Here is a 57,671-nt window from a genome sequence, read left to right on the forward strand (position 1 = left end):
CATTGGAAAGGTATTTAGTCTATAAAAAACAGTGTTTTATTATCCATTTTCTGATGTGATAATTTATGAGTCTCATTGAGAAAGAATGAGAGAAGAGAGAGCTAAAGTTATCCACAGATCATGGGGTATTACACCCCATATCTTAAGCTTGACCTGTAACATAAGCCGCCCATTTATCCATATAGATACGGCGCTGTTCTAAATAATCAGTCCGACGATAAGCACGCTCTACTTGCCCCCCGACCGTATGAGCTAGAATGGTTTCAGCAACCTCATAGGGGGCATCGGTTGTTTCAGCAAGCCAATTGCGTAAACTAGAGCGAAAACCATGGGGGCAAGCTTCAAGTCCAATTTTTTTCATATATTTTGACATAACCATAGGTGAAATAGGAGTTCGACTAGAAAAAGAAAAGATGAAATTACTTTTAGAGATACAACGGGCTTGTTCAATTATTTTTAGTGCTTCTGTTGATAGAGGCACGCGAAATTCTGTTGTAGCATCACGCTTTCCTTTCATACTCTCAGCAGGAATAGTCCATATATCCCCATCAATCTGATTTTCACGCATATAACGTAAAGGGTGAGAGCGAACGCCTGTAAGGATAAGCAAGCGCAAAGCCAGTTGTGTTAGGGTTGTTGTTTGGCAAAGTGCTTTATAAAAAGCAGGAACATCTTTCCAATCCATTGCAGGTAAGTTTTGGACTTTATGGCGTTGTTTACCTAAAAGAGCGCGTGCTTTTTCTGTTGCTTGTAAATCAACATCCAACCCTAATGCAGCCGCATGTTTGAGACAAAGATTGAGACGGATAAGAGCTCTACGAGCTGTTCCAGCTTTTGTATGCCATATGGGAGCAAGAACATTGCGTATTTCTGTTTGGGTAATCTCAGAAACCGGTAAACAGCCTAATTTAGGGAGAATATGAAGGCGTAATGGTAAAAACCAATGTCCGTCTTTACCATCTCCTTTTAATTCAGCTTTCCGACTTTCAAAAGCATCCACGGCAATATCTTTTAAGTAATGAAGATTGCTTATTGCCTCACGCTTTTGTTTCTCACGTTCTTTAATGGGGTCACGCCCTTCACGAAGAATAGAGCGCCACCCATTTGCCAATTCACGGGCTTGTTTTAAAGAGACATCTCTTAAAGCCCCCAAGCCCATTTCGCGGCGCCGCCCGTGAATGGTATAACGATAAATCCATTGAGCACCTCCATCTTTACGCTTATGAAGAAGCAAGCCGGCACCATCATTATATTTGCCAGCCCCCAATGTTGCGACAGATCTTGCATTAAGACGGTTCATAAGGACCATTTTTACTCCTTTCTTATACAAATTTTATCCACACATTCATCCCGCTTTTGACGTGCAAGGGAATGATTTTAATTGATGCAAGATAAACAGATTTGAAATGAGAGAATCTTACGTTATTCGAGACTCTCATTCAACATACAAAACAGTGAATTATTATTATAAATCAATATGTTGTGCAAGAACAGAAGGATTTTAATACAAAGCGTTATGATCTTAATTAAAAGTTAGATGATTTAGCGAAAGAAAAATAGAGTTGGTATATAGAGTGCATAAAGCAAGAAAATATCTGCTCTCTTGGAATGTTTATAAATTGGGATTCAGCTTTTCAGTTATTCTAAAACTGAAAATGATGAAGAGCTTTAGTCCATTAATTGTTTCAACAACATCGTAAGTAATTTTACCTTTTCGATTTGCATAAAAAGATACATAAAGAAAATATTCAAATTTTCCAAGCAGTTTTTAAGTTTCATGCATTACAATACGTATCACTAAAGCATTATTCTTTAAAAGAAGAAGTATAAATATAAAAAAATTAAAGTTAATAATATCTATAGAATAATATAAGATTTTACTTTAATTATATTGCAATATTGATTCATTTATATAGTTTTATCCCATCTCATTATACTCAGGTATTTTATGGATCAATTTCATAAAATCCTAATGCTATAGAAGGCGGGAAGCTGTATATGAGTGCATAAAAATTCAACTAGCAGTTTGTAGCTTTTTCTCTAAATTTGACTTTTCTCTTTATATTGAAGTAAGAAGCATAAAGAGAGGGTGTCATTTCATTGGTTAAATTTAATACACTTGATTGAAATTATATTTAGTATTCCTGTTGTTGGGGGTATTATAAGAGCGCGTTGAAAGGATTAACTTAATCATGTCGCATAAAAGTATATATTCTATTGTTTCTGGAATAGTTGGAACTATTGCCCTTTTTTTTACAATTCACACTTCTGCAGAGGCGCAAACTTTATCTCAAGGTTGGTATAAGGTTTGCAGTAAGCAGCATGATGTTGATGTTTGTAATACAATGAACACTGTTGTCTCAAATACGGGGCAGCCTTTGACGGCTTTTAATCTTGTGGAAATAAAAGGGAAACAAAATGAAAAACGCATAGGTATTCAGGTACCTACAGGTCGTTTTTTGCCAGAAGGTGTTCTCATTCAAATAGGAGATAACTTCTCTAAAAAAGTTCCTTATATTATTTGTAATGGGCCTAGTTGTATTGCCAACGATGTCTTAGATGATAAACTTATTACTGCTATGAAAAGTGGTTCAAAAATGGTTGTAACAACAATTAATTTTCGCGGTTCAGCTAATCCTATTGAATTTTCTCTTAATGGATTCACAGCAGCGTACACAGGTCCTGGTATGGAGGAAAAAGATTTTCAACAAGAGCAAATAAAATTGCAACAAGCTATTCAATCAAAGCAAAAAGAGATTGAAGATCGTATGCGCGCTGAGCAAGAGAAAGCGAAACAAAACTAATCAGCATACGACATAGGCAAGTATTTTTTGAATCTTTTCTGCTATGTCTACTTCTTGAAACCGCCGGAAAATATTTACGGCGGTTTTTTTTATATTTAATTTTTAGAAAGATTTCTACGTTTCCACCAACCAATGCGCTCACTTTTTGGAGAATCATCAGGCGTTGATGATATAACGACAAGAGAATCGCTTTTTTCTTCAACTTTTGAGAGAGCTGATTCGAAAGATTCCTCACTTACAGTTTTTTGTTCTAAGGTTTCTTTTGTTGTTAACTCTTTAGAGAGTGATTTTTTACGTGTTCGTTTTTTGCTGTTTTCAGGTGTTGCTTCCACTACCTCATGCGCAGTTTTATCTGCTTTTTTTGTTTTAACCTTATGTTTTGGAGCAGTTATAGATTTTTCTTCTAAAGATTCTGCGACTATTGCATTTTGATTGTTTTCAATATCTTGCTGATTTTGCACTGTTTCTGAAGAACGTGCTTTACGTTTTTTAGGTTTACTAACCGTATCAACTTTTACAGTTTCATTTTGTTGTGTATCGTTTTTTTCTTCTTCCAACGGAACAGATTTCGAAGCTGGAATACGGCGTTTGCGATAGGCTGTTTTAATCTCTTCTAAGGCTTGTTTAGCAAAGTCTCCTACTGGTTCTGCGTAAGGAACACGAAGTTGATAAAAATTATTATCCTGATTACGACGCCCACCTCGACGTCCTCTACGACGTCCCCGACGACGAGAATCATCACTTAGTGTATCGTCTTTTTTCTGAACAGTAGAAAGAGGATTGTCATTAATTTCACTTTGACTATTTTTACGCCGATGTTTTTGGTTTGTTTCAACAACTGTTCCCTCTTCGACAGAAGGATTATCTATGAAGCTTTTGTCTTCGGCTTTTTTGTTATTGCCACTTTCAAAGACCAATGGGGATTGAGAAACTGATTCTGCTATTGTACCCTTAGAAATAATAAGATGTTGCGTTCCAATGCTATCATCTGCTTCAATACTAATATTAAGTTTAAAGCGCGTTTCCAAATTAACGAGGATATTGCGTTTATGATTTAATACATAAAGTGCTGTTGTTACGGGTGTGCGTACAGTAATATTATGTTGCGGATTGTGAAGAAGATATTCTTCAATCGAGCGCATAACATGTAAAGCAATTGATGATTCAGAACGAACATTCCCTGTTCCAGCACAATGTGGGCATGGTTGTGTTGTACTTTCTAAAACGGATACACGAATACGTTGACGACTCATTTCCAAAAGACCAAAGTGTGAAATGTGACCAACTTGAATACGAGCACGATCACTTTTTAAGCAGTCTTTCAATTTTTTTTCGACCAGCCTTACATTACGTTCTTCAAGCATGTCGATAAAATCAATCACAATCAAACCAGCAAGATCACGTAAACGTAATTGACGTGCTATTTCTTCTGCAGCTTCCAGGTTAGTTTGTAATGCTGTTTTTTCAACAGAAAGTTCTTTGGTAGAGCGACCAGAATTTACATCAATAGCAACAAGGGCTTCTGTTTGATTAATAACAAGATAACCACCAGATTTCAAAGAAACCTGTGGGTGCAACATTTTATCAAGTTGAATTTCAATATTATTACGTGTAAAAATAGGAACAGGATCGCGATAAGGTTGCACAACTTTTGCATGGCTTGGCATGAGCATCCGCATGAAGTCTTTTGCTTCACGATATCCTTGATCACCAGAGACAAGAATTTCATTGATATTTTTGTTATAAAGATCTCGTATAGAACGCTTTATGAGATTACTTTCTTCATGAACAAGGCAAGGTGCCGTAGATTTGAGTGTAAAAGTGCGAATAGTATCCCATAATCGAGTGAGATATTCATAATCGCGTTTAATCTCAGCTTTTGTTCTATTTGCTCCAGCAGTTCGCAGAATAACACCCATGCCCTTAGGGACAGCTAACTCTTTTACAATATCTTTAAGTCGTTTGCGATCTTGTACATTGGTGATTTTTCGTGAAATACCACCACCACGTGCTGTGTTGGGCATGAGAACAGAATAACGACCTGCTAGGGATAAATATGTTGTGAGTGCTGCACCTTTATTGCCACGTTCTTCTTTGATGACTTGCACTAATAAAATCTGACGTCGTTTAATCACTTCTTGAATTTTATATTGACGTCCTTGTTTTCGTTGATAGGTAGGGAGTTCTTCACGCACATCTTCTGCGCCAACCATTTCGATATCATCATGAATAATACTTGCACTAAATGCTTCTTCCGTATCATCAATGGTTATCGCTTCAGATATCATGTTATCATTTTCAACATCAGTTGCTATGACATGAATACGCTCATCCTTTTTTGTTTTTCTGGAGCGTTTTTTATTCTTTTTTGTTTCTTCAGTAGGAACATCTGCATAATTGTCTCCTACAGCGGCTTTTTCCTCTTCTTCAAGAAGAGCCAGACGATCAGCCATAGGAATTTGATAATAATCAGGATGAATCTCAGAAAATGTTAAAAAACCATGGCGATTACCACCATATTCGACAAAAGCCGCTTGGAGCGATGGCTCTACACGTGTAATACGTGCAAGATAAATATTCCCCTTAAGCTGCTTTTTATGTTCTGATTCAAAATCAAGTTCCTCAATTTTGTTGCCGTGAACAACAACAACACGTGTTTCCTCCGGATGGGAGGCATCTATAAGCATTTTGTTTGACATAAGTTAAAATCCTGAAGGCGACATGCGCAACTTTATTCAAACGAATAGTATGTCTATTCGCAAATGTGAGGGGCTGTCTGCCATAAAAGGGAGATACCGGTAAAACAGAATGGAGCACTCCATGTAGATTCATGACTGCATTTACAGCAATTCTCATCATCATTTCCATCTGTTTTGTATGACTCATATTTTTGTAAGTCTCCGGTAAAACAATCTTTAAAATAGTCCGGATCTCCGAACCAGCGAATCTAAATAACGCAATCCTAGCTTTTTGTGACACAAAGAATTTTCATCCATAAAAAGCCTGAATGTATAAAAATGGTAACAAATTCTCTAAAAACAACTTAGTATGGACTACAGATAATTTAAATGGTTACTATCGACTAGGACGCCGTAAATGTCCTTTTATGTTGATATCATGATTTTGGCAAGTAACAATATAAGTACGTATCATTATAACGCCTTTATTGCCTTAATTTAATTTTTAGGAGTGTTTAAAGTTGAGAGATTTAGCATTTATTGAAAAAGTTGGAATAAATCTGATACATCACTTTTAGAGCGTTGAGATCAATTATTACTAATATAATATTTTATAAGAGTATTTCATTTATGATAAGAGGTTTTTCTATTAAAAAGCCAAAAGCAGCCTATCAGGATACTATTTTACTCCTTTTGTGTTATTTATTATTTTTTTTATTTCAAACAAATATCCAAGCAGCAAATACTTTAAAACTTGTTGATTTGCGAACTATTGGGGATAGTACACGCACACGTATTATTGCAGTTTTTAATGCTGAGCCAAATGTTCGTTTACAGACTTTGGATAAGCCTACCCGTTTGATTATCAATTTACCTACCGTTGATTTTTCCGCACAAAGTACATCTTTAAAAAAACAGAATAAATTATCAAGCATGTTATCAGATATTCGTTATGGTTTTTCTGATATACGGACTTCACGTATTATTTTGACGAGTAAAATTGCTTTTGTTGTTGAAAAACAGACAGTTCAAAAATTAGAGAATGGTTTATGGCAACTTCTGATTGATATTCGTAAAACAACACGAGCAGAGTTTAATGAACTATTTGAAAAACAAGAAAAAAATAAGATTGATACAAAAATACAACGAATGCTAACACGTAATTTTCGTGTTGTTCTTGATCCTGGTCACGGTGGAATTGATGGTGGTGCGCGAGGGATTAGTGGAATTTTAGAAAAAGATGTAACACTTGCCTTTGCTCGTGTTCTGCGAGATGAGTTAAAAAAAGATTCTCATATCACCGTTGCTTTGACGCGCGATTCCAATGTCTTTTTAAGATTGAGTGAAAGAGTTAAAAAAGCGCAAGAATTTGATGCTGATCTTTTTATATCTATTCATGCCGATACCATTAATTTACATTCCCTTCGTGGTGCTACAGTCTATACCATATCAGACAAGGCATCTGATGCAATTGCAAAATCCTTAGCTGAAAATGAAAATAAAGTTGATCTTCTAGATGGTTTGCCGGCAGATGAATCGCTTGAAGTTACAGATATTTTGCTTGATCTTACCCGACGTGAAACGCATGCATTTTCGGTGAATTTTGCCAATAGTGTTGTTTCAAATTTATCAAAAAGTAATATCAATCTGATAAATAATCCTCATCGATATGCTGATTTTCAAGTCTTAAGGGCTTCAGATATACCCTCTGTTTTGATAGAAATTGGTTACTTATCTAATAAAGAAGATGAAGAATTATTAAACAATCCCCAGTGGAGAAAACAAATGGCTATCTCAATTGCTCATTCTATTCGCCAATTTGCTGAATATAGGCAGAAAATTATGCAGCCTCTTTAAATTTATAAGAAAATAAAGTATCAATATCAGGTTTTGATAAAGTTTAGTATAAACAATATAAAGATAAAAACAGTTTTTTCGTTGATCTTCAATCTCGCGGTGATATTCGCGTAGTATGAGTAGGATAACATATTTTTCTTTAATCAATTCTAAAGAAAGCGATAGCCGTTTTGATGATGATTTTTTTGAGATATCTTCTGAGTTTTTTTATGACTCTTGGTTTTGTTCGAGTAATGATACAGGATGTGGTAGCAAAAGAGCAGACGAGCCCACTTCCTGATTACGAAGTTCTTTCGCTTTATGAACCACCTGTAATGACTCGTGTTCATGCTGCTGATGGGAGCCTTATGGCAGAGTTTGCAACAAAACATCGCCTTTATTTACCAATTCAGTCAATACCAAAGATTCTTAAAGATGCTTTTATTTCTGCTGAGGACAAAAATTTTTATCATCATTTCGGTTTAGATCCTGAAGGGCTTTCTAGAGCTTTAATCAACAATATCCGTAATATTGGTTCTGGAAAACGTCCAGAAGGAGCATCAACCATTACACAACAAGTCGCTAAAAACTTCCTTTTAAATTCAGAGGCAACATTAGAGCGTAAGTTAAAGGAAGCTATTCTGGCGATGCGTATTGAGAAAACTTATTCAAAAGACCATATTCTTGAGCTTTATCTCAACGAGATTTATCTTGGTCGTGGTACTTATGGTATCGCAGCTGCTTCGTTGACTTATTTCAATAAGGCCGTCAATAACTTAACGCTAGAAGAATGTGCTTATTTGGCGGCTCTTCCAAAAGGTCCAGGAAATTATGACCCATTCAAAAATACACAGCGCGCTATTAATCGACGCAATTGGGTTATAGATCGAATGGTTACAAACGGGTATGTCACGCGTGAGCAAGGAGAAAAGGCGAAAGCAAAGCCCTTAGGAGCAAGATTACGCGGTGATGATCGTTATGTTTTTGCTGCCGACTATTTTACTGAAGAGGTGCGTCGTCGTTTAATGCATCGTTACGGTTCTAAAACACTTTATGAGGGTGGGCTTTCGATACGTACAACACTTGATCCACATTTACAACTTCTTGCTCGGAAAGCTTTACACAATGGATTAATTAAATTTGATCATTCACAAGGGTGGCGTGGAGCTTATGGGCATATTGATAAGAAAGATGATTGGGGAAGAGAGCTTGCCAATATTGCGGGGTTAAGTGATGTTCCTGAGTGGCGTTTAGCTGTTGTTCTTTCTGCTAATGCTAATAAAATAGAGATTGGTTTGCAGCCACAGCGAGAAGCCTCAGGTTTATTATCAAAAAAGCGAGAAATGGCTGTTTTGTCTGAAAATGATTCAAGGTGGGCATTAAATGTTGTGAAAGAAAATGGCCAACGAAGAGCTGTTCATAATTTAGCGCAAGTTCTGCAGGTTGGTGATATTATTTTTGTTGAAAAAGTATCAAATACAAATAACACTTATCGTTTACAACAAATTCCAAAGGTTGAAGGTGCCATTGTTGCGATGGAACCTGAGACAGGACGTGTTCTTGCAATGGTGGGAGGGTTTTCTTTTTCAGCATCTGAATTTAATCGCGCGACACAAGCTTATCGTCAACCTGGTTCTGCTTTCAAACCTTTTGTGTATGCAGCGGCACTCGATAATGGATACACACCAGCATCCGTTGTTTTAGATGGTCCTATTGAAATTCGCCAATATAATGGTGAGATTTGGCAGCCTAAAAATTATGGTGGTACATATGCTGGCCCTTCAACACTGCGGTATGGCATTGAACATTCCCGCAATCTTATGACCATACGCCTTGCCTATGATATGGGAATGCCTCTTGTTTCTGAATATGCTGAGCGTTTTGGTATTGTCGATAAATTGCAACCTTATCTCCCCATGGCCTTAGGAGCTGGGGAGACAACAGTTTTACGAATGGTGACAGCTTATTCAGTGATAGCTAATGGGGGGCGCTCTATTCATCCTTCTCTCATAGATAGAATTCAGGATCGTTATGGAAAAACCATTTATCGACATGATGATCGTCTTTGCGAAAATTGTAATGTTTTCTCATGGGATAATCAAAGTGAACCAAAATTAATTGATGAAAGAGATCAAGTTCTTGATCCTATGACGGCTTATCAAATTACATCAATGATGGAGGGGGTTGTTCAACGCGGTACAGCGGCACGTTTACGTTATCTCAATCGGCATATTGCTGCTAAAACAGGAACCACCAATGATTCTAAAGATGTATGGTTTATGGGTTTTACTCCTGATCTTGTCGTTGGTGTTTTTGTTGGTTACGATCAACCAGCACCTTTAGGATACAATGGAACAGGCAGTTCATTGGCCGCGCCTATTTTTGGTGAATTTATGGAAGGCGCTCTGAAAGGAAAACCAAATGTACCATTTAAAATGCCAGAGGGTATGATTTTAATGCCAATTAATCGTAAAACGGGCATGCTTGCTGAGAGAGGAGAGCAAGATGTTATTATAGAAGCATTTAAGCCAGGAACTGGTCCTGCTGATATCTATCAAGTCATTGGTGGTACAAATTCTTTTCAAGAAGGTGTTCCAGCAATGACCACTTCTCCACAGGTTAATAAAGCTCTTGAAAGCGGTACAGGTGGGCTATATTAATCAAAAAACTCTCTTTTGATATAACTGATGAATGGAATAAACGCATTTTTATCTGTTTTATTGCAGAATCTACAGCAAAAAGATTGATGAGATTATGCCATGCTCTTACAATGATCATTGATTTGTATAAATCCAATGAAGCGTAACAAGAAAGAGTCTTAAAAATAAGAACGACGGTGTGAAATTATGCGAGCAGAAATAGAAACATTAGTTGATGAAATCCAACAAGCAATTAAGTTGCTAAGGGGGCATCTTTGACTGGGATCAATCACTAAAACGTCTCGAATATCTCAATCAAAAAGCAGAAGACCCAACACTTTGGGATAATGCGCAACAAGCACAGGAAATGATGCGTGAGCGTCAGCGTCTTGATGGTTCAATTCATGGTATTCGATCATTTACCAAAACGCTTGAAGAGTGCATTGAGTTAATCGCAATGGGCGAAGAAGAAAATGATAGAGAAATTATCATTGATGCAGAAAATACAATACGTAATCTTAAAGATGAAATAGAAAAAAAGCAAATTGATGTGCTTCTTTCAGGAGAAGCAGACCAGAATGACACTTATCTAGAAGTGCACGCAGGGGCAGGAGGCACGGAAAGCCAAGATTGGGCTTCTATGTTATTGCGTATGTATATGCGTTGGGCAGAACAGCATAACATGAAGGTTGAAATATTAGAAATTCATGATGGGGAAGAAGCCGGCATAAAATCAGCAACTCTTCTTGTCAAAGGACATAACGCATATGGTATGTTAAAAACAGAATCAGGTGTTCACCGTTTGGTACGTATTTCGCCGTTTGATTCCAATGCAAAACGCCATACCTCTTTCGCAAGCATTTGGGTTTATCCAGTCATTGATGATAATATTGAAGTTGATGTTTCAGAGGCAGATGTTCGTATTGATACATATCGTGCCTCAGGGGCAGGAGGCCAGCATGTCAATACGACAGATTCTGCAGTCCGCATCACACATATAAAAACAGGTATTGTTGTTCAATGTCAAACGGAACGCTCTCAGCATAAAAACAGAGCAACTGCGTGGTCTATGTTACGTGCAAGACTTTATGAAGAAGAGCTCAAAAAGAGAGAAGAAGAAACAAGCGCTGTTGAAGCTTCTAAAACAGAAATCGGATGGGGACATCAAATTAGATCTTATGTTCTTCAACCCTATCAGCTTGTAAAAGATTTACGCACAGGTGTTGAAAACACTGATCCACAATCCGTACTCAATGGCAATTTAGATGCATTCATAGAGGCAGCACTCGCTCGACGCATTTACGGAAAATCTCAAGAAATTAAAGATATTGACTAACTGGAAACATGATTATCCAAAATTTTGAGGGTTATTGCGTAGTCTGTTAATTTCATCCGAAATTGCTAGATTTAATAAACCCAGCAATTGGAATAATTTTACACTTTATAGATTCTTGAATAATAATACCTACAAATTATTTTCATGTAAAAGCATAGCAGCCGCTAACACCTTATCAGCATGTCCAGATACACTCACTTTGCGCCATTCTTCTACTATTTTTCCAGTTGTATCAATCAGAAAAGTGCTTCGTTCAACACCCATATATTTGCGTCCATACATGCTTTTTTCAACCCAAACACCGTAAGCTTCAAGTGTGGTTTTTTCTTCATCGGAAACGAGGATGATATCGAGGGCGTGTTTTGTTTTAAATTTATCATGTTTTTTAATATTATCTGGAGAGATGCCAATAATAACGGTTCCTATTTCATTAAACTTTGTTTTTAATCGTGTAAAATCAATTGCTTCACTCGTGCAGCCACTCGTATCATCTTTTGGATAAAAATATAAAACAACGCGTTGCCCTTGTAGGTCAGAAAGACGTATTCTTCCCCCCCCGTCACGTGGTAAATCGAAATCGGGAGCAAAAGTGTCTTTCATTGATTTTGTCATTTTATATCTTTCTTTTTTGTCTAACAACTACAAGTTATAAGAATACATACAAGAAGGAATGATTCAACTTTTTAAAATATCATTTTTAAAATTGAAGAAAAGAAATCAATGTGAACGGCATGAGAAAAAGAGTATAAAAATAAGAAAGAAACTATATCGGTTTTATTAAAACATGTTTTTTCTTACCAAAGGAAAGTTTAATAATTCCATCGGAAATAATATCTTCCTCAAGAATAAGACGTGTTTCATCTTCAATGATTTGATCATTAATACGTACACCTCCACCTTGAATATGACGGCGCGCCTCACTGTTAGATTTTGCAAGTTCTGCTTGTACTAACAGATTAAGTAGTCCAATACCCATTTTTAATTCTGTGGCATGAATTTCAATAGTGGGAAGATTTCTCCCAAGTGTTTTTTCTTCAAAGGTTTTTCGAGCAGTTTCGGCTGCAGCATCTGCAAGACTGCGTCCATGCAACATTGCAGTAATTTCTGTTGCAAGGATTTTTTTTGCTTCATTAATTTCATTTCCTTGTAATGCAGCAAGTTTGACAATCTCATCCATTGGCAATGCGGTATAAAGCTTTAAAAACCGTACAACATCGGAATCTTCGGTATTACGCCAATATTGCCAAAATTGATAAGGTGAAAGCATTTCTGCGTTAAGCCATACAGCACCATTCAATGACTTACCCATTTTTGCACCGGAAGATGTTGTGAGTAATGGTGAAGTTAATGCATATAACTGTGCTGTTCCTAAGCGATGTCCTAATTCAATTCCATTAACAATGTTGCCCCATTGATCAGAACCACCCATTTGCATACGCAGTCCATAACGCCTATAAAGCTCAACAAAGTCATAGGCTTGCAGGATCATATAATTAAACTCTAAGAATGATAAAGAATGTTCACGCTCAAGTCTCAGTTTGACAGAATCAAATGATAACATACGGTTGACAGAAAAATGTTTTCCTACATCACGCAAAAATTTTAAGTAATTCAGATTGCATAACCATTCAGCATTATTAACAATGCATGCATCAGTTTCTTGATCACCAAATGTTAAATAATGAGCGAAGACCTTTTTAAGACTAGCAATATTTGTCGTAATATCGTCTTGTGTTAGAAGGCGTCGCGCTTCATCTTTGAAGGAAGGATCACCAATCAATCCTGTTCCTCCCCCCATCAAGACAATGGGGCGGTGACCAGTTTTTTGTAACCAATAAAGCATCATAATTTGCAGAAGACTTCCAGCATGCAGGCTCGATGCTGTCGGGTCAAATCCAATATAAGCGCTTACAACTTCTTTTAAAAAAAGGTCATCTAAGCCTTTTTCATCTGAAATTTGGTGGATAAAACCACGTTCGTGCATAATGTGTAAAAAATCAGATTTAAAGGCAGTCACAGATTTATTCCCTAATTAAAATTGCATATTTATATTATGGCTTGCTAGCGTGTGCTCTCTCTAGCATAAACAATGCATATCTCACAAGGGAACGAAAAACATTGGAAGCAAAAAAATACAAGTACTATTTACTTGTCTATTTCAGCGAAATAGTACCTTTTTCCTTAAAGAAAATGATCCTTCTTTAAATCCTTGAGTATAGATAAATAATAGAAAGCAAGAACCCGTGCAAAAAAATCTCTTCTGCTACAGGAGTCCTTTTTCACTTTTTATATATTCTCATTTTTAGGTAAGTGAAAGTACTTCAGGCGGAGGAGTAAGGAATTCACCTGTGATATGATTGTCTAAATATTGTGCACATCGTTCAATAAGCTCTTGATGATATCCACTAAAAAAGTGATTAGCACCCTCCAAGATTTCCTGGGTAATAGTGATGCCTTTTTGTGTCTTGAGCTTATCTACAAGTATTTGAACATCTTTGGGAGGAGCAACTTTATCGATAGCACCGTGAATGATAAGCCCAGAGGAGGGGCAAGGGGCAAGAAATGAAAAATCATAAACGTTTGGTTGAGGAGCAACGGATATAAAGCCCTCAATTTCTGGTCGGCGCATTAAAAGCTGCATACCAATCCAAGCACCAAATGAATATCCAGCTACCCAGCAATTTTTAGAATCAGGATGCTGTGTTTGCACCCAATCGAGAGCAGCGGCAGCATCTGAAAGCTCTCCTATTCCATAATCAAATTCACCTTGGCTACGACCAATACCACGAAAATTAAAACGTAATGTCGTAAAGCCACGTTGTTGAAACATATAGAAGAGATCATAAACAATTTTATTGTTCATTGTGCCACCAAATTGAGGATGAGGATGCAAAATAATCGCAATTGGTGCATTTCTTTGTTGAGAAGGCTGATAACGCCCTTCAAGCCGACCTGCGGGACCATTAAAAATAACTTCTGGCATTAAATGCTCCTTACCTACTATAAGCCTTCATTGACCTTGATCGACTTTTACCATAGAATCTCTTAAGTAATTATTAGATATTCTTTTTTGAGTGCATTTTTCAAGAAAATTGCACTATTTTTTTAAATCAATTCATCAGTTAAATGATTGCGATATAAAATGGTTATCAAACGCCGATATTTTGATTATAACGCGACCACACCACTCAAAAAAACAGCACGGGTGGCATTACTGGCATCTTTAGAGCTCTTTGGTAATCCCTCATCCGTTCATGCAGAAGGGCGCGCTGCGAAAGCTTTATTACAAAAAGCACGTCGACAAGTCGCTGAAAGTCTCAATACCAGTCCAGATCACGTGGTATTTACATCCGGCGCGAGTGAAGCTGCAATGACTTTATTAACACCCTTTTATAATATGGGAAGATCTAAAATTCGATTTTCTCATCTTTACATTGGAGCAACAGAACATCCATCTGTTGCTGAAGGAGGACGGTTTTCTCAAGAATTCATCAGTACAGTTACTGTTGATCAAGATGGGATTATTCAACAAGATAAATTAGTCTTTCTCTTAAAAAATCACGATAAAACAACAGGACTTCCCCTTGTCGCTATTCAAGCTGCAAATGGTGAAACAGGTGTTCTTCAGCCAATAAAAGAAATCGCTACGATTGTTCGGGATTTTGGAGGAATTCTGATTGTTGATTTAACGCAATATGTAGACAAAAATTTTGTTGATATTCATCAGATGGGAGGAGATTTTTTTATACTGTCAGCACATAAAATTGGTGGTCCTAAAGGGGTTGGTGCTTTTGTTTCATCTGGAAACCTTTTGATGCCAACCCCTCTTATTGTAGGGGGAGGACAAGAAAAAGGTTTACGTGGAGGGACAGAAGCATTGCCACTAATAGCCGCTTTTGGAGAAGCAATTGCTGATTGTTACACAAAAGAAGAGATAAAACAGTTAATAGATTTACGCAGTAAATTAGAAGATGGAATACAGAAAATATGTTATGATATTGAAATTTTTGGCAAAAGAGTTCAGCGTTTGCCAAACACAACGTATTTCACTGTGCCTGATATAAAAGCTGAAACAATGCAAATTGCTTTTGATTTAGCAGGATTCTCTGTATCAGCAGGATCTGCTTGTTCTTCGGGAAAAGTAAAACAAAGCAGAGTCTTGGAGGCAATGGGGTATCATGTGCCAAATGGCGCAATTCGTACTTCAATAGGGCGGAGCTCAACTTCTCAAGATATTGATGATTTTCTATTGTTTTTTTCTCAAATTATCAGTAATAGAGAAGGATAGGATTTGTCATTGAACTGTAAAAATTAGAATTATTTTAAATAAAAAGCTTGATTAAAATCTTCCCACTTTGCATATAGCCTTAAAGAATGAAGTGCTCATTTTAATTCTGTAAAACACAAGGCTTTTAGTCACCGGTTCTTGATACCAAAAATGGAGAAAGTTTATGCCGGCAGTACAAGAAACAATACGTCAAGTACGCGAAATAGATGTTGATCAATATAAATATGGCTTTGAAACCAATATTGAGATGGACAAAGCTCCAAAAGGTTTAAATGAAGACATTATCAGATTTATTTCTGCTAAAAAGCATGAACCTGAATGGATGCTGACATGGCGTTTACAAGCTTTCCATCGTTGGTCAGCAATGCAAGAACCTAATTGGGCACGCATCAAATATCCTCCAATTGATTTTCAAGAGCTTTATTATTACGCTGCTCCTAAAAATCATACAGGACCAAAATCTTTGGATGAAGTCGATCCTGAATTGTTGGCAACCTATGAAAAGCTTGGCATTCCTCTTAAAGAACAAGAAATTTTAGCAGGAGTAAGAAAACAGTCTGATCCATCTAATTTTGATGAGAGTATTTATGCATCAGGGCAGGTCGCTGTTGATGCGGTTTTCGATTCTGTTTCTGTTGTGACAACATTTAAAAAAGAGCTTGCACGTGCGGGTGTTATTTTTTGCTCTATTTCAGAGGCAATTATCGAGCATTCTGCTCTGATTAAAAAATATTTAGGAACCGTTGTGCCTGTTGGTGATAATTATTATGCGGCCTTGAATGCAGCTGTTTTTACAGATGGTTCATTTGTTTATATTCCCAAAGGCGTCCGTTGTCCTATGGAGCTTTCAACCTATTTTAGGATTAATGAACGCAATACAGGTCAATTTGAGCGAACATTAATTATTGCCGATGAAAATGCCTATGTTTCTTATCTTGAGGGGTGTACGGCCCCCCAACGAGATGAAAATCAACTGCATGCCGCTGTTGTTGAGCTTATTGCACTGGAAAATGCAGAAATTAAGTATTCTACAGTACAAAATTGGTATCCCGGCGATAAAGAAGGGAAGGGTGGTATTTATAATTTTGTCACAAAGCGCGGAGATTGTCGGGGCGATTATTCTAAAATTTCATGGACACAAGTCGAAACTGGTTCTGCGATTACTTGGAAATATCCATCTTGTTTGCTACGTGGTAATAACGCACGTGGAGAATTTTACTCTATTGCTGTTGCAAACGGTTATCAACAAATCGATTCCGGTACAAAAATGATCCACTTAGGTAAAAACACCTCCAGTCGTATTGTTTCTAAAGGCATTTCTGCTGGTTTTTCAAATAACACTTATCGGGGGCAAGTAACAGCACATCGAAAAGCACAAAATGCACGTAATTTTACGCAATGTGATAGTCTGTTAATTGGCAACGATTGTGGTGCTCATACAGTACCTTATATTGAAGCAAAAAATGCGACAGCGCAATTTGAACATGAAGCGACAACATCAAAAATTTCTGATGATCAACTTTTCTATGTGATGCAACGTGGCATTCCTGAAGAAGAAGCTATCGCGTTAATTGTGAATGGTTTTGTAAAAGAAGTTATTCAAAAACTTCCCATGGAATTTGCTGTTGAAGCACAAAAACTCATTGGTATCAGCCTTGAAGGTAGTGTGGGATAATTGGTTAGGTAAAGAGCGTATTTGGCCTAAAAGAGCCAGAACAGGATTTCATTATGCTAGAGATAAAAAATTTGCGTGCTCGTATTGTTGGAACCGATACAGAAGTTATTCGTGGTTTGAACTTGACCGTTCAAGATGGTGAAGTTGCTGCTATCATGGGACAAAATGGAGCTGGAAAATCAACTTTGTCTTATTTACTTGCTGGCCGTGATGATTACGAAGTGATAGAAGGGGATATTCTTTATAATGGACAATCACTTTTAGAAATGGATCCAGCAGAGCGTGCAACTTATGGTGTTTTTCTTGCCTTTCAATATCCCATGGAAATACCTGGAGTGGCAACGATGGAATTTTTAAAAGTTGCGATAAATTCTCAACGTAAAGCACGTGGTGATGAAGAACTTAAAATTCCTGAATTTATAAAATATGTTAAAGAAGCTTCTTCAAAACTTGATATAGATATGAACATGCTAAAACGCCCATTAAATGTAGGTTTTTCAGGGGGAGAGAAAAAACGTGCTGAAATTTTACAAATGGCACTTCTTGAACCTAAGCTTTGCATTTTAGATGAAACAGATTCTGGTTTAGATATTGATGCGCTAAAAATTGTTGCAGATGGTGTTAATAAACTTCGGGATTCAAAGCGTTCATTTTTAGTCATTACCCATTACCAACGTCTACTGAATTATATTATTCCTGATACGGTACATGTTCTTTATAAAGGACGTATTATTAAAAGCGGAGATAAATCATTAGCGCTTTATTTAGAACAAAATGGATATGCTGATCTTATTAATGAAGCAGCTTGAGGTTATTGTAGTATGAGCGCACAGCAAGAGTTGTTAGCGGTTGAGAAAGATATACTCAATCATTTCAATCAATGTATAAGCAATTTACCTGGTGATGAAATTGTGCGTGCAGTTCGCGAAAGAGCTATTGAACTGTTTAAAACCACACGTCTTCCTTCACGTAAAATTGAAAGTTGGCATTATACTAATCTGCGTACATTATTGAAGTCTGTTAGTGATTTTGCACCAACAAATGCTAATGAACAATGCATTAACGCATTGCTTTCAGAAAGCGCTGTTTTTTCTATTGAAAATGGAAAAACATCTACACAGTCAAATGTAGCAAATCTTATAATCAAACGGCTCGCAGATACCTTAGAAGAAAATAATGATGTAAAAATAGATCAAATCATTTCTGATGAAGACTTTATTGGACAATTAAATACAGCTTTCGTTACAGATGGTTGGCTTTTTTACATTCCTGAAAATACAAAATTAACTGTTCCTATTGAATTACAAAATATTCAAATGGGAGGACAATCTCATATTTTTTCAGACATAAAAATTAATAAAAACAGTCAAGCTGTGTTTGTTGAACGTCAGATTGGCAATGATAAAGAGAGTTTTGTCAGTTCAATATTTTCGTTACATGTTGCTGCTTTTAGTGATGTAACATGGATTCTTATTCGCGATCGTGGTTTTAATTCTACACAATTTGGCCGATTTCGTGCTATTCTTGATCAAGGAGCAAAATTATCACTTTATGTAATTAATATAGGCAGTCAACTTAATCGTCAGGAAATTGATGTTGAGTTACAAGGGGAAGATTCTGACTTTCAATTACGCGTCATAAATTTATTATCAGGAGCGACGCATAGTGATCTTACAATGACTGTTCGCCACGTTGAAGAAAAATCAACTTCAACAGAAATTATACGTAATGTAGTTACGGACAAAGCGGTTGGCGTTTTTCAAGGCATAATACGTGTTGCTCAAAAAGCTCAAAAAACCGATGCACGTATGGCCTGTAACAGCCTGATTTTGTCAGATGATGCAGAATTTAATGCAAAGCCTGAACTTGAGATTTTTGCTGATGATGTTGCATGTGGTCACGGTGCAACAGTTGCCAATATTAATCATGATTATCTTTTTTATCTTATGGCGCGCGGTATTCCTTTTAAAACAGCTCGTGCGCTTCTGATAAAAGGGTTTATCTTCGAGCTCATTGAGGACATCAAACAAGATAATATTCAAACTGTTTTGCAGAATATTATTGGCGAATGGTTAGAAAAAAATGTTTAAGGCAAAATAATGGAAAGTGATGTACCAACATTGAGTTATAATGTAGAAGAAATTCGCCGTGATTTTCCTATTTTACAATGTAGTATTTATGGTAAACGGTTAGCTTATCTTGACAGTGGAGCCTCTTCTCAAAAACCACAATCTGTGCTTGATGCGATGGATAATTTTTATCGATGTCGTTATGCAAATGTGCATCGAGGAATGCATTTTTTATCGAATGCAGCAACACAATGTTATGAAGATGCTCGTGAAAAAGTTCGCGCTTTTTTAAATGCAAAAACAGCAAAGGAAATTGTTTTTACGAAAAGCGCGACGGAAGCTATTAATACTGTTGCTTATGGTTGGGGGATGTCTCAATTAAATGAAGGTGATGAAATTGTTCTTACCATTATGGAACATCACTCCAATATTATTCCGTGGCATTTTATTCGTGAACAGAAAGGTATTAAGCTCGTCTTTGTGCCCGTTGATGAGAATGGTGTTCTTCATATTGAAGATTTTCAAAAAGCTTTAAATGATAGAACAAAACTTGTTGCTATTACGCATATGTCTAATGTATTGGGGGCTGTTCCTTCTGTTAAGGAAGTTATTAAGCTATCACATCAAAATGCCATTCCTGTTCTTATTGATGGTTCTCAAGGAGCTGTACATTTAACCGTTGATGTGCAAAATCTTGATTGTGATTGGTATGTCTTTACGGGTCATAAACTTTATGGTCCTACAGGTATCGGTGTGCTTTACGGCAAAGAATTAAGGTTAGAGGAAATGCGTCCTTTTCAAGGGGGAGGGGAAATGATTGAGGATGTAACCATTGATAAGGTGCTTTATAATGCTCCTCCTCATCGCTTTGAAGCCGGTACTCCTCCCATAGCTGAAGCTGTTGGATTAGCTGCTGCTATTGATTACATGCAGAAAAAAGACAGAAATGCTATTCATACTCATGAAGCAGAACTTTTATCCTATGCACATGAAAGGCTTGAAACAGTTAAATCGCTGCGTATTTACGGACATTCTCCTCATAAAGGTGCTATTATAGCTTTTGAAATGCAAGGAATCCATGCCCATGATATCGCTATGTTTGTTGACAGGCAAGGTGTTGCTATCCGTGCAGGAACGCATTGTGCACAACCTTTATTACATCATTTTGGTTTAACATCTGTTTGCCGTGCATCATTGGCCATGTATAGTAATCACGAAGACATTGACCAATTAGTGGAAGCATTAGAAAAAGCAAGGACATTTTTTAATGGCTAAAACAATTGAAGAGCATCATTCTACAGAAGCTGTTGAAGATGTAAGAAAAAATGACAAGTCTTACATATCAGCAATTTCGGCAGATGAAATTGAGCGTATGACGGATGATATTATTGCTGCTCTAAAAACAGTTTATGATCCGGAAATCCCTGCTGATATTTATGAGCTGGGATTAATTTATCGTATTGATATTGAAGATGATCGTTTAGTAAAAATTGAAATGACCCTCACAGCACCAGGGTGCCCTGTTGCCGGTGAAATGCCAGGTTGGGTAGAAAATGCAGTAAGTGCCGTTGAAGGTGTTTCGCATGTTGAAGTGACAATGACATTTGATCCACCATGGACACCTGATTGTATGTCAGAAGAAGCACAAATTGCTGTCGGATGGTACTAAATACTGTTAGGAGAATTTAACTCAACGTATTTATAAATGCGCTTAGTGATTTTTTGCACGCATTTAAATTTAAGGACATCAAATAGGTTATAATAAACAAAAGTGAGCACTTACTTGGATGGGAAAAGAAAGGCACCCAAAACGAGACTCTCGTATTTTATTGCAAGATCTTGAAAAATCTTATCATGCTTTGTATTAAATTTCTGTGAGTAATATTTTTGATAATAAACTCATTTTTGGTGATAAATTACCTGCCCACAAAGTGTCTTAACAAGAATATATAGGGAAGGTAAAATGTATTTATATCACTTCACCTTATCATAAATGCATTTAACATTATAAAGATAGTTTAGAACGTTTCATATGGCCAAGCCTTATGTGGGGTAGTCTAGAATTACTCCATCATTAAATAAGCAGCATTTCAATGATTTTGTCATACAACGCATTATGCTGTCAAGCATGGTGGAAAACCATGGTAGATAACTTTCCTTTTCAAGAAATAAAACGCAAAATTTTTTCAATTTACAAATGATAGGTTAATCTAATATTTGAGTCTATTTTTACTTCTTATGCTATTATTTTTAAGCACTATAAAAGTTTAAAATCAAAAAATGATTAATTTTGACTGAGTATAATAAAAAAATTCACTTTATAAGAAGGCAATTATACGAGCTTTCTATTTTTGAATGAGAAACTCGCAATCTATTCTAATTTTTGTGAAATTACAGTTTTTTCTCTATCTAGATTTATACATAAAATTCGAACACTTTTTCTGTATTTCATTTGAGAACTTAAGAGATAAAAATAACAGCTTAAAAAAGCCGAACTATTTATGACTCTTTCTCTTGTAAAATTGAAACGCAATGGAATAAATATATTAGAAGATAAAATAGATAATTTCACGTATGACTCTGGATTTAACAAATACTACTTTTAATTTTTTAAAACAAAACCCGAAAAAAAGGTTTACCGCTCGCGAAATCGCTCAATGGATATTCGAAAATTACCCAGAAGATTGTCGTAAAAAAACAAAAGCGTCATCCCGAAATTAAAACCACGGAAGGATGTCCGTGGCAATATTGTTTCACACGATCAACAGATAGTACTGAAATTGATGAAATAGAGAGCATTACAGGTTCTAAGACAGATGATAGCGTTAAAGAACATGATCTTTATCCATTATTATCTAAATTTTTATGGTCAGAGCTTGAAGTTTATGGCAAACGGATTAACAAAAAACATTCTCATAATACTCATGGTTCTGGTGGGAATAAATGGCTTTATCCAGATCTTGTGGGAATACAAGATTTAAGTAAAGAATGGCATCGTGAAATAAAGATTGTGTTCTCCAATATTTTGATAAAAAAACAAAACTTTGGTCTTTTGAAGTAAAAATTCTCATCAATCGCTCAAATGTACGACAAGTATTTTTTCAAATGGTTAGCAATTCTTCATGGGCTAATTTTAGTTATTTAGTCGCTAGTGAGATATCAGGTGTCGATATGTTAAAAGAACTTCGGATGCTTTCAAGTTTGCATGGAATTGGATTTATAAGACTTGATAGAGAAAATTTTTCCGAAAGCCAAATTATGTTTCCTGCACAAGAGCGTAATGAAATTAATTTTGATATCGCTAATAGATTGCTAAGGGAAAACAAATACTTATTTAATTATATTAAACTTATTCGTCAATTTTATCAAACTGGTGAGATACGCCAGTCCGATTGGATCATTTCTCATAAGAATATAATTCTAGGTTTTTATCATTCTCAAATTTTTTAATTTATTTCTCATGACTCTTAACCATTCATTATGAGCTATAAAGTTTCTCGTTATATTTTGAAAATGCATTTGTTAAGCTCCTTAAAAGGAGCCTTTTTATTTGCTATGTATATTGTTTTTTAGAGCAACAAAAACAGCCTCTAAAAAGAACAGCTTGTAGCTTCACGAGCAAAAATATTTTATTTGCATCGGCAGATTAATTGAAACCTTTTAAGATTACTCATATATCAAAAATAGAAACAAACTTTAAATAGTTTGTAAGAGGCTTATTTTTCAATAATACCACATGCTAAACGTGGACCACCTCCACCAAGCGGTAATGGATGATCTGATTGGTTATCTCCTCCCAAATGAATTATTAATGAATGCCCTTTAATTTCTGAGAGCTTTTTAATTCGTGGGGCAAGAACGCTCATTGTTGATTGCCCTTTATCATCAACATAAAGTGCTGGTAAATCTCCTAAGTGGCCATTAATATTATAAGGGCCAAGATGTTTATCAGTATGTCTAGGGTCATAGTGTCCACCTGCAGCACCACCAATCACACCATCTTTCATATCACATGAAGGGTTTTTATGGAGATGAAAACCGTGCAAACCTTCTGATAGGTTAGACAAATTTGGTGTGAAAATTAAACCATGGCTATTTTCTTCAATTTCAATTATACCAATAGTTTTTTTTACGTCATTCTTTTCTAGCTCATAAATCTTTACTTGTATAGATTTCGCTAATGCAGCAGAATGATAAGCAAAAAGCACTAGGGAGGATAAGAGAAGGAGTTTTTTATTCATACAGCACCTTTTATACTTTTTTACATATTAATAATTATTATATTAAATATAAAAGCACAGCTATACTTGATAAATATAATATATCTCTTGTATATAAATGTTTTTAAATAACAATATTATACTTTTAAAGCATAAATAATGAAAAATTTTTCTAATCACAAAATGTTTTTTATGCGTCTCTAAGTAACTTTCAAATGATTACTCCTAATTTATCAAAATAATGCAGCTTTTATAGATTGATAACTATATTCCACCTGCATTTCTTCAAGAGGTGTTTCTAAAAAAACAAACTGTTAAAGATATTGTAAGAAATCAAGTAGGGAATTTTTTAAATAATTTCACTAGTTACATATTCATAATATGGTACAGATTTCGTAAAAATACGCTTGTGAAAGTCGTAAGAGAAAAACTATTGTGCTCTGTGTAAATATCCCATAAAAGCATAAAATACACCGACAAAAATACCTATTATTGATCCTATTAATGCACCGATTGTCATTCCGATGGAAAGTGCTATAGCTATCCCCATTGTAATAATTGGACCAAATCCTGGCAGAGCAATATAACCATAAGTTGCAAGGATTACCGCGACTGCTCCTGATAAACTACCATTTAAACTTCCTATAAGAGTAGGCTCTTTGAGAAAACTCCAAATCTTCTTTAAAAAATTTCTCTCACGACGATAAGAACCAATATTACTATAAGTTTTAAAATGAAACATATTTTTTTCTTTTATTTTGAATGCTGACTGTTCCAGAATAATCAACTGATATGAGAAAAAGGCCCTTTTTAAATTCTACTAAAGCACGCCAAATACCTGTATCATCTAGACGCAATCGTTTAATATTTGTGAAACCATTTTGTATGAGGCAATTTTTAATTTGCGAAGTAGTAAATGAATTTTGTCCTGATTTAGTAATATCTTTTGTGAAGCTATATGCAGAAGCTTTACAATAGGGGACATAAAAAACCTTACTTATTGAAGCAGTAACTATAGATGAGAGGCATATAATCATTATAAAAAAAATGCCTGATTTTAAAATTTTACTCAATCTCATCTTATTACCATCTGTTGAAACAATACTTCATTAACCTTTGTATTGCCAACAGGTTCCAATAACTATTTTATTTTCAATGAAAAGAAGACTTTTAAAAATTTACTTTAATTAACAAAAATCATTTTTCTTTTTTATTTTTTATGAGAGGAGAGGCAATTTATTGAAATATTTTATTTCTATGGAAGCCCTTATATCATACTTATGCGTTGTTATATTTTGCCTATTGTTTTTCATAAGTAAATATAACTTTTGATATTTGTATAAGCTACCTACATTTTTTGCATACACTATTTCTCAAAAGAGATTTAAGATGTTTATTCTTCATACGATTAAATAAAATATACTTAACTTGCAAAAACGTATATTTTTAGAAAAACATTTATGAGATATTTTAGCCTCATTCGTATCAATGTATAAAATATATGGAGTAATTCTTTTTATTATTTGTTTGATAAGCAAGTTAAAATATCCAATTAACAGTTTTTCCCGATGTGTCTCATTATTTGATGTCAATAAGCACATTGATTTTTACCCTATCAATGGAGTTGTTTAGATGGTTTGGTTGGGAATATTTGCATAATTTCTCTCAAACCGTATCCAGGATACATTCCTTCTCGCATAAATAAATTACGTAACGGTGAGCAATTGCGTAATAATCCAAACCCAATGCCCCGCATAATATGAATAGGTAACCTATTCGAAAGTAAAGAAGAGTTGAGCATATGAACAGATCCACTTCGAATCAATATATCGGGGCGGCGGCATCTATCATAATGGGTAACAATCATTTTAGAGTGAAAATCAGATACTTGACTGGGAAAAAGATCAATTAAAGTTTCAACATCACGAAACCCTAAATTCAATCCTTGTGCTCCAATAGGAGGAAAGACATGAGCTGCTTCACCTACTAAAACCGTTCTGTTGGCAGCAAAACGATGAGAAATAAGTCCTGAAAGAGGCCATGTTTGAATTGGTGTTTCTAATGTTAATGGTCCAAGCATTGATTGCATTTGATCTTCAATTATTTTTGCAATTTTTTTGGCTTCCATATTTAATAATTCTTCAGCACGAGAAGGGCTAACAACCCATACAAGACTGGATTTTTTTCCTAGCAGTGGAATCTGTGTAAATGGACCATGTGCTGTATGAAATTCATTTGATGTATTTTGATGAGAAAGGTCATGAGAAAAATTGAGAACAAGTGCTTTTTGTGGATAGTCCCACTTCCTGATACCAATAGCCGCAGCTGCCCGTGCTAGAGAGTGGCGTCCATCAGCAGCAATAACAAATGATGTTTGAATAATCTTATCATCTGCAAGAGTAATACGTACATGACTGTTTTTCTGTTGAAAAGATTTTGCTAAAGAAACAAACCTTATAATATTGGGCATATGCTTAACAGCAGCAATTAAGGCATTATTTAACTCTACATTAGGGATATTATAACCAAAAGCTTCTTCACCAATTTCAGCAGAAGAAAAATTGACAGTAGGAGCGTGCACAATCCGAGAGGTGATGTCTATGATTCTAATGAAAGATAAAGCCGCAGCATGTTCTTTAAGAACATTCCAGATATTCAGTTTTTGAAGCGTACGTATTGCTGGCATCATAAGAGCAGTTGTCCGCACTTCATCTGCACAAGTATGCGGACCAATAAGGAAAACAGAATAGCCTTTATGTGCAAGAAGGAGCGCTGTTAACATACCGACAGGGCCAGCACCGACGACAGAAATATTTTTATACTCGTTTTTTTCAAATGTCACAACGACTTGAGCCTTTTTTCATTTATTAAATATTTTAACATTTCTAAATCAACAATCTCTTTTTATTGTATGAAGTCCTTCTATTATATTATGTAATAAGTAATGCGATATAAAAAAGTAACTTTTTTATGATTTTTTTACGATAAATTATACAATGAATAAAATGGCGTGTTGGTAGATGGATGAAAACGTGAGAGACAAGAATAAGAAAACGTTAAAACGTAAGCTAACAAAAAAAATCAAAAAGAATGCTGCTCTCTTGCGACACAAAAAAGTAACGATGCCACAAGCAAAAGCCTTTTCTGTCCATTTACTAACAGCATCAGGATCATTTTTGGCATTTCTTTCCCTTATATCTGCATCTCAAAAAGAATGGACTGCTATGTTTTGTTGGCTTGGACTTGCGCTCCTCGTTGATGGTATAGATGGTCCAATTGCCCGCAAACTTGATGTTAAATACGTACTTCCAACATGGTCTGGAGAGCTTTTAGACAATATTATTGATTACGTTACTTATGTTTTAATTCCAGCTTTTGCGCTTTATCAAAGTGGTTTGATCGGTTCAGGATTATCATTTGTATTGAGTGCTATTATTGTCATTTCATCAGCTATTTATTACGCAGATACTGGAATGAAAACCAAAGAAAATTTTTTTAAAGGATTTCCTGTCGTTTGGAATATGATGGTTTTTATGCTTTTTGTCTTAAGACCTGGAGAGTGGATCACTTTTATCATTATTGCCTTATCAGCAATCATATCTTTTTTACCAATTTATTTTATCCATCCAGTGAGAGTCATCCGTTTGCGTAAGCTTAATTTTCCTATTTTTCTTTTATGGTGTTTCTTTGCTGTTGTCGCATTTTTTTACCAATTAGATGCTCCATCTTGGGTGAAAATAGGAATTTCAATTACTGGGATTTATATATATTGTATCGGTGCTATTATGCAATTATTTCCTCGATTGGGAGAAAAAAGTATAATAAAACAATGAGATAGATATTTTAAAACGGGGATAAGATGCAAATTGATTTTGGAGCAGGTGATGACATTTCTTTTACAAAAGAGGGGCATGCTGGTATTATAAAACTTACACGTCCTTCAGCATTAAATGCTCTTAATGAGCGAATGGTTTGTGCTTTTAAAAAAGCGCTTAGCACATGGGAAATTGATGATGATGTTTCTTGCATTTTAGTGGAAGGAGAGGGGCGTGCTTTTTGTGCTGGTGGGGATGTTGTAGAAATTTACCATATGGGAAAAAGAGCTTCTTCTTATCAATATTTTAGCGATGAATATCGCTTAAATGCTTATATTAAACGTTTCCCAAAGCCTTATATTTCTTTTTTGAATGGTATTTGGATGGGAGGAGGGGTAGGCATTTCTCTATACGGTTCTCATAGGATTGTTACAGAGAATACACTTTTCGCTATGCCGGAAGGTGCTATTGGATTTTTTCCAGATGTCGGTGCAAGCTTTTTTTTGCCATCTCTTCCTGATCACTTTGGCATTTATCTTGCATTGACCGGTGCAAGTATAAAATGGGGAGATTGCTTAAATTTAAAATTAGCAACACATGCTGTCCCTGAAATTGAATTAGAATATATTAGAAAAGCGATTATTGAAGAAGGGGATCCTAGATTCGTTTTAGATGAGCGATCAATTACAAAAGACTATGAAACAAGTCATGAAATACGCTGTGTTATCAGCAGGTGTTTTGGAGCCCATACATTGGAGGAATGTCTTGAATTGCTTCAAAAAAAAAGCAATGAAGGTATTCTATTTGCTAAAGAATGTTACGATATTTTACAGGCACGTTCTCCAACAAGTTTAAAAGTTATTTGGAAACAAATGAAACAAAATCCACCTCATAATTTGGAAAATTGTATGAGAATTGAAAACCGTATTGCACATCATATGATTAATTCACATGATTTCTATGAAGGAGTACGTGCAATACTCATTGATAAGGACAAAACACCGAAATGGCAACCAGACAAACTTTCAAATGTAACAGATGAAATGATAGAAGCTTACTTCCAACCTGTTGAAAAAGAATTATTATTTTGAAAAATCACCCTAAAAAACAGATTTCAAAAATCCATTTAATTTACAAATGCTATTTGCGATTTTTAGCACTCATTTGCTTCAGTTTAAGTATTTTTTATTGGATATGCCTTGTTGGTGTCTTTCCAAATACTTTATGGCGTTTTGATCTTATGCCATGGCACTGGCAGTTTGCATCTACCACATTAGCCATTGTTTATCCTATCGCCTTAATTGGGCTTTGGATGTATTCGCTATGGGGAATTGTTTTATGGTGTATTGCGGCATTTATCGAAATATTAACAATGTATTATTCTGATTCTATTGATCAATCTTTCGTTCTGCTGTTTCATGGAATATTATGTCTCATTTTTATGATATTACAAATTATGAGGCAGATGAATAAATTTTCAACTCAAAAAGACTAATAAAGCGCTAAAATTCTTTTGTTTGATTTGAATAGTTTATTATAATATGACTTTCACTTGAGCAAAACAAGTGAAAGCCATTAACTTGTCTTTTACATAAATGGTACCCACCAATAGTCCCAATTACTTTTTGCAGGCACTGAAATCAACCATAGTATTGTTGATATCGCACCCCATAATGCCATTGCCATAGATATATCTCCCTCTTTTAAGTTCCATAATATATATTATGCGATAATATGATCATGATATAAAAGTCATGGCCAAATAAAAACAAAACAGACTTTATATTAAACACATAAATCATATTTATGACGCATACTACTCATTTTAAACAAAATTATGTCAATAATAAGGCAAATTGAATTTATCTATTAAATTTATATAGTTAAAAAATTGGCTTTAAGTAAAAAAGAAAATAACTTAAAGCCAAAAAAACAATATGTATAATAAAATAAGAAAATTACAGTGCTAATTTACAACGTTTCATATATGAAAGATCACTCAAAACAGCATTTCGATTATTTAAAGCTGAAATTTCATTGCTTTCACTTGATTTTACATCCATAAAAAATAAAGCAGGTAAAAATATAACACCCGTTGCTGCTAAAGCTAGATTTTTACTTCTTGCTTTAGAGCGCTCTATAATTGTATCATTAATCTGACGTTTATTAGCATAAAATTCTCGTTGAATATCAGCACAACTCATTGCTCCATCATGTATTGTTGTTGTTGAAATATTTTTTTCTAGACGTCCCCCACATGCTGATAAGGAAATCGCTGAAATCATAATACATATTGCCCGCGTAGACCATCTATACATAAGAAACCTCACTTTTAACATAGAAAAAACACAAATAAGACTAAAAGAAAGTAAAGGAAAGATGAGACTGTTAAAGAAGGTTTTAATTAACAGGAAATATTTTGCTTTCTAGACTTATGCATCTGCATTTGTTTCAAAAGTAAGTCCCTGATATGCAGGCTTAACATGTGGTGGTACAGAGTTTACCACCTTATTGTAATCAAGCGATCTATCCATATGTGTGAGGATTGCTTGTTTTGGCTGTAAATATTTTATCCATTGTAATGCTTGATCAACAGAAAGATGGCTTGGATGCACTTCAAATTGAAGAGCCTCAATAATGAGAACTTCTAAATTCATGAGTTTTGGTAATGTTTTTTCAGGAAATTTGCTAACATCTGTACAGTAAGCAACATTACCAATACGAAAACCTAAAGAATGAATATTACCGTGACATTGTAAATGCGTATTGACAGTTATCGCTCCACCCTGCCCGTGAATTTTAAATCGGCTATCTTCATTGATGAGATGTTCTTTTAAAATAGGTGAATAAGATGAACCTTTTGGCGTTTGGAAACAATATCCAAAAGCATTTTTCAAATGGTTTAGTGTGAAACTATCTGCATAAATATCTATTAAACATTTTTGTGCAAGTGCATAACTGCGCAAATCATCAATCCCATGAATATGATCTGCGTGAGAATGTGTATAAAGTGCCGCATCAAGATGGTTTACGCGGGCATTGATCATTTGTGATCTAAAATCTGGACCAGTGTCAATAACGACTGTTGTTTTTTTTCCTGATGGTTTAATGCGCTCAACTAACAAAGCACTTCTATAGCGTTCATTTTTAGGGGCATTGGGATCACAAGCTCCCCAATCACCATTGGGACGTGGTACTCCCAGAGAGGGACCACAGCCTAATATTGTGAATCGGTATCGATCAAACATACCTTTTGCCTTATTTCATTCTGCTAAATAAACGAAAAGCATTACGCGTTGTAACCTGAGCTATTTTTTCAAGACTTAAACCAATCGTTTCAGCTAGAATAGCAGCTGTATAGCGTACAAAAGAGGGTTCATTTGTTTTTCCTCTATAAGGAACAGGAGCTAAAAATGGTGCATCTGTTTCAACCAATAAATAGTCATGAGGTATAGTTTTCGCTATTTCACGGATTTCAAGCGCATTTTTAAAAGTGAGAATACCTGAAAAAGAAATATAACCACCAAGCTCAATGCCAGTACGAGCCAGTCGCATTCCAGAGGAATAACAATGAAGTACAAATGGAAAAGCGCCTTCTTTTATTTGTTCACGTAATATTTTCTCCATATCTAAATCGGCATTGCGTGAATGTATAACTAGAGGCAACTGTGTTTCTCGAGAAGCGATGATATGTTCTTGAAAAACTTTCTTTTGTTCCTCTGGTGAAGAATAATCATAATGATAATCGAGCCCCGCCTCCCCAAATGCAACGATTTTAGGGTGCTTTGAAAGTTGAATAAGCTCTTTAGCTGTAATATTTTGTTCTTCATGGGCACTATTGGGATGTGTCCCAACAGAACAAAATACTTGATCATAGTTTTGCGCAATTGTTAAAAGCTTATCCAATTTACGAACATGTGTTGAAATTGTTATCATACGTTTAATATCAGCATCTAAAGCCCGTTGGATAACACCATCTAAATCTTGTGAAAAATCTTCAAAATCAAGATGGCAATGTGTATCAATCAACATGATGGTTCTCATCTTTCTTCAAAATATAACGGGGAAAGATTGGTTTTGGTGGTGGAAGATCAAGATCTTCTTGAATTTTTTCATGGCTTATATGATAGAATAATCGATTATCTTCAGGAACAGCAAGGCTATCGAGAAGTTTGGTCGCTGATTGTGGTATGAAAGGCAAAAGCATAATTCCTATTCGCCGCAAGGTTTCTGCAGTTATGTAAAGAACTGTAGAAAATCTTTCTGGATTATTTTTCCGCAAACTCCAAGGTTGTTCATTAGCAAAATAGCGATTAGCATCTGATACGACTGAAAAAATAGCTGAAAGTGCTAAATGAATCTCATGAGAAGACATGGCTTGGCGTACAAGATGAAGTGCTTGAAGAGATTGTTCCAAAAGCTGTTTATCTTGGCTTAAAAAAGCAGCTGGTGTAGGAACTTTTGCATGACAATTTTTGGCAATCATAGATAAAGAACGCTGTGCTAAATTACCAAGATCATTAGCAAGATCTGCATTAATGCGATTTATGAAACTCTCATGGCTATAACTGCCATCTTGTCCAAATGGCACCTCACGAAGCAGAAAATAACGAAACTGATCAAGACCATAGTGATCGACTATTGCAAAGGGATCAATGACATTTCCAATAGACTTTGACATTTTTGCACCACGATTGAGTAAAAAACCATGAGCAAAAATACGCTTAGGCAATTCAATTCCAGCAGACATTAAAAATGCTGGCCAATAGACAGCATGAAAACGAAGAATATCCTTTCCAATGATATGCGTATTTGCAGGCCAAAAATGACGTTTTGTTGTATTTTCATCAAAAAAACCAATTGCTGAGAGATAATTAGTAAGTGCATCGACCCAAACATACATCACATGCTTTTGATTATTTGGAACAGTAACGCCCCAATTAAAGCTTGTCCGTGAAATAGAAATATCTTTTAAACCCGATTTGATAAAACTTATAACTTCGTTACGCCGTTCAAGTGGAGCAATAAAATCAGGGTGCTTTTCACAATGTTCAAGAAGAGGATTTTCATAGCGGGAAAGTCTAAAAAAATAACTTTCCTCTTCGTTCCATTCAACAGGAGAGCCTAATTCCTTTTCACGACGGATGTTATCTTCTCCAATTTCAGTATCTTTCTCTTCATAATATGCTTCCTGACGAACGGAATACCAACCACTATAACGGCCAAGATAAATATCGCCATTTGCCTCCATCTTTTTCCAAATTTCTTGACAAGCTTTATAATGGCGTTCTTCTGTTGTACGAATAAAATCATCATGAGAACAATTTAAGACTGTAAGCATTTTTTGAAACATAGCACTATTACGATCTGCAAGTTTCTGAGGTGTCATGTTCAATGTTGCTGCTGTTTGTTGCATCTTTAAACCGTGCTCATCCGTACCAGAGAGAAAAAATACATTTTCCCCCTCTAACCGTTGAAAACGGGCCAAAACATCGCTTGCAATTGCACTATAGGCATGCCCAATATGTGGAGTACCATTCGGATAAAAAATCGGAGTTGTTATATAATATGTGTTACGCATGTCATACTCGTTGTAAAACGCTATAAAAGGATACATTGACATAACGCTTGTTAATCACATTGTCACGGAAAAAGCTTATCCTCATGCATGATCTTATGAACTTTAAAAAGCAAGTTAATAATGAATTGCTTCTTATCAAGATTAAATGATTGTATTTCCCCTATTTCTTGATAAATCTCCCGCCACATCTGCGCACATTTTTTTGAGAGAGTTAACTTCCCCCTTTCAGCAAGCATGATAGCTTTTTTTTGAATTTTATCAAGAATTTCATCACAGAATTGTTGAAATTGAATCATGGAAGAAAGAGAGGAGAGTGTTTGTGCAAGAGTGTGCACAACAGTTGGATCACAAAAAGATTGTTCTAAGAGTGTATCAAGGGTTTTAACAATTTCAAAACCACTATGGCAAATAAGTAAAGCAGCTTTTCGAGGACTTCCTTTGGATCTCTGAATAATCATTTCAAGAGTTTTTTCATCTGGTAAATCCTGATTTGAAAAAATATGTGTAATGACTTTTTTCATTTCATCATCATGCAATGGTCGCAAAGAAAACTGTTGGCATCGTGAGCGAATTGTTGGGAGTAATCTTCTTGAAGAGTGTGTGATGATAATGAATAAAGTTTTTGCAGGAGGTTCTTCAAGCGTTTTAAGAATTGCATTAGCTGCACTTCTATTCATATCTTCTGCGGAATCAATAATAATAATACGCCATCCATTATCTTGCGATGTTTGATTTAAAAAATGCATAATATCACGGATATCATCAATAAGTATCCCTGTTTTAAACTTTTGTGTTTTAATATCAAAGCGACGTGAAATGTACAAAAAACCAGGATGACACCCTTGCGTCATTTTGTGCCATGTAATGGAATTATGCTCTGGTTGTAAAAAAGTACCCTTCTGAGAGCTTAAAATATTCCAAGCAAGATGAATCGCCAATGTGGCTTTTCCAATTCCATATTCTCCTTCAAATAATAAGGCATGATGTAAACGCCCCTCCTTACGCATCTGTGCTAAAAAATGACGAGCAGCTTCATGACCACAGATCATATTATTCTGAGAAAATGATAAAACTGTATCAATATCATCATATTGGTGCAAAGAATTTACGTAACTCATAAATGCTCCACCATTGCTTGGTCACAAATATTTTTTATTTGGTTTGCAACAACGTGCATTGTATCTGACGCATCAATTACACGAAACCTATGAGGTTCCTGTTCTGCCAATCGAAGAAAAGCTTGGCGCCTTTGTTCTTGAATCTCTAAATTATCTTTTTCAAAATAATCAATAGTCTCTGCTTTTTCCTCTCTATAATTTTCATTTTCCAAGAACCTTCGAGTATTTGCACGCTCCATAGCATATTCTGCTGGTATATCTAACAAAAATGTCAAATGAGGCATGATTCCATTGAGTGCAATCAATTCTAAAACAGAAAGTGTAGAAGAATTTACTTTATTGTTGAGCCCTTGATAAACACGTGTAGAATCAACAAAACGATCACATAAAACGATTTTTCCCTTTTGCAAAGCAGGAGCAATGACCTCAGTAACATGGTCGATTCGTGCGGCTGTAAATAAAGCAGCTTCAATTAAAGGTCCATATTGTTGTGCTTGCCCCGATAGTAAAATGTGACGTATTATCTCCGCACCGAGCGTTCCTCCTGGTTCTCGCGTCATAATAACTTCATAGCCTTTGTCCTTAAGATGTTTATAAAGGCAATTAATTTGTACTGTTTTTCCTACTCCATCCCCCCCTTCAAATGTTATAAAATAGCCTGACACCTGTGAACCTTAATCCTTAATAAGCATATATTATAAATATTTGCGTAACCATCCAATTGTTATTTCATAGAATGCATTTCTTACTTTTGCAAAAAAGCTTCCTTCTTGAATATTATTTCCTGCAAAAACAGGTTTTTCGAGAAGAATTTTTTGATCGTCTACAATTTGTAAGATACCAACCGGTTGTCCTAAAATGATAGGAGCTTTTAATGGACCATGATATTTAATTCTTGCTTTAACATTTATTTTTTTTTCATTTGAAAGCATAAAGCTGATCGGCTCTTTAACAATAAGAGAGACAGAATTTTTCACTCCACCATAAACAGAGGCACGACCAACCGCTTCTCCTTTGGTAAAGATTGTTTTAAGATCGAAAGCTGTCATTCCCCATTGAAGAATTTGTTCCACTTCTTTTGTATGCCCTTTATCCTCTTGCAAACCATTTATTGCTAAAAAAAGACGCCTATGATTGTTATAAACAGAAACAACCATTGAAAGGCCTTCATCTTTACTATAACCGAAACCGAATCCCTCGACACCAATTTCTTTAGAAATAAGAGGATTTTTGTTACGTTGAAAAATATTATTCCATGTGAAGTGAGGTTCGCGGTAAAGTGTATAATAATCGGGATGCTCACGAACAATATGACGCGCTAGTGTAATCATATCACGCAATGTCACAAATTGTCCCTCTTCAGGAAGCCCAGTTGCATTCACAAAATGGCTATGCGATAGTCCAAGCGCTTTAGCTCTCTGATTCATCATTTTTGCGAAATTGGCCTCGCTTCCCGCTATGCCTTCAGCAAGAATAATCGCAGCATCATTTCCATTAACAATAATGAGACCACGTAAAAGATCAGAAACACTGATTTCTGTCTTTACTTTTGCAAACATAGTGGTTGTACCGGAAGGAGCCCCACCCTTGCGCCAAGCGTTCTCACTAACCTTGAATTTTTCTGTACTGCTTAATAAACCTTCTTTTAATTGATGAAAGATAACTTCAGCTGTCATCAATTTTGTTAATGAAGCTGGAAAAAAAGCAATATCACTTTCTTTTTCAAACAGTATTGTATCTGTATCATTATCTAGTAACAGCAATTGTAATGCAGAATTTGGAAAATTCTGTGTTCTCCCCCACCCATCAAATGTCAATACCCCCAATAAGGTGAACAAAACCCTTAATGCTATACGCATAGCCGCTTCTCCCATATCTAAAGAAACAGCATAAAAAATATTCTTATACAAGAAAAGATTTGTTTTTTTTGCAAACGGATAATTTTATCATAAGAATAAGCGCAAGTTTCTATTTTCTTTAGCGTAATCAAAATAAATTAATATGCGATACTTTTTCTTATTCATTTATCAAATAGAATTTATTCTAAATTTTACACATGAAATTTTTTCTTTTTTTCATAATGATAGAAAAAAGCCTTCTTTTTCATTTATAAGGAAAAGGTGATTATAATGAATAAGTTATAACCACCTACAATATGAAAAGCCGTAATTAATTAACTGTTATTTTCTTGCTTGGTTTATTGATAAAAGCCACTTGCTCAAAGAGCGTCGGTTTACTAATCAACACTGGGCCATTTTCCGGTAATTTTACTGAAAAAGTTTTATTGGAATGTTTTTGTTTATTCATAGCTTGATCCAATCGTTTTTGAAGATTGGCATCAAGTCTCTCTAGTACGATATTTTCTTTTTCTTTCGAGAGAGCCGCTAGTAGGGGTGAGGAAGATACATTATTCCCTGCTGTGTAAGAAGCCATTAAATAAGCGCCATCATAATGACCAATAGGTGCTTCAGAAACATATTCCACTTTAACGTTCGCCACTCCTGCATTTGCGTAACCAAGTATTTCCGCAGCTTGCTTTGACAAATCAATGATTCTATCTTTCATAAAAGGACCACGATCATTTACTCTAACGATGATAGAAGCCCCATTTTTAAGATTCGTAACACGAGCATAACTGGGCAAAGGCATGGTGGGATGAGCAGCAGTCAAGAGATTCATATCATAGATTTCACCATTTGCGGTTAAACGCCCATGAAAATCTGAACCATACCATGACGCTTCTCCAACACGTTTATAAGTTGGATCATTTTGCGGATAATACCACTTCCCTTTTATTTGGTAAGGCTTACCGACAACAGCCCGCCCATTCTTTTTCTTTTCTTTTGATTGTTTTTTCCCAGTGGAATCCTTCTTAGGATCAGGAAGAACAGCAGTTTTTACCTCAGTTGCTTTATTATTATAAAAACTTTTTATTACAAAATGTGCTGTCTGGCTTGAGCAGCAAGATACTAACAACTGGGATACAACAACTACAGAAAGAAATTGAAATGTTGAATTAAGAACGAAAGTAAACTTTTCTTTGCTATTTAAAAGCATTTTTCAGCTCGCCTATTTTATAATTGAGTATTTACTGCAAAAAATCACACCGCACTCTCTCTATGCGATGAGGAAATTCACATTTTCAGATGATTCCCCTCGCGGAGCTCATCATATCCTAAAAAATTATCATTTATCAAGAAATTAATATATTATTAATACTTTTATGATCTTACAAAAAAGCAGTGCAATCATTACGGATGATGGCTAGTTGATAAAAAAATGAGAAATCAATATGTTCATAAAAAATATGCTATTATCACATGAACTTTAAAAAGGTAGGCTGATTCTTAATACTGCTTGAAAGGAGTGTTTTAATTGTGCTGTTGGTAATGCTCTTTTAAATAAAAGTTCTTCTTAAAAGTACTCAAAACTATTGGCGCAAAAGAAATTGTACCGTAGACAGAAGAAGACGTTGAAAAATACTATCAGCATTGGTCACATGGTACTCATGAGTGCGTAGAGGTTGATATTTGTTTACATAGACTGGCATCGTGATACTGCCGTACGTATTGCTTAGAAAGATATCAAAGACAACATTATCTATTTCAAGACAAAAAAACAAATATCAAACAGATGTTTTTCTTTCGATTTTACAAAAACTAGTAGAGACTCTTAAATTGCTCCTATAGGTTATGGATCATTCATTTGCAAAAAAGTAGACGTGAAAAAATTTTGGGAATCTATTTTATGAATTGTGTGTTAAAAATGAGTACACGCTTTGAAAAAATAAAAAGCTGCGGCAATATACACAAGTCAACACAAAAGCTATCAATTACAGCTTAAAGCATTTTAGTCTTTCTTCATAGTTTTTATCCACATGTTTATCTTGCTTTTGACATGTAAGCGAATGATTTTGATTGTTAAACACAAACAACTTTGAAATAAGAAAACGGTGTTGGTTTTTTCATTCAGCATGTAAAACATGAATTATCTTTATAAATTAATGTACTGTATCTGGAAGAAAACAATACAACACCTTTCTATACTTAAACAACAAGATAAAAAATAAAGCAAAACTTTTATCTAAACACCAATTTCAAAAAAAATTGGTGAGCGCGCAGGGATTCGAACCCTGGACCTACTGATTAAAAGTCAGTTGCTCTACCAGCTGAGCTACGCGCTCTTCTACAAGCCACTTTTCTTGCAGAAAGTAAGTGGAACATACGTTTGACTTTTCATTTGGTCAACACCTTTTGAAAAAAAATATTATTATTCTGTTTAGTTATCAATATTTTTCTGTCTTTTCTCCTTGTCTCATTACTGTGGATACAATTTTTTCCCTGTTTTAAATTTGAATAAAAAAGAGATTTATCAAGATAAAATGCATCATGATTTCTAGGGCACAAAAAAAATGCAGATTTCAAAATGATAAAAAGAACGGAAAATACAGAAAAACAATAAACTAAAGTTCATAAAGAATCAAAAAACATAGCAAAAAGTCAACATTATGATTTGCTGTGTAATTGAGTGAATAGAGCAAAATAAAGAATATATTTACCGCAAGAGAGGCATTATATTATCTTCTTTTAAAAGATAATTGCAATGAAACATTTTACAAGAATCTTTCATCTCTGTTAAATAAACAGAACACTGTTTATTTAAATTTTTTATAATAAATATTATAATATTTTTAAAAAAGAGAACTAAGTTTTTTTAATTAAAGTCGCTAATAGTACATTTAAAAATAGTTTTTTATTATATAAATAGAAACTATTTAATAGTATATACACAAAACATATTAAATTTAATTATTTAAAAATAAATTTTAATATAGTATTTAAATTTTAGCTCAAAAAAATGTATAATAATTACAAAATATATATTTTATATTTATTTTTCTCATTTGAGTTTCTTGTGATCGGAACATTGAATGCTAACATGTAAACAATATGAATTACTGTTGTTTATTCATAATCATATGAAGGAAACAGGTATTCCTCCCTCTTTTGATGAAATGAAAATTGCCTTAGAGCTTTCCTCAAAGTCTGGAGTTCATAAGCTTATGATAGCTTTAGAACAACGAGGTTTTATACGTCGTTTGCCAAATCGTGCCCGCGCAGTTGAGGTGATACGACTCCCCGATAAAATAACATTTAATCTTTCTTTAGCGCGTAAAATTTCTCCTAGTACGATAGAAAAAAATAAAAGAAAAATATCAGAAAATTTTTCTCATTTTGATAATCCTGAGGCAGAAGAAAAAAAGAATGTCACTATTCCCATTATGGGGCGCATCTCTGCTAGTATATCTGTCTCTGCTTTATTGCAACAAGTAGGTATGCTTTCTTTACCACAAGATATGATTAATTCGGGTGAGCACTATGCTTTAGAAGTCAGAGATGATTCTATGATTGAAGCAGCTATTCTTGATAAAGATACTATAATTATTAAATGCCAGAATACAGCAGCATCAGGCGACATTGTTGTCGCATTCATTGATAAACAAGAAGCAACTTTAAAACGTTATCGGCGCACAGGGGCCTTTATTGCATTAGAAGCAGCAAATCCTCATTACGAAACGCGTATATATAGATCTGAGCGTGTAGAGATACAAGGTAAACTTATCGGACTTATTCGCAAATATTAAAAAATAAAAAAATACTGAGTATGTTGATATATTTAGTAAAGAATTTTGGTATTGCGAAATACTCAGTAACAAGACATATATAATTATAAAATATTTGATAAATAAAACAAATTATTTCATAATAACTTATACTGCATATCTATCAAAGATCAAGAACATTTTTATTCTTTATATAAAATAAAGACAGAAAATAAAATGTAATTATTATAAAATCGTAGGATTGATCAATAACAGCACCTCGTATTAGTTTTGTCTCCCTCGGATGTCCAAAAGCACTAGTAGATTCTGAGCAAATTATTATCAGACTTTGGTCTGAGGGGTATGAAATTTCACGCAAGCATCAAGGTGCTGATGTCGTTATCGTAAATACTTGTAGGTTTCTTGTTTCTGCTCGAAATGAAACATTAGCCAATATTAATGAAGCTCTCAAAGAAAATGGAAAAGTTATTGTAACGAGGTGTCTTGGTGCTGATCCTGATGTTATTCGTCAAGCACATCCTCATGTATTAGCCATTACAGGACCACAAGCTTATGAAAGGGTTATACAAGCTGTTCATACAGCGATTCCTCCAGCTCATGATCCCTTTAGTTGATTTAGTTCCCCCACAAGGTATTCGCTTAACACCTCGTCATTATGCTTACTTAAAAATTTCTGAAGGATGTTCTAATCAATGTAGTTTTTGTATTATCCCTACTCTGCGCGGTAATCTTACTTCACGCCCTATCAGTGAAGTTCTTCGCGAAGCTGAGAAACTTGTACAGGCCAGTGTAAAAGAGCTCTTGGTTATCTCACAAGATACGAGTGCTTATGGCATTGATATTAAATATCTTGAAAATCCTTGGAAAGACCGCACAGAGTAAAAACCAAATTTTTTGATCTTTGTCGTGAACTGGGAGATATGGGGATTTGGATACGCATGCATTATGTCTATCCTTATCCTCATGTAGATGAAGTTATTGAGCTTATGACTGCAAAAAAAATTCTTCCTTATTTAGATATTCCTTTTCAACATGCCTCACCAACTGTTTTACACAATATGAAACGACCTGCTGTTATGGAAAAAACAAATCGTAGAATTGAAAAGTGGAGAAAAATTTGTCCAGATCTCACCTTACGATCAACATTTATTATTAGCTTTCTAGGAGAAACAAATGAAAACTTTAATATACTCTCGAATGGCTAGAAGAAGCAAAAATTGAACGCGCTGGATGTTTTAAATATGAAGAAGTAAAAGAAAGCCGCTGGCATTGCTTTATGGCAAAACAACAATAAATTTCTACCCATCTTTTAAAGAAAAAAATTGGAAAAAGACTTCAAGTTCTCATTGACGAAAGTCAAGGAAAAGTTGCTAAAGGTCACAGTCAATATGATGCTCTAGGAATAGATGGCGTTGTACATATATCATCACGATGACCATTACGTGTTGGTGAATTTGTTACTGTAAAAATCGAAAAGTCGGATGCTTATGATCTCCATGGTATTGCAGTTTAAAGGTGAGATGAAAGTTATTGTGCCAAACAATGCAGCTTTATAATAAGCTTTTGAAATCAAAAATGTTTTTATCAAGCAAATGACTTGGACGAACATTTGTTAAGGCGCGAATCATAGTGTCTTTACGTCCTGGCATTCTTCTTTCGATATCTTTTAACATTTCTTTCATGGCACTGCGTTGTAAACCATCTTGGCTACCACAAAGATTGCAGGGAATAATAGGAAATTGCATTGCTTGTGAAAATTTTTCCATATCTTCTTCAGCTGCGTAAACAAGAGGACGCAAAACAAAAAGATCTCCTTCATCGTTTAGAAGCTTTCCAGGCATAGCTGCTAATCGACCTCCATGAAATAAATTCATAAAGAACGTTTCTAAAACATCATCACGATGATGTCCAAGAACTAAAGCAGAACACCCCTCTTCACGTGCGATACGGTATAGGTTACCACGTCGTAACCGCGAACAAAGTGAACAATATGTTTGTGTCTCTGCCAATTTATCTGTAACAATGGAATAAGTATCCTGATATTCAATGCGATATGGAATTTGATGAGAATCTAAAAAATCTGGAAGAATATGTTTTGGAAAGCCTGGTTGTCCCTGATCAAGGTTACAGGCTAGAATTTCAATAGGTAAAAGACCGCGCCATTTTAAGTCCAAAAGAAGCGCGAGTAAACCATAAGAATCCTTCCCACCTGATAAAGCAATAAGCCATTTTTCCCCTGAAGAAAGCATGGAAAAATCATCCAAGGCTTGCCGCATATGACGTAGAAGCCGTTTACGCAGTTTATTAAATTCTACAGTTGAAGGAGCCGCCCGAAATATTGGATGACAATCACCAGCTTCTCTGATCAATGGATCAGTTTTCTCTACATTCTCTTGCATTACTTGATATTCGATTGAAATATTATCCATAATACCATAATCCTGCACAATAAAGAGCTTGTTCTATAAGAATGACAGAGACAACAACAGATCTCACATAGTATTAACAGATACTTCGTTGGATCTATAAGATAAGATGCATAAAAAAAGAAACGGTGCTATAGAAGTCTATCGTTATAGAATATAACAATAAACTTAATATAACACCACTCATAAAAATCGCCCGTTATTTTAAAAACTACAAAGCGATACAAACATTTTGAGCATATAATAAAAAACAAGGGAGCAATATGCTCTTATAAAGAATTTAACGAGAATAAAACTCAACAACCAAATTTGGTTCCATTTGTACAGCATAAGGAACATCAGCAAAAGCAGGAACACGTGTAAATGTTGCTTTCATTTGCTTATGATCTGCTTCAATGTACTCAGGCACATCACGTTCTGCTAACTGCACGGATTCCAATACCAGAACAAGTTGCTTTGATTTCTCACGAACCTCAATAACATCACCTGGTTTACAACGATATGATTGAATATTCGTACGCCGTCCATTAACATTAACATGGCCATGATTAATAAATTGACGAGAAGCGAAAATAGTTGGTACAAACTTTGCACGATAGACAACAGCATCTAGGCGCGATTCCAACAGTCCTATAAGATTTTCACCGGTATCACCACGTCGACGAGCAGCCTCTGCATAAGTTTTGCGAAATTGCTTTTCTGAGATATCACCGTAAAACCCTTTTAATTTCTGCTTAGCACGCAATTGAACACCATAATCAGAAAGCTTTCCTTTACGGCGCTGTCCATGCTGACCTGGACCATAATCACGACGATTCACAGGAGATTTCGGACGACCCCAAATGTTTTCTCCCATCCGGCGATCAATTTTATACTTGGTTGTTTCGCGTTTACTCATCGCATTTCCTTTTAAATATAGAAAACAAGATCTCACATAAGATCTCAAGGAAACGCGCCCTCCTCTGCCTTCAAAGAGAAGACTGACAGGATGACTCTAACATTTATGTAAAGTTATCCACGGGACACGTCAATTAATGCCATTTTCTCAAAAGAAATAGTCAACAGAACTTCTATTGATTTTACAGCCCAAAGTCAACTTCTTTCATGATATTTAAGTGAAATTCTTTTAATAAACGCTCTGTTGAAGAAGTTATATTTTGCGATGTAAATAAAGCAAAATCCTTATGTTTCTTTATATTTTGAGGATATAGTTTTTCTGGTAATAATGATCTTGTGTGTTTCGCTATAGCTTTTGCTGGATCAATCCATTTAACTGGCCATAACGCTTGTTCACGAAAAAAATGAATCAAAAAAGGATAATGTGTGCAAGCTAAAACAATAATATCAGTATATTTGCCATTTTTTTCAACAAAGCATGGAAGGATTTCATGGCGTAATTCTTTCAAGTCTATAGGTTTTCCACGCAAATAATCTTCAGCAAATCCAGCAAGTTTTTCACTTCCAACAAGTTTAACATGGCATTGAGCAGCAAAAGAATGGATTAATTCATGTGTATAAGCACGCTTAACCGTTCCAGGAGTAGCTAATACTGAAATAAAACCAGATTTTGTTTGTTCAGCGGCTAATTTAATTGCAGGAACTGTTCCTACAAAAAGAATATGGGGGAATCTTTCTCGTAAATCTGTCATCATCAGTGTAGAAACAGTATTGCAGGCAATGACACATAGAACAGGATTGTAGAGTGTTAAAAGATTTTGAAAAACCTTTAAAATTCGGCTTTTTAAAACATTTTCTTCCCAACTTCCATAAGGAAACCCAGCATCATCTGCAACATAAATAAATTGCATTTCAGGAACAAGGACACGTACTTCCCTCAACACTGTTAAACCGCCAATGCCACTATCAAAGAAAAGAACAGGCCCCTTATCCATCCGTTTTTACACCTGTTTTTAATTTTTTACGTTCACGTTCGAGAGGCGCCCCGCTTCCTCGTGGAAATTGAGGAGAAAAATGATCTAATGAAGAGATAATTCCTCGTAGTAAGCGAACTTCAGATTCACTAAAATGAGCACGTGTAAAGACAGAGCGTAGGTTTGCAAGCATAACCTCTTTACGTTCTCGAGGTCTAAAATATCCACGAACATCCAAAGCTTCTTCTAATTGAGATAAAAAACCATGAAATGTTGCTTTATTTGCTGGCTCCATCTCTGCAACACGAAAAGCCGTATCGCTCATATTTTCCAAACCTGATTTCATCCATTCGTAAGATATAAGTAAAACTGCTTGGGCAATATTGAGGGATGCAAAAGCGGGATTAACTGGAAAAGTAATGATTTCATCAACAAGACTGATTTCATTATTTTCTAATCCCCACCTCTCTCTTCCAAATAAAACACCCGTTTTATGCCCAACACTCTCACATTGACGTAACAAACTCGCTGCTTCAACAGCACTTTTTACCGGTTTAAAACCACATCTTTCACGTGCTGTTGTAGCAAAAACATAATGCAAGTCTGCAATCGCATCAGGCAATCTATCAAAAACAACTGTATCATTAATAACATGATCTGCTTTACTTGCCGCTGCTTTGGCTTTTTCATTTGGAAATAATTCTCGAGGTTTGACTAACCGAAGCTTGGAGAGCCCAAAATTTGCCATCGCCCTTGCTACCATACCAATATTTTCAGGAAGTTGCGGTTCGACCAAAATAATTATTGGACCATTTGTTAAATTCTCACGATTCTTATTAGTTCCGGCCATCAATCTTACCTAATTCTACGATTATACTCCTACAGCTATTTTCTCAACGCAATCTTTTAAAGAAAATATTCCAAGAAATAACTTTTTAATAAAAAATTACGGTCAATATTGTCTTTTCATGCAGAGTTTATGATGAAAGGATTAATAATGAATTGTGGAAACAAAAACAAACGTTAGTTTTAAAACCAGAGTGATTATATAATGAGCTTAATAAACCATACGTTATTTAATACACTATAGAACTTACAAACCATAATCTAAGTTGAATTATAAAGTTATGCGTTCTAAGAAAGGAATATGCTCTTTATTCCCAAACTGTTCCCTGCAAAACTTATCTGTCGTTACAAACGTTTTCTTGCTGATGTAAAATGGGATGATCAACAGATCATCACTGTATCAGTTCCTAATACAGGATCAATGCTTGGATTAATAACTCCAAACTCCAATGTTTGGCTTTCATATCATAACGATCCTAAGCGAAAATACGCATATCGATTAGAAATTGTTGAGGCAGATAATACTCTCGTTGGTATCAATACGACTTTACCAAATAAACTAGCATTAGAGGCAATTCAAAAAGGATTATTACCCGAATTAAGCGCATATAAAACAATTTTGAAGGAACAATTGTGTGGAACGCAATCACGAATTGACTTTCTTCTGCGTGATAGAAATCTTCCTGACTGCTATCTAGAAGTTAAAAATGTCCATTTTATTCGCCAAAAAGGATTGGCAGAATTTCCTGATACCGTGACAAAACGTGGCACACGTCACCTTGAAGAACTCATAAAAGTCGTGCAACAGGGGAAACGAGCTGCTATGCTTTACGTAGTTCAACGGGAGGATTGTTCGACTTTTACGATTTGCCATGACCTTGATCCAACCTATGGACGTAAATTTAATTTAGCATTAAAATCAGGGGTAGAATTTTATGCTGTAAAATGTCACGTAAGTGTAGAAGGTATTTTTCCGATTCATCGAGTAAAAATAGAAAACAGAAAAAACAATGACTAATTATATTGAATATAATAAGATGCCATTAAAATTTAACGGACAAATTCGCATTTTTGATGAGCATGCTTTTGCAAAAATGCGTGAAGTTGGTCGCATTGCTGCAGAATGCCTTGATGCACTTACGGACATTATTAAACCTGGTGTCACCACGCAAGAAATTGATGATTTTGTATTTGTTTTTGGTGCCAAGCGAGGTGCTCTTCCTGCGGATTTGAATTATCATGGATATGGCTATTCATGCTGTACATCTATCAATCACGTTGTATGCCATGGTATTCCCAATAAAAGGCCCTTGCAAGAAGGTGATATCGTTAATGTTGATGTGACTTTTATTCTGGATGGTTGGCATGGAGATTCAAGCCGCATGTATCCTGTTGGAAAAATAAGACGTGCCGCAGAACGTTTGCTAAAAATAACCTATGAAAGTCTTATGAAAGGAATTTCCGTAGTCAAACCTGGTGCAACCACCGGTGATATTGGTGCAGCCATTCAACATTATGCAGAAGCTGAACGGTGCTCGGTTGTGAGAGATTTTTGTGGACATGGAATTGGTCAGCTTTTTCATGATGCACCAAATATTCTCCATTATGGAAATCCTCAAGAAGGAATAGAACTAAAGCAAGGTATGATGTTTACAATTGAGCCGATGATTAATCTTGGAAAACCACAGGTTAAGATTTTGTCTGATGGTTGGACTGCTGTTACACGTGATCGCTCTCTCTCAGCCCAATACGAACATACAATTGGTGTAACAAATGAAGGGTGCGAGATTTTTACACAATCTCCTAAAAATATTTTTTATATTCCAAGCTCAAGTGCTTAAATAAATGTAGAAATGTCATGGCTAAAAAAACGACTAAAAAGGGAGAAAACCAAAGCGACCATTTTGCATTAACATCAAGTTCTCTACTCAGTCCAATACCAGAAATAAAAAGTAAAAAACTTCAGAAAAATGCACAGATACATAAGCATTATCAAGGACATCGTGAACGTCTCCGTAAGCGCTATTTAAAATCAAAAGGAAATGCAATTGAAGATTATGAATATCTTGAATTACTCCTTTTTCGCACCATACCTCGAGCAAATACAAAACCAATAGCTAAAAACTTGATTGCACGGTTTGGTTCATTGGCAGACGTATTGGGTGCTGATATTCATCGACTTCAAGAGATTCCAGGATGTGGTCCAGCAACTGCAATTGACTTAAAAATTATTTCAGATGTTGTTGGGCGTCTTGCTCGTGCAGAATTGTTTAAACGTGATATTTTTTCATCATGGGATAAAGTATTAGCTTATTGTAAGGCCGTTATGGCTCACGAAACACGGGAACAATTTCGTATTTTATTTCTTGATAAAAAAAATGGTTTACTTGCTGATGAAGTACAACAGACTGGAACTATTGATCATACTCCCGTTTATCCACGTGAAGTCATCTCTCGTGCTTTGGAATTATCCGCGTCAGGTCTTATCCTTGTACATAATCACCCTTCAGGTGATGCAAGACCTTCTAAGGCAGATATAACAATGACATATATGCTAAAAGATGCAGCAAATGCGCTAGGCATTACTATTCATGATCATCTTATTATAGCACGAAACGGACATACAAGCTTTAAAGCATTAAAACTTATATGAATTATATGAACTTGAAGAGAAATTCCCCCAATTATTCATGAGAAACTAATTTCCTAAATCAATATCTAATATGGCCATTGAAAAATTATAGGATAATTCATCCTCATCTTCATCTCGATAGATAATACCTAGAAACTCATTCCCAATATAAACCTCACAAGAATCATCCTTTTTAGGCCGTGCTTTCACTTGCAATGCTGAATTTTGGAATATATTTTTAAAATAACTATCAAGTTTTTTTATTTCATCAGCATTCACTATGCTCTCCTGTCTTTTGAGACTCTTAAATTGAATCCTGAAGAGCAAATAAGGCACTCCTAAGATTCTGTAAAGATAGTAAATATTAGTTTCAACTTTTATTTATATTACCTATATTCAAAACAGCACTATCTTAACATATTGACGAAAGCACCTTTACTAAAAGGAGCTATCACTATTAAATATAACCGTATAGATTAAAAAGTAAAAAAATGGTTAGAAAATCATAAATTCTCAATAATTTTTATTTTATCCCCAATTTCAACATCTGTGCTTACAAGCATATTCCGACAAAACATGAATTGATCACGTATAATTCGTTCTTATTAATAAAGAAAGCTTTCTAAAACAAAAGCACTTTTCTCTTGCATATAGCTATTTTGTTTATGAACAGTCTTATTATAATAATTAAAACCAATTCCTTTCAACTACTTCTAGAATAGAAACAGTTAATTTATAAAAGGAAGCCTTATTTCTATACAAATATAGAAAACATACTCATAAAATTTAATGGTTATTTCTTACATCTTTTCATAAAAATTCACGCCATAATAGGCAAATTTTTAAATAAGCCTTTTTACCTTATCTAAGATAACAACATTAAAATTTTTTTGAACTCTAAAGCTTATGAATAATTTCCAACGATCGGATGGCGAGAAAGAAAATCGATGACAGCTTTTTTATAAACTTTATCACCCACAGCAAGCATATGATCTCGATTAGGGATTAATAGAGCTTCGCCACAGGGCAATAAAGCTGCTAATGGCTCTGCTTCACCACTAATCTCATCTAATGAACCAACGGCAACAAGGGCAGGTTGTTTAATTTTGTAAACCTCAGATGCTGTTAACTCCTGTTTTGAAGTGATAATACAAGCAGCCAAAGCACGTCTATCACTTTTTGTTTGATCTGCAAATTTACGAAACATCAAGCCACGCGAATTGGTAATGCTAGAAATATCTTCTGCTAAAAGAGCTTCAGCAACTGGTTCCCAATTCCCTGCTCCCGTTACCATACCAATACCTAAACCACCAAAAACAACGCTATGTACATATGTTGGATATAAAAGAGCCATAAATGCGCTAATTCGAGATCCCATAGAATATCCCATAATATGCGCTTTAGATAATCCTAAATACTGCAACAATCTCATTGCATCGCCAGCCATAGCTTGAGGTGTATAAAAGCTAGGATCATAACTTTTAGCTGAATCTCCATGTCCACGGTTATCAAGAGCAATAACACGATATCCTGCTTCAGTGAGAGTACGAAACCAACCTGTTGCATACCAATTCACACGTGCAGAAGAGCCAAAACCATGAATCAACAAAACAGGCGCCCCCTGTCCATCTTCCCGATAGGAAAATCGCAAGCCCTCATATTCAAAAAAATGAATATCTTCTGCGGTCATTTTGTATCACTTTCGCATTTTCCACAAATTGCTGGATGACGAACACGTTGTCCCCTCTTTATCTGTTTTTCAGAAACTTCACCAGCATTAACCTCAAGTGCGAAAGTCGCAGGCACCTCTGATGAAATAGTATCTGTTGAAAATGGAGTGGTGTTTTCAACAATCGATACGATAATTCCCTCAGCGTTTAAAAAAATCATGTCTAAGGGCAAAGGGGTATTTGCCATCCACATAAAAAATTTCTGCTTATCTTTTAACTGTTCACTTCCTTGCTGTTTAAAAAGCATTACGCGATCACATGGAAAATCAGTACGATACATTAAACCAGCACTCGCTTGAGATGGCGTAAAAGCAATCTCTACCTTGTAAGAAATCACACCTTGCTTTGTCTGTATTTCCAAAGGAGTCGGATGGACAGGAAGCTCTATAGGTTTTTTTGCTACAGCCATATTTATTTCTAACACAAAAAACAGCATCCATACAATGATGTGTTTTTTTCTAAAAGGCTTTAACATTTTTATCTCCATCAAAGACAACTTTTCAACTTTGTTATATACAATAAAGAGTAGAAAAACTTAAAATGTAAAAAACAAAAGAGCTATCTTCTAACTGCTCTCAATGCAATATCGGTAATCTACTTTATTTAACTAACGGTTTTACAGATATATTCTCTCTTAGAGATACTGACATTAAATATAGCTATCTTTTCTTATCCCTGTGGAACAACAGCTCTAAAAAAATAAAACAACCGTTTAATTTCAAAAATGCAATCTAATGTGTAGAAAATGGAATCCCTATGTCTGGATAAATCTCTGCTGTCATCAAGCCTTTTTCACTTTTACCAAAACGCACAAGAACAACTTGACCAGAACGAAGTTCTGCTAAACCAAAACGGCGCAACGTTTCCATATGAATAAAAATATCTTCTGTTCCCTGTCCACGACTAAGAAAACCAAATCCTTTATCACGATTAAACCATTTGACAATTGCGCGCTCTAAACCGCTTTCTGGAGTAACAACAACATGAGTGCGGGCTGGAATTTCTGATGGATGAGTCGCTGAAGAACAATCTATAGACTTCACTTGAACACATTTTAATCCTCGTTCAGTCTTTTCCACAGCACAAACAACTTTAGCACCTTCTAAAGCTGTTTGAAAACCATCTCGACGCATCACCGTAACATGCAACAATATATCGGGAGAATGAGGCAAATCAGGTACAATAAACCCGTAGCCCTTACTCCCATCAAACCACTTAATGACACCACTAATTTCAATAATTTCACCACAAGCACTTACACTATCTTCAGATAGGGAATAATCCTTTAATGTATCCTTACTCGTCATAATAAAACGTGACCCTGTAGCTCTAAATTGTACGATATTGATTCTCTATGTTTAAGTAAACATTGCTCTTGTATCAACACGCAAGCCCCAAGATAAGATTTCCCCACATTGTCATATTCCTTAATGTTAATATCAATATAATTCACAAAAATATTTAATCACATTTTCTTTAAATTATGTACTCTTTTTACAACAGTACCTGTGACAAAAATACACAAAAGTTTTTCACACAATGATATTTTCATAGATGTAGAACTTGCATGATGAAGAAGTTCAAGATAAGGTAGAAAGATCACAGTTGAAATCAAGGAAAGTGCGTAATGAAGAGAATCCTCACTACGCTCGCATTCTTTATGACATTTGTCGTAAGTGCCTATGCGAGTGAGCCTATAGAAATTGGTGTTTATCTTCCGTTAAGTGGTCAAAATGCATTTGGAGGACAACTCGAAATTAAAGGTATAGAATTGGCACATAAAAAAGTTCCAGAAGTATTGGGGCGTAAAGTGGAACTTATTGTTATTGATAATAAATCTGACAAAGTGGAAGCTGCTAATGCTGTTATGCGGTTGACTGCAAGTGAAGAAGTGAATGGAATCATCGGTAGTTATGGCTCTTCACTCTCGTTGTCTGGAGGTGAGATAGCTGAAAAAGCAAAGACACCGACTGTGGTAACTTCCTCAACAAATCCACTTGTTACACAGGGTAAAAAATATTCTTTCCGCACGTGCTTTATTGATTCCTATCAAGGGGCTGGTATTGCAACTTATGTAAGTCAAAATTTACATGCAAAGAAAGCTGCTATCCTTAAAGACATATCAAGTGACTATGCGATTGGTCTTGCGAGTTATTTTTCACGTGCTTTTAAAAAATTAGGAGGTGAAGTTATCGTAAATTTGAACTATAATTCTGGAGATCAAGATTTTTCAGCGGTTCTCACACAAATTATAGCGCAAGAACCCGATATCCTATTTATTCCGTCTTACTTCTCTGAAGGTGCTATTATCATAAAACAAGCCCGAGAATTAGGGGCAAGATTCAAAATCATGGGTGGGGATGCTATGGATAATCCAGAAACCGTTGCAATTGCAGGAAAAGCTGCAGAAGGCTTCTTACATACAACGCTTCCCTACAGTGAAAATATGCCAAATATGTCAGTAGCTGCGCAAGAATTTACCAAGGAGTGGAGAAGAACTTATCCTGATCAAGAACCAAATATCAATTCTGTTTTGGGATATACAAGTTATATGATGTTCATGAAAGCTATTGAAAATGCTGGTAGTGCTGATCGGGAAAAGATTACCACTGCACTTAGCCAATTAAAAGGTTTTCAAACGCCCTTTGGTGATATGTCTATGGATGAAAATCATAATCCTAAAATTCCTATTGGTATAATTGAAATAAAGGATGGAAAACGTGTCTATTTAGATGAAGTTAAGCCTGCTTTTTAATAAATGAGAAATTTTTCTAACTAAAACATAAATATGAGTTGAGGGTTCTTTCCTCAGCTCAAATTTGGGATTTCCTTATTTTATCCTATATCAATTAATAAACGTGGAAGGATGAGAGATGAGCACTGAAATGTTCATCCAGTATTTTTTTAATGCACTGGCATTAGGATCTCTATATGGACTTATCGCTATTGGTTACACCATGGTCTATGGTATATTGCGGCTTATTAATTTTGCTCACGGTGACATCTTTATGCTGGGAGCATATTTTGTTTTCTTTTCCACCATTAGCTTTATGCCTGCTTGGGCTGCTGTTCTTCTTTTGTTACTTGCTTTTTTTATTTATTATTCGGTGTTTATAGGGTTCAAAAGACGCCCTCCAATTTATTGGATTGCTCTTTTTTTAATTCTTATTTTAGGGTTTGTTTATTACTTTAAAGTTTCTCCACAAGAATTCACGCCGGTTTGGTTTTTAGCCCTTTGTTTTGCAATTTTTATTACAAGCGCCGTGGGAATTACTGTTGATCAATTTGCCTATAAACCTTTACGTCATGCACCGCGTATTTCAGCACTTATCGGAGCCATAGGCGTTTCCTTTTTTATTGAAAATCTTGCGACTGTACTTTTTAGTGGAGTCCCCAAGGGTGTTAAACAGCCAGATTTTCTTGTAATGCCGTTTCTATGGCATTTAGAATCAGGAGCAAATAAAATTATTAGAATTGCTCCCATGTCTCTCATCGTTCCTGTTGTCTCATTTATTCTTATTATTTTACTGCTGTGGATTATCCATAAAACAAAACCCGGTCTTGCTATGCGTGCCATCTCTCATGATATTGAAACAACGCGTTTGATGGGAGTTTCTGTCAATAAAGTCATTGCATTGACATTTGGAATAGGCTCTGCACTTGCCGCTATTGCAGGCATTATGTGGTCACTCCGCTATCCCCAAATTCATCCTTATATGGGTGTTCTTCCTGGCCTCAAAGCATTCATTGCTGCCGTTATTGGAGGTATTGGTTCAATTCCAGGGGCAATGTTGGGAGGGTTATTACTTGGATTTATTGAAATCATGATTATTGCATTCTTTCCTGCATTATCTGGATATCGAGATGCCTTTGCTTTTATTTTATTAATTCTGATTTTATTGATCATGCCCACCGGCTTAATGGGCAAAAAAAGTCAGGAGAAAATCTAATGATAAAATCAGTGACGACTTTTCTTTCGTGTATCAGTATTTTAGCTCTTGTTGGCTTTTTGTTTTATGCTGATAATCATTTTAATGATTACACACTTCGTATTATCAATCTTATTGCTATTAATGCGATATTGGCGATTTCGCTTAATTTGATTTACGGTTTTACGGGTATGTTTTCTCTTGGACATGCTGGCTTTATGGCCATTGGTGCTTATGTCTGTGCAATTTTACTTCTTTCGCCTGAACAAAAAGAAATGATGTGGATTCTTGATCCTATAGCGGAGCCATTACATCATCTGCAGTTGCCTTTTTTTCTAGCTGTTGTTGTAAGTGGTGTGTGTGCTGCAGTTGTAGGTTTGTTGATTGCTCTGCCTATTTTGCGTCTTGGTGGTGATTATCTTGGAATTGCTACTTTAGGATTTGCAGAGATTATCCGCATTGTTATTACAAATGCTACTTCCCTGACAAATGGCTCTTTGGGAATAAAAGGGATACCTCAAAATGCCACATTATGGTGGAATTATGGTTGGTTAGCATTTGCAGTAACCTTTATTATTCTCTTATTACGAAGCAATACAGGTAATGTTTTGCGTGCTATTCGTGATGATGAAATTGCCGCAAAAACAATGGGAATTAATGCCTTTTTTTATCGTAGTTTTTCCTTCACTGTTGGTGCATTTTTTGCAGGTATAGGAGGAGCGTTGATGGCTGCTCTTATTTCAACAATCGATCCTAAAATGTTTAACTTTTTGCTTACTTTTAATATTTTGATGATTGTGGTTGCTGGTGGTCTTGGTTCAATTACGGGGAGCATTATTGGGAGCGTTGTTATTACAGTCATGCTTGAATGGCTTCGTATTATTGAAAGCCCATTTGACTTAGGTTTTATACATATTCCAGAAACACCAGGGCTTCGAATGGTTATTTTTTCTCTTTTATTGCTCGTCATTATCTTATTTTGGAGAAAAGGTTTGTTGGGACAACGTGAGTTTTCATGGAATGGAATTTATAATTTCTTAACACGCAAGAAGCTCTCTAATACTGAGGGAAAGCTATGAACGACAATATTCTTTCACTCAATGATATTGTGATGCGTTTTGGCGGGTTGGTTGCTGTCAATAATATTAATATGGCAATCAAACGAGGAACAATTACTGGATTAATTGGTCCAAATGGTGCTGGAAAAACCACCGTTTTTAATATGATTTCGGGGTTTTATGCACCTACAAGTGGGAGTATTCTTTTTGATAAACAAAAAGTTTCTGGAGCTCCTCCTTATATTATCTGTAGACGTCATATTGCACGAACATTTCAAAATATTCGCCTTTTTTCAGGGTTGACAGTCTTGCAAAATGTTATGGTAGGTGCACATGTTCGCCAAAAGCATCCATGGTTTTCTTCAGCTTTGTTTTTTCCCAATGCAATGAAAGAAAAAAGGGAAATCCATAAAAATTCTATGGAACTTCTTGAGCGGTTGCAGCTTGATCACCTTGCCAACCAATTTGCAACGACTTTGCCTTATGGTGTACAAAGGCGTTTGGAAATTGCACGGGCGTTAGCAACAAAGCCAAAATTACTTCTTCTTGATGAGCCTGTTGCTGGAATGAATCCCCAAGAAAGTGAAGATCTTAGACAGTTTATAGCAAAAGTACAAAAAGATTTTGATCTTACAATTCTGCTTATAGAACACGATATGAAAGTTGTTATGGGACTTTGCCAATATATTTGGGTAATGGAACATGGCTGTTGCATTGCCAATGGCACACCAAATGAAATTCTTAACAACCCTAAAGTTATTGAAGCTTATCTCGGCGGAGATGTTTATGGATATTCTTGAAATCAAAAATCTTCACGTTCATTATGGTGCTATTAAAGCTATTCAAAATCTTTCTATGTCTATCAAAAAAGGAAGTATAGTCACTTTAATAGGTGCTAACGGAGCAGGAAAAAGTAGCATTGTACGCTCTATCACAGGACTGAATCGGTCTGTTTATGGAGAGATTATCTATAAAGGTGAATCAATTATAAAAAAAACGCCAGAAAAGATTTTGCGATTAGGGATTGCACTTAGTCCTGAAGGGCGGCGCATCATGCCCCATCTCACTGTTTTAGAGAATCTTCATCTAGGCGCTTATATTCGTCACGATAAGTTAGGAATTGCCCGCGACATCGAATGGATATTTGAGCTTTTTCCACGTTTGCGTGAAAGAGCAAAGCAATTGGGAGGAACAATGTCAGGTGGCGAACAACAAATGCTTGCTGTGGGCCGTGCACTTATGAGCAATCCTGATATGATAATATTAGATGAACCTTCTCTGGGGTTAGCACCACTGCTTGTAAAAGAACTCTTTTCGATTATCCAAAAAATTAATGATATGGGAAAAACTGTTCTTCTCATTGAACAAAATGCATTTGCAGCACTCTCCATTGCAGACTATGCTTATATTTTAGAAGTAGGGCATATTCTATTTCACGGTGAAGGCAGAACCATGCTTTCTGATTCACGTGTTAAAAAGGCATATCTTGGGGGATAGAACGATAAAATGCAAAAGCAATAAATTTATATTTTCAAAAGCATTTCTCTCCCATCAGAGAAATGCTTTTTTAAATTATCACCACCATTTTTCAGCACTAAACGTTCCAACCGCTTGTTCTATAATATGGGCGATTTGAAAGATAACTTCTTCAGCAAAAGGTCTGCCAATTAATTGCAAGCCTAGTGGCAAACCATTTGATGAGAGACCAGCAGGAATAGAAATTCCTGGTAGACCAGCCATATTAACTGGTACAGTAAAAACATCATTGAGATACATTGCTATGGTATCATTTTTAATTTTTTCATCAGCAATGCTAAAAGCTGGTGTTGGTGTTGCGGGTGTAAGGATAGCATCAACACCAGACGCGAAACATTGATCAAAATCACGTTTTACGAGTGTTCGCACTTTCTGAGCTTTAAGATAATAAGCATCATAATAACCTGATGAGAGTACGTAAGTACCAACCAAGATACGCCGTTTAACTTCATCACCAAACCCTGCCGAACGGGTGTTTTCATACATTTCAATAATGTCTTTTCCTAGCGTGCGCAAACCAAAACGAACACCATCATAACGCGCTAAATTAGAAGATGCTTCTGCAGGAGCTACAATATAATAAGCAGGCAAGGCATATTTTGTATGAGGTAATGAAATATCGCGTATTTCAGCACCTGCATCTTTTAGCCAATTCATACCTTTTTGCCAAAGTTCAATAATTTCAGAAGACATCCCTTCCAATTGATATTCTTTCGGAATACCAATTTTCATTCCTTTTATTGATTGTCCAAGGTAACTTTCATAATCAGGAACAGGTAAATGAACTGCAGTAGAATCTTTTTCATCAAAAGAAGCCATTGATTGAAGTAAAATAGCACAATCACGGACATCTCTCCCAATAGGCCCTGCTTGATCAAGTGAGGAAGCAAAAGCAATGGTTCCCCACCGTGAACAACGTCCATAAGTTGGTTTAATTCCCACTGTTCCAGTGAATGCAGCAGGTTGACGTATCGAACCACCTGTATCTGTTGCTGTTGCACCAGCACAAAGCCGCGCCGCAACAGCAGCAGCCGATCCTCCTGAGGAACCGCCTGGCACGAGCTTTTCATTGGAGTCTTTTCTCCTCCACGGACTAATAACAGGACCATAATATGACGTCTCATTGGATGAACCCATAGCAAATTCATCCATATTAAGTTTTCCGAGCATAACCGCTCCATCTTGCCATAAGTTAGCAGTCACCGTTGATTCATAAAATGGTTTGAAATTATCGAGAATATGGGAACAAGCTTGTGTATGGACACCTTGTGTTGCAAAAAGATCCTTAATACCCAGTGGTATTCCTTCTAAGTTTCCCCCCTGCCCTCTAGCCAAACGGCTATCTGATTCAGTAGCCATTTTTCTTGCTTGTTCTGCCGTTATCGCTACATAAGCGTTCAAAATTGGATTAGCCAATTCAATTTCTTTTAAATAAGCTTCTGTTAATTCAATTGCTTTAAACTCTTTTTTTATAAGAGCATTACGAGCTTGTGCAATTGTAAAGGTTGTTAAATCAGTCATATTAATGCTCAAGTTTTTAAAATAAAAAAATTATTCGACGATTTTTGAGACAAGAAAAAAATTGTCTTCCGTAACAGGTGCGTTTGCTACGATATCTGCTGCTTTATTTCCATCTGTAATATTATCTTCACGCATTCGTAACGTCATTGGTATCACGGACGTTAATGGTTCAACATTACTCACATCCACTTCATTTAATTGTTCTACAAAACCTAAAATGGCATTGAGTTCTTTTGTGATACGCTGTACTTCATTCTCATGGATAGCAATACGCGCTAAATGCGCTACTCGCTTGACGGTTTCTTGATCAACAGACATATTATGCCTTTCTTCTTTTTTATTTTGATATTTATTATTGGCTATACAAGGCTACGTTTGCAAGCGCAAGAATATTGATAATGCAAAGAAACTATAACTATGAATCTGAAACACGAAAAGAC

At 35.5% G+C, this 57,671-nt stretch carries 50 protein-coding genes, 1 tRNA gene and 1 pseudogene; 24 read left to right on the forward strand and 28 right to left on the reverse strand.

Features of this window, described 5'->3' with window-relative positions:
* Window positions 1-142 precede the first annotated feature (142 nt).
* Entirely contained in the window at window positions 143-1,309 is a 1,167-nt protein-coding gene (locus tag ABD917_RS05325; protein WP_345119075.1) for a tyrosine-type recombinase/integrase, read from the reverse strand.
* A gap of 883 nt (window positions 1,310-2,192) precedes the next feature.
* Between ABD917_RS05325 and ABD917_RS05330 the strand changes: the two genes are divergently transcribed.
* A complete protein-coding gene (locus ABD917_RS05330; protein ID WP_345119076.1) occupies window positions 2,193-2,804 on the forward strand; it encodes an invasion associated locus B family protein in 612 nt (203 codons plus the stop codon).
* Between the two features lie 95 nt (window positions 2,805-2,899).
* Here the strand turns inward: ABD917_RS05330 and ABD917_RS05335 are convergent, their stop codons facing one another.
* The gene (locus ABD917_RS05335; protein WP_345119077.1) at window positions 2,900-5,503 is read right to left on the reverse strand and encodes a ribonuclease E/G; all 2,604 of its coding nucleotides are present in this window, start codon (window positions 5,501-5,503) and stop codon (window positions 2,900-2,902) included.
* Between the two features lie 609 nt (window positions 5,504-6,112).
* Here ABD917_RS05335 and ABD917_RS05340 point away from each other — a divergent pair.
* From ABD917_RS05340 to prfB, 3 genes are all read left to right on the forward strand, one after another.
* Window positions 6,113-7,339: an N-acetylmuramoyl-L-alanine amidase gene (locus ABD917_RS05340; protein ID WP_345119078.1), complete on the forward strand. Its 1,227-nt coding sequence runs from the start codon at window positions 6,113-6,115 to the stop codon at window positions 7,337-7,339.
* 173 nt (window positions 7,340-7,512) lie between these two features.
* The gene (locus tag ABD917_RS05345) at window positions 7,513-9,978 is read left to right on the forward strand and encodes a penicillin-binding protein 1A (protein WP_425548550.1); all 2,466 of its coding nucleotides are present in this window, start codon (window positions 7,513-7,515) and stop codon (window positions 9,976-9,978) included.
* Between the two features lie 186 nt (window positions 9,979-10,164).
* Window positions 10,165-11,293, forward strand: a protein-coding gene (prfB, locus tag ABD917_RS05350; RefSeq protein ID WP_345119079.1) for a peptide chain release factor 2 whose coding sequence is annotated in 2 segments (ribosomal slippage) — window positions 10,165-10,233 and window positions 10,235-11,293 — 1,128 coding nt in all. Because the reading frame shifts where the segments join, the coding sequence is not laid out codon by codon here.
* Between the two features lie 129 nt (window positions 11,294-11,422).
* On the opposite strand, the gene ABD917_RS05355 is transcribed toward prfB, so the two are convergent.
* From ABD917_RS05355 to ABD917_RS05365, 3 genes are all read right to left on the reverse strand, one after another.
* The gene (locus ABD917_RS05355) at window positions 11,423-11,905 is read right to left on the reverse strand and encodes a peroxiredoxin (RefSeq protein ID WP_345119080.1); all 483 of its coding nucleotides are present in this window, start codon (window positions 11,903-11,905) and stop codon (window positions 11,423-11,425) included.
* Between the two features lie 151 nt (window positions 11,906-12,056).
* The gene (gene tyrS / locus ABD917_RS05360) at window positions 12,057-13,310 is read right to left on the reverse strand and encodes a tyrosine--tRNA ligase (protein WP_345119081.1); all 1,254 of its coding nucleotides are present in this window, start codon (window positions 13,308-13,310) and stop codon (window positions 12,057-12,059) included.
* Between the two features lie 285 nt (window positions 13,311-13,595).
* Window positions 13,596-14,276 carry an alpha/beta hydrolase gene (locus tag ABD917_RS05365; protein ID WP_345119083.1) on the reverse strand — a complete coding sequence of 227 codons (681 nt, stop codon included), beginning with the start codon at window positions 14,274-14,276 and terminating at the stop codon, window positions 13,596-13,598.
* 159 nt (window positions 14,277-14,435) lie between these two features.
* On the opposite strand from ABD917_RS05365, the gene ABD917_RS05370 reads away from it, so the two are divergent.
* The 7 genes from ABD917_RS05370 to ABD917_RS05400 all read left to right on the forward strand — a co-directional run bounded on the left by ABD917_RS05370 (window position 14,436) and on the right by ABD917_RS05400 (window position 22,775).
* The gene (locus ABD917_RS05370) at window positions 14,436-15,581 is read left to right on the forward strand and encodes a cysteine desulfurase family protein (RefSeq protein ID WP_345119084.1); all 1,146 of its coding nucleotides are present in this window, start codon (window positions 14,436-14,438) and stop codon (window positions 15,579-15,581) included.
* 163 nt (window positions 15,582-15,744) lie between these two features.
* Window positions 15,745-17,256 (forward strand): Fe-S cluster assembly protein SufB, encoded by a 1,512-nt coding sequence (sufB, locus tag ABD917_RS05375; RefSeq protein ID WP_345119085.1) that lies wholly within the window; start codon window positions 15,745-15,747, stop codon window positions 17,254-17,256.
* Between the two features lie 53 nt (window positions 17,257-17,309).
* Window positions 17,310-18,065 (forward strand): Fe-S cluster assembly ATPase SufC, encoded by a 756-nt coding sequence (gene sufC / locus ABD917_RS05380; protein ID WP_345119086.1) that lies wholly within the window; start codon window positions 17,310-17,312, stop codon window positions 18,063-18,065.
* Between the two features lie 12 nt (window positions 18,066-18,077).
* Window positions 18,078-19,346, forward strand: a complete 1,269-nt coding sequence (sufD, locus tag ABD917_RS05385; RefSeq protein ID WP_345119087.1) for a Fe-S cluster assembly protein SufD — start codon at window positions 18,078-18,080, stop codon at window positions 19,344-19,346.
* Between the two features lie 9 nt (window positions 19,347-19,355).
* Window positions 19,356-20,600: a cysteine desulfurase gene (locus ABD917_RS05390; RefSeq protein WP_345119088.1), complete on the forward strand. Its 1,245-nt coding sequence runs from the start codon at window positions 19,356-19,358 to the stop codon at window positions 20,598-20,600.
* Window positions 20,593-20,994, forward strand: coding sequence for an SUF system Fe-S cluster assembly protein (locus ABD917_RS05395; protein ID WP_345119089.1), 402 nt, complete (start codon window positions 20,593-20,595; stop codon window positions 20,992-20,994). Before ABD917_RS05390 ends, ABD917_RS05395 begins: the two co-directional genes overlap by 8 nt.
* A gap of 1,436 nt (window positions 20,995-22,430) precedes the next feature.
* Entirely contained in the window at window positions 22,431-22,775 is a 345-nt protein-coding gene (locus ABD917_RS05400; RefSeq protein ID WP_345119090.1) for a hypothetical protein, read from the forward strand.
* 266 nt (window positions 22,776-23,041) lie between these two features.
* On the opposite strand, the gene sodC is transcribed toward ABD917_RS05400, so the two are convergent.
* From sodC to ABD917_RS05420, 4 genes are all read right to left on the reverse strand, one after another.
* Window positions 23,042-23,566, reverse strand: a complete 525-nt coding sequence (gene sodC / locus ABD917_RS05405) for a superoxide dismutase [Cu-Zn] SodC (RefSeq protein WP_345119091.1) — start codon at window positions 23,564-23,566, stop codon at window positions 23,042-23,044.
* Window positions 23,567-23,975: 409 nt separating this feature from the next.
* Entirely contained in the window at window positions 23,976-24,302 is a 327-nt protein-coding gene (locus ABD917_RS05410; RefSeq protein ID WP_345119141.1) for a hypothetical protein, read from the reverse strand.
* Window positions 24,274-24,624: a hypothetical protein gene (locus ABD917_RS05415; RefSeq protein WP_345119093.1), complete on the reverse strand. Its 351-nt coding sequence runs from the start codon at window positions 24,622-24,624 to the stop codon at window positions 24,274-24,276. Before ABD917_RS05415 ends, ABD917_RS05410 begins: the two co-directional genes overlap by 29 nt.
* 536 nt (window positions 24,625-25,160) lie before the next feature.
* Complete coding sequence (locus tag ABD917_RS05420) at window positions 25,161-26,387, reverse strand: UbiH/UbiF family hydroxylase (RefSeq protein WP_345119094.1); 1,227 nt, start codon at window positions 26,385-26,387, stop codon at window positions 25,161-25,163.
* A gap of 178 nt (window positions 26,388-26,565) precedes the next feature.
* Here ABD917_RS05420 and pcsA point away from each other — a divergent pair, with 178 nt between their 5' ends.
* Genes pcsA through ABD917_RS05435 form a run of 3 tightly spaced genes read left to right on the forward strand, consistent with a single transcriptional unit; the run spans window position 26,566 to window position 28,855 of the window.
* Complete coding sequence (gene pcsA / locus ABD917_RS05425) at window positions 26,566-27,378, forward strand: phosphatidylcholine synthase (protein WP_345119095.1); 813 nt, start codon at window positions 26,566-26,568, stop codon at window positions 27,376-27,378.
* Between the two features lie 26 nt (window positions 27,379-27,404).
* A complete protein-coding gene (locus ABD917_RS05430) occupies window positions 27,405-28,451 on the forward strand; it encodes an enoyl-CoA hydratase/isomerase family protein (RefSeq protein ID WP_345119096.1) in 1,047 nt (348 codons plus the stop codon).
* Entirely contained in the window at window positions 28,448-28,855 is a 408-nt protein-coding gene (locus tag ABD917_RS05435; protein WP_345119097.1) for a DUF6163 family protein, read from the forward strand. The genes ABD917_RS05430 and ABD917_RS05435 overlap by 4 nt, the downstream gene beginning before the upstream one ends.
* A gap of 463 nt (window positions 28,856-29,318) precedes the next feature.
* Here the strand turns inward: ABD917_RS05435 and ABD917_RS05440 are convergent, their stop codons facing one another.
* From ABD917_RS05440 to ABD917_RS05480, 9 genes are all read right to left on the reverse strand, one after another.
* Window positions 29,319-29,678 carry a hypothetical protein gene (locus ABD917_RS05440; protein ID WP_345119098.1) on the reverse strand — a complete coding sequence of 120 codons (360 nt, stop codon included), beginning with the start codon at window positions 29,676-29,678 and terminating at the stop codon, window positions 29,319-29,321.
* Window positions 29,679-29,792: 114 nt separating this feature from the next.
* Window positions 29,793-30,608, reverse strand: a complete 816-nt coding sequence (locus tag ABD917_RS05445) for an MBL fold metallo-hydrolase (protein ID WP_345119099.1) — start codon at window positions 30,606-30,608, stop codon at window positions 29,793-29,795.
* 10 nt (window positions 30,609-30,618) lie between these two features.
* Complete coding sequence (locus ABD917_RS05450) at window positions 30,619-31,392, reverse strand: TatD family hydrolase (protein ID WP_345119100.1); 774 nt, start codon at window positions 31,390-31,392, stop codon at window positions 30,619-30,621.
* A complete protein-coding gene (metG, locus tag ABD917_RS05455; protein ID WP_345119101.1) occupies window positions 31,382-32,941 on the reverse strand; it encodes a methionine--tRNA ligase in 1,560 nt (519 codons plus the stop codon). Before metG ends, ABD917_RS05450 begins: the two co-directional genes overlap by 11 nt.
* A 62-nt stretch (window positions 32,942-33,003) precedes the next feature.
* Window positions 33,004-34,059, reverse strand: coding sequence for a DNA polymerase III subunit delta' (locus ABD917_RS05460; RefSeq protein ID WP_345119102.1), 1,056 nt, complete (start codon window positions 34,057-34,059; stop codon window positions 33,004-33,006).
* Window positions 34,056-34,724 carry a dTMP kinase gene (gene tmk, locus ABD917_RS05465; protein WP_345119103.1) on the reverse strand — a complete coding sequence of 223 codons (669 nt, stop codon included), beginning with the start codon at window positions 34,722-34,724 and terminating at the stop codon, window positions 34,056-34,058. Before tmk ends, ABD917_RS05460 begins: the two co-directional genes overlap by 4 nt.
* A gap of 30 nt (window positions 34,725-34,754) precedes the next feature.
* Window positions 34,755-35,918 (reverse strand): D-alanyl-D-alanine carboxypeptidase family protein, encoded by a 1,164-nt coding sequence (locus ABD917_RS05470; RefSeq protein WP_345119142.1) that lies wholly within the window; start codon window positions 35,916-35,918, stop codon window positions 34,755-34,757.
* Window positions 35,919-36,228: 310 nt separating this feature from the next.
* Complete coding sequence (locus ABD917_RS05475; protein WP_345119104.1) at window positions 36,229-37,116, reverse strand: septal ring lytic transglycosylase RlpA family protein; 888 nt, start codon at window positions 37,114-37,116, stop codon at window positions 36,229-36,231.
* Between the two features lie 1,050 nt (window positions 37,117-38,166).
* Window positions 38,167-38,242: transfer RNA gene (locus ABD917_RS05480), tRNA-Lys, on the reverse strand.
* Between the two features lie 747 nt (window positions 38,243-38,989).
* On the opposite strand from ABD917_RS05480, the gene lexA reads away from it, so the two are divergent.
* Together lexA and rimO are read left to right on the forward strand one after the other, a co-directional pair.
* Entirely contained in the window at window positions 38,990-39,703 is a 714-nt protein-coding gene (lexA, locus tag ABD917_RS05485; RefSeq protein ID WP_345119105.1) for a transcriptional repressor LexA, read from the forward strand.
* A 227-nt stretch (window positions 39,704-39,930) separates the two neighbouring features.
* Window positions 39,931-41,195: pseudogene (rimO, locus tag ABD917_RS05490) on the forward strand (30S ribosomal protein S12 methylthiotransferase RimO).
* A gap of 37 nt (window positions 41,196-41,232) precedes the next feature.
* Here rimO and ttcA read toward each other — a convergent pair.
* The 4 genes from ttcA to ABD917_RS05510 form a co-directional block, all read right to left on the reverse strand.
* Entirely contained in the window at window positions 41,233-42,111 is an 879-nt protein-coding gene (ttcA, locus tag ABD917_RS05495) for a tRNA 2-thiocytidine(32) synthetase TtcA (protein ID WP_345119106.1), read from the reverse strand.
* A gap of 277 nt (window positions 42,112-42,388) precedes the next feature.
* Complete coding sequence (gene rpsD / locus ABD917_RS05500) at window positions 42,389-43,006, reverse strand: 30S ribosomal protein S4 (protein ID WP_273720428.1); 618 nt, start codon at window positions 43,004-43,006, stop codon at window positions 42,389-42,391.
* A gap of 181 nt (window positions 43,007-43,187) precedes the next feature.
* Window positions 43,188-44,000 (reverse strand): glutamate racemase, encoded by an 813-nt coding sequence (murI, locus tag ABD917_RS05505; RefSeq protein ID WP_345119107.1) that lies wholly within the window; start codon window positions 43,998-44,000, stop codon window positions 43,188-43,190.
* Window positions 43,993-44,829 (reverse strand): RNA methyltransferase, encoded by an 837-nt coding sequence (locus tag ABD917_RS05510; RefSeq protein ID WP_345119108.1) that lies wholly within the window; start codon window positions 44,827-44,829, stop codon window positions 43,993-43,995. Before ABD917_RS05510 ends, murI begins: the two co-directional genes overlap by 8 nt.
* A 297-nt stretch (window positions 44,830-45,126) precedes the next feature.
* Between ABD917_RS05510 and sfsA the strand changes: the two genes are divergently transcribed.
* The 3 genes from sfsA to radC are packed head-to-tail and all read left to right on the forward strand — an operon-like array spanning window position 45,127 to window position 47,478.
* A complete protein-coding gene (gene sfsA, locus ABD917_RS05515; RefSeq protein ID WP_345119109.1) occupies window positions 45,127-45,843 on the forward strand; it encodes a DNA/RNA nuclease SfsA in 717 nt (238 codons plus the stop codon).
* Window positions 45,836-46,666, forward strand: a complete 831-nt coding sequence (map, locus tag ABD917_RS05520; RefSeq protein WP_345119110.1) for a type I methionyl aminopeptidase — start codon at window positions 45,836-45,838, stop codon at window positions 46,664-46,666. Before sfsA ends, map begins: the two co-directional genes overlap by 8 nt.
* A gap of 17 nt (window positions 46,667-46,683) precedes the next feature.
* The gene (gene radC, locus ABD917_RS05525; RefSeq protein WP_345119111.1) at window positions 46,684-47,478 is read left to right on the forward strand and encodes a RadC family protein; all 795 of its coding nucleotides are present in this window, start codon (window positions 46,684-46,686) and stop codon (window positions 47,476-47,478) included.
* Between the two features lie 45 nt (window positions 47,479-47,523).
* Here radC and ABD917_RS05530 read toward each other — a convergent pair whose 3' ends face one another.
* The 4 genes from ABD917_RS05530 to ABD917_RS05545 form a co-directional block, all read right to left on the reverse strand.
* A complete protein-coding gene (locus tag ABD917_RS05530; RefSeq protein WP_208440958.1) occupies window positions 47,524-47,736 on the reverse strand; it encodes a DUF3126 family protein in 213 nt (70 codons plus the stop codon).
* Window positions 47,737-48,361: 625 nt separating this feature from the next.
* Window positions 48,362-49,147, reverse strand: a complete 786-nt coding sequence (locus tag ABD917_RS05535; protein ID WP_345119112.1) for an alpha/beta fold hydrolase — start codon at window positions 49,145-49,147, stop codon at window positions 48,362-48,364.
* Window positions 49,144-49,662, reverse strand: a complete 519-nt coding sequence (locus ABD917_RS05540; RefSeq protein WP_345119113.1) for a DUF192 domain-containing protein — start codon at window positions 49,660-49,662, stop codon at window positions 49,144-49,146. The genes ABD917_RS05535 and ABD917_RS05540 overlap by 4 nt, the downstream gene beginning before the upstream one ends.
* 256 nt (window positions 49,663-49,918) lie before the next feature.
* Window positions 49,919-50,494, reverse strand: coding sequence for a cold-shock protein (locus tag ABD917_RS05545; RefSeq protein ID WP_345119114.1), 576 nt, complete (start codon window positions 50,492-50,494; stop codon window positions 49,919-49,921).
* Between the two features lie 320 nt (window positions 50,495-50,814).
* Here ABD917_RS05545 and ABD917_RS05550 point away from each other — a divergent pair, with 320 nt between their 5' ends.
* The 5 genes from ABD917_RS05550 to ABD917_RS05570 all read left to right on the forward strand — a co-directional run bounded on the left by ABD917_RS05550 (window position 50,815) and on the right by ABD917_RS05570 (window position 55,671).
* Complete coding sequence (locus tag ABD917_RS05550) at window positions 50,815-51,942, forward strand: ABC transporter substrate-binding protein (protein ID WP_345119115.1); 1,128 nt, start codon at window positions 50,815-50,817, stop codon at window positions 51,940-51,942.
* 118 nt (window positions 51,943-52,060) lie between these two features.
* Window positions 52,061-53,137, forward strand: coding sequence for a branched-chain amino acid ABC transporter permease (locus ABD917_RS05555; RefSeq protein ID WP_345119116.1), 1,077 nt, complete (start codon window positions 52,061-52,063; stop codon window positions 53,135-53,137).
* Window positions 53,137-54,195, forward strand: a complete 1,059-nt coding sequence (locus tag ABD917_RS05560) for a branched-chain amino acid ABC transporter permease (protein WP_345119117.1) — start codon at window positions 53,137-53,139, stop codon at window positions 54,193-54,195. The genes ABD917_RS05555 and ABD917_RS05560 overlap by 1 nt, the downstream gene beginning before the upstream one ends.
* Window positions 54,192-54,974, forward strand: a complete 783-nt coding sequence (locus ABD917_RS05565) for an ABC transporter ATP-binding protein (protein ID WP_345119119.1) — start codon at window positions 54,192-54,194, stop codon at window positions 54,972-54,974. The genes ABD917_RS05560 and ABD917_RS05565 overlap by 4 nt, the downstream gene beginning before the upstream one ends.
* Entirely contained in the window at window positions 54,961-55,671 is a 711-nt protein-coding gene (locus tag ABD917_RS05570) for an ABC transporter ATP-binding protein (RefSeq protein ID WP_345119120.1), read from the forward strand. Before ABD917_RS05565 ends, ABD917_RS05570 begins: the two co-directional genes overlap by 14 nt.
* Before the next feature lie 78 nt (window positions 55,672-55,749).
* Here the strand turns inward: ABD917_RS05570 and gatA are convergent, their stop codons facing one another.
* Both gatA and gatC read right to left on the reverse strand, forming a co-directional pair.
* Window positions 55,750-57,231: an Asp-tRNA(Asn)/Glu-tRNA(Gln) amidotransferase subunit GatA gene (gene gatA, locus ABD917_RS05575; protein WP_345119121.1), complete on the reverse strand. Its 1,482-nt coding sequence runs from the start codon at window positions 57,229-57,231 to the stop codon at window positions 55,750-55,752.
* A 30-nt stretch (window positions 57,232-57,261) separates the two neighbouring features.
* The gene (gatC, locus tag ABD917_RS05580; protein ID WP_345119122.1) at window positions 57,262-57,549 is read right to left on the reverse strand and encodes an Asp-tRNA(Asn)/Glu-tRNA(Gln) amidotransferase subunit GatC; all 288 of its coding nucleotides are present in this window, start codon (window positions 57,547-57,549) and stop codon (window positions 57,262-57,264) included.
* Window positions 57,550-57,671 lie beyond the last annotated feature (122 nt).

Origin of the sequence: Bartonella pachyuromydis, from assembly GCF_039543065.1 — a bacterium.
GTDB classification, from domain to species: Bacteria; Pseudomonadota; Alphaproteobacteria; order Rhizobiales; family Rhizobiaceae; genus Bartonella; species Bartonella pachyuromydis.

Excerpts from the sequence above, each read along its gene's own strand:
- ABD917_RS05390 (WP_345119088.1), top strand. The coding sequence starts at position 19,356 with ATGGAAAGTGATGTACCAACATTGAGTTATAATGTAGAAGAAATTCGC.
- ABD917_RS05325 (WP_345119075.1), bottom strand. The coding sequence starts at position 1,309 with ATGGTCCTTATGAACCGTCTTAATGCAAGATCTGTCGCAACATTGGGG.
- lexA (WP_345119105.1), top strand. The coding sequence starts at position 38,990 with ATGCTAACATGTAAACAATATGAATTACTGTTGTTTATTCATAATCAT.
- ABD917_RS05400 (WP_345119090.1), top strand. The coding sequence starts at position 22,431 with ATGGTTAGCAATTCTTCATGGGCTAATTTTAGTTATTTAGTCGCTAGT.
- ABD917_RS05370 (WP_345119084.1), top strand. The coding sequence starts at position 14,436 with ATGGTTATCAAACGCCGATATTTTGATTATAACGCGACCACACCACTC.
- ABD917_RS05440 (WP_345119098.1), bottom strand. The coding sequence starts at position 29,678 with ATGTATAGATGGTCTACGCGGGCAATATGTATTATGATTTCAGCGATT.
- sufC (WP_345119086.1), top strand. The coding sequence starts at position 17,310 with ATGCTAGAGATAAAAAATTTGCGTGCTCGTATTGTTGGAACCGATACA.
- sodC (WP_345119091.1), bottom strand. The coding sequence starts at position 23,566 with ATGAATAAAAAACTCCTTCTCTTATCCTCCCTAGTGCTTTTTGCTTAT.
- sufB (WP_345119085.1), top strand. The coding sequence starts at position 15,745 with ATGCCGGCAGTACAAGAAACAATACGTCAAGTACGCGAAATAGATGTT.
- ABD917_RS05340 (WP_345119078.1), top strand. The coding sequence starts at position 6,113 with ATGATAAGAGGTTTTTCTATTAAAAAGCCAAAAGCAGCCTATCAGGAT.
- ABD917_RS05445 (WP_345119099.1), bottom strand. The coding sequence starts at position 30,608 with ATGTTTGATCGATACCGATTCACAATATTAGGCTGTGGTCCCTCTCTG.
- ABD917_RS05545 (WP_345119114.1), bottom strand. The coding sequence starts at position 50,494 with ATGACGAGTAAGGATACATTAAAGGATTATTCCCTATCTGAAGATAGT.
- gatA (WP_345119121.1), bottom strand. The coding sequence starts at position 57,231 with ATGACTGATTTAACAACCTTTACAATTGCACAAGCTCGTAATGCTCTT.
- pcsA (WP_345119095.1), top strand. The coding sequence starts at position 26,566 with ATGGATGAAAACGTGAGAGACAAGAATAAGAAAACGTTAAAACGTAAG.
- gatC (WP_345119122.1), bottom strand. The coding sequence starts at position 57,549 with ATGTCTGTTGATCAAGAAACCGTCAAGCGAGTAGCGCATTTAGCGCGT.
- ABD917_RS05355 (WP_345119080.1), bottom strand. The coding sequence starts at position 11,905 with ATGACAAAATCAATGAAAGACACTTTTGCTCCCGATTTCGATTTACCA.
- ABD917_RS05335 (WP_345119077.1), bottom strand. The coding sequence starts at position 5,503 with ATGTCAAACAAAATGCTTATAGATGCCTCCCATCCGGAGGAAACACGT.
- map (WP_345119110.1), top strand. The coding sequence starts at position 45,836 with ATGACTAATTATATTGAATATAATAAGATGCCATTAAAATTTAACGGA.
- ABD917_RS05570 (WP_345119120.1), top strand. The coding sequence starts at position 54,961 with ATGGATATTCTTGAAATCAAAAATCTTCACGTTCATTATGGTGCTATT.
- ABD917_RS05345 (WP_425548550.1), top strand. The coding sequence starts at position 7,513 with ATGATGATTTTTTTGAGATATCTTCTGAGTTTTTTTATGACTCTTGGT.
- ABD917_RS05330 (WP_345119076.1), top strand. The coding sequence starts at position 2,193 with ATGTCGCATAAAAGTATATATTCTATTGTTTCTGGAATAGTTGGAACT.
- sfsA (WP_345119109.1), top strand. The coding sequence starts at position 45,127 with ATGCTCTTTATTCCCAAACTGTTCCCTGCAAAACTTATCTGTCGTTAC.
- ABD917_RS05560 (WP_345119117.1), top strand. The coding sequence starts at position 53,137 with ATGATAAAATCAGTGACGACTTTTCTTTCGTGTATCAGTATTTTAGCT.
- radC (WP_345119111.1), top strand. The coding sequence starts at position 46,684 with ATGGCTAAAAAAACGACTAAAAAGGGAGAAAACCAAAGCGACCATTTT.
- ABD917_RS05450 (WP_345119100.1), bottom strand. The coding sequence starts at position 31,392 with ATGTTGATTGATACACATTGCCATCTTGATTTTGAAGATTTTTCACAA.
- ABD917_RS05535 (WP_345119112.1), bottom strand. The coding sequence starts at position 49,147 with ATGACCGCAGAAGATATTCATTTTTTTGAATATGAGGGCTTGCGATTT.
- ABD917_RS05555 (WP_345119116.1), top strand. The coding sequence starts at position 52,061 with ATGAGCACTGAAATGTTCATCCAGTATTTTTTTAATGCACTGGCATTA.
- ABD917_RS05565 (WP_345119119.1), top strand. The coding sequence starts at position 54,192 with ATGAACGACAATATTCTTTCACTCAATGATATTGTGATGCGTTTTGGC.
- rpsD (WP_273720428.1), bottom strand. The coding sequence starts at position 43,006 with ATGAGTAAACGCGAAACAACCAAGTATAAAATTGATCGCCGGATGGGA.
- ABD917_RS05415 (WP_345119093.1), bottom strand. The coding sequence starts at position 24,624 with ATGAGATTGAGTAAAATTTTAAAATCAGGCATTTTTTTTATAATGATT.
- metG (WP_345119101.1), bottom strand. The coding sequence starts at position 32,941 with ATGCGTAACACATATTATATAACAACTCCGATTTTTTATCCGAATGGT.
- ABD917_RS05475 (WP_345119104.1), bottom strand. The coding sequence starts at position 37,116 with ATGCTTTTAAATAGCAAAGAAAAGTTTACTTTCGTTCTTAATTCAACA.
- ABD917_RS05365 (WP_345119083.1), bottom strand. The coding sequence starts at position 14,276 with ATGCCAGAAGTTATTTTTAATGGTCCCGCAGGTCGGCTTGAAGGGCGT.
- ABD917_RS05430 (WP_345119096.1), top strand. The coding sequence starts at position 27,405 with ATGCAAATTGATTTTGGAGCAGGTGATGACATTTCTTTTACAAAAGAG.
- ABD917_RS05395 (WP_345119089.1), top strand. The coding sequence starts at position 20,593 with ATGGCTAAAACAATTGAAGAGCATCATTCTACAGAAGCTGTTGAAGAT.
- ABD917_RS05460 (WP_345119102.1), bottom strand. The coding sequence starts at position 34,059 with ATGAGTTACGTAAATTCTTTGCACCAATATGATGATATTGATACAGTT.
- sufD (WP_345119087.1), top strand. The coding sequence starts at position 18,078 with ATGAGCGCACAGCAAGAGTTGTTAGCGGTTGAGAAAGATATACTCAAT.
- ABD917_RS05550 (WP_345119115.1), top strand. The coding sequence starts at position 50,815 with ATGAAGAGAATCCTCACTACGCTCGCATTCTTTATGACATTTGTCGTA.
- ABD917_RS05540 (WP_345119113.1), bottom strand. The coding sequence starts at position 49,662 with ATGTTAAAGCCTTTTAGAAAAAAACACATCATTGTATGGATGCTGTTT.
- ttcA (WP_345119106.1), bottom strand. The coding sequence starts at position 42,111 with ATGGATAATATTTCAATCGAATATCAAGTAATGCAAGAGAATGTAGAG.
- murI (WP_345119107.1), bottom strand. The coding sequence starts at position 44,000 with ATGGATAAGGGGCCTGTTCTTTTCTTTGATAGTGGCATTGGCGGTTTA.
- ABD917_RS05470 (WP_345119142.1), bottom strand. The coding sequence starts at position 35,918 with ATGCGTATAGCATTAAGGGTTTTGTTCACCTTATTGGGGGTATTGACA.
- ABD917_RS05510 (WP_345119108.1), bottom strand. The coding sequence starts at position 44,829 with ATGGCCGGAACTAATAAGAATCGTGAGAATTTAACAAATGGTCCAATA.